The 55696-nt window shown below is 75.7% G+C and carries 54 protein-coding genes and 1 pseudogene (1 of these 55 cut by a window edge); 20 read left to right on the top strand and 35 right to left on the bottom strand.

The annotated features are described in order from the left end of the window. A protein-coding gene (locus C593_RS0123300) for an NAD(P)/FAD-dependent oxidoreductase (protein WP_018849739.1) crosses the window boundary here: on the bottom strand, positions 1-477 show its 5' portion. 783 nt of this gene lie to the left of the window's left edge; 477 of the gene's 1260 nt are visible here — the first part of the coding sequence; it begins with the start codon at positions 475-477; the stop codon falls past the left edge of the window. 331 nt (positions 478-808) lie between these two features. On the opposite strand from C593_RS0123300, the gene C593_RS0123295 reads away from it, so the two are divergent. The 3 genes from C593_RS0123295 (at position 809) to C593_RS0123285 (ending at position 4743) form a co-directional block, all read left to right on the top strand. Continuing rightward, on the top strand, positions 809-1681 hold the full coding sequence (locus C593_RS0123295; protein WP_026277998.1) for a lysozyme: 873 nt from the start codon (positions 809-811) through the stop codon (positions 1679-1681). A gap of 105 nt (positions 1682-1786) precedes the next feature. Further along, positions 1787-2302 (top strand): MarR family winged helix-turn-helix transcriptional regulator, encoded by a 516-nt coding sequence (locus C593_RS0123290; RefSeq protein WP_018849737.1) that lies wholly within the window; start codon positions 1787-1789, stop codon positions 2300-2302. 311 nt (positions 2303-2613) lie between these two features. Next, positions 2614-4743: an MMPL family transporter gene (locus tag C593_RS0123285; RefSeq protein WP_018849736.1), complete on the top strand. Its 2130-nt coding sequence runs from the start codon at positions 2614-2616 to the stop codon at positions 4741-4743. Here the strand turns inward: C593_RS0123285 and C593_RS31075 are convergent. Beyond that, positions 4733-5872, bottom strand: a complete 1140-nt coding sequence (locus C593_RS31075; RefSeq protein WP_018849735.1) for an anti-sigma factor domain-containing protein — start codon at positions 5870-5872, stop codon at positions 4733-4735. The two genes, C593_RS0123285 and C593_RS31075, sit on opposite strands and share 11 nt — an antisense overlap. Before the next feature lie 404 nt (positions 5873-6276). Further along, complete coding sequence (locus tag C593_RS0123275) at positions 6277-6459, bottom strand: DUF6480 family protein (protein WP_018849734.1); 183 nt, start codon at positions 6457-6459, stop codon at positions 6277-6279. Positions 6460-6653: 194 nt separating this feature from the next. On the opposite strand from C593_RS0123275, the gene C593_RS0123270 reads away from it, so the two are divergent. The 4 genes from C593_RS0123270 to C593_RS0123255 all read left to right on the top strand — a co-directional run bounded on the left by C593_RS0123270 (position 6654) and on the right by C593_RS0123255 (position 11311). Beyond that, the gene (locus C593_RS0123270) at positions 6654-7343 is read left to right on the top strand and encodes a sigma-70 family RNA polymerase sigma factor (RefSeq protein WP_018849733.1); all 690 of its coding nucleotides are present in this window, start codon (positions 6654-6656) and stop codon (positions 7341-7343) included. A gap of 300 nt (positions 7344-7643) precedes the next feature. Further along, positions 7644-8903, top strand: coding sequence for a lycopene cyclase family protein (locus C593_RS0123265; protein WP_018849732.1), 1260 nt, complete (start codon positions 7644-7646; stop codon positions 8901-8903). A gap of 132 nt (positions 8904-9035) precedes the next feature. After that, on the top strand, positions 9036-9755 hold the full coding sequence (locus tag C593_RS0123260) for a class I SAM-dependent methyltransferase (protein WP_018849731.1): 720 nt from the start codon (positions 9036-9038) through the stop codon (positions 9753-9755). After that, the gene (locus C593_RS0123255; protein WP_018849730.1) at positions 9752-11311 is read left to right on the top strand and encodes an FAD-dependent oxidoreductase; all 1560 of its coding nucleotides are present in this window, start codon (positions 9752-9754) and stop codon (positions 11309-11311) included. Before C593_RS0123260 ends, C593_RS0123255 begins: the two co-directional genes overlap by 4 nt. 338 nt (positions 11312-11649) lie before the next feature. Here the strand turns inward: C593_RS0123255 and C593_RS33920 are convergent. From C593_RS33920 to C593_RS30305, 23 genes and pseudogenes are all read right to left on the bottom strand, one after another. Next, positions 11650-11838, bottom strand: a pseudogene (locus tag C593_RS33920) (DUF5914 domain-containing protein); the annotation flags it as partial. Positions 11839-11928: 90 nt separating this feature from the next. Further along, the gene (locus tag C593_RS0123250; RefSeq protein ID WP_018849729.1) at positions 11929-12969 is read right to left on the bottom strand and encodes a DUF5914 domain-containing protein; all 1041 of its coding nucleotides are present in this window, start codon (positions 12967-12969) and stop codon (positions 11929-11931) included. Beyond that, positions 12966-13970 carry a phytoene/squalene synthase family protein gene (locus tag C593_RS0123245; protein ID WP_018849728.1) on the bottom strand — a complete coding sequence of 335 codons (1005 nt, stop codon included), beginning with the start codon at positions 13968-13970 and terminating at the stop codon, positions 12966-12968. The genes C593_RS0123250 and C593_RS0123245 overlap by 4 nt, the downstream gene beginning before the upstream one ends. Beyond that, positions 13967-15496, bottom strand: coding sequence for a phytoene desaturase family protein (gene crtI / locus C593_RS30315; protein ID WP_037746787.1), 1530 nt, complete (start codon positions 15494-15496; stop codon positions 13967-13969). The genes C593_RS0123245 and crtI overlap by 4 nt, the downstream gene beginning before the upstream one ends. After that, positions 15493-16869 carry a polyprenyl synthetase family protein gene (locus tag C593_RS30310; RefSeq protein ID WP_078521812.1) on the bottom strand — a complete coding sequence of 459 codons (1377 nt, stop codon included), beginning with the start codon at positions 16867-16869 and terminating at the stop codon, positions 15493-15495. Before C593_RS30310 ends, crtI begins: the two co-directional genes overlap by 4 nt. A 299-nt stretch (positions 16870-17168) precedes the next feature. Then, positions 17169-17741, bottom strand: coding sequence for a DUF4383 domain-containing protein (locus C593_RS0123230; RefSeq protein ID WP_018849725.1), 573 nt, complete (start codon positions 17739-17741; stop codon positions 17169-17171). Between the two features lie 179 nt (positions 17742-17920). Next, positions 17921-18502, bottom strand: coding sequence for a fasciclin domain-containing protein (locus tag C593_RS0123225; protein WP_018849724.1), 582 nt, complete (start codon positions 18500-18502; stop codon positions 17921-17923). A gap of 169 nt (positions 18503-18671) precedes the next feature. Further along, positions 18672-19649: a MerR family transcriptional regulator gene (locus C593_RS0123220; protein ID WP_018849723.1), complete on the bottom strand. Its 978-nt coding sequence runs from the start codon at positions 19647-19649 to the stop codon at positions 18672-18674. Positions 19650-19725: 76 nt separating this feature from the next. After that, on the bottom strand, positions 19726-20766 hold the full coding sequence (hypE, locus tag C593_RS0123215) for a hydrogenase expression/formation protein HypE (RefSeq protein WP_020610377.1): 1041 nt from the start codon (positions 20764-20766) through the stop codon (positions 19726-19728). Between the two features lie 25 nt (positions 20767-20791). After that, positions 20792-21922 carry a hydrogenase formation protein HypD gene (gene hypD / locus C593_RS0123210; protein ID WP_018849721.1) on the bottom strand — a complete coding sequence of 377 codons (1131 nt, stop codon included), beginning with the start codon at positions 21920-21922 and terminating at the stop codon, positions 20792-20794. Continuing rightward, positions 21919-22266 (bottom strand): HypC/HybG/HupF family hydrogenase formation chaperone, encoded by a 348-nt coding sequence (locus tag C593_RS0123205; protein ID WP_018849720.1) that lies wholly within the window; start codon positions 22264-22266, stop codon positions 21919-21921. The genes hypD and C593_RS0123205 overlap by 4 nt, the downstream gene beginning before the upstream one ends. Before the next feature lie 94 nt (positions 22267-22360). Next, positions 22361-24748, bottom strand: a complete 2388-nt coding sequence (hypF, locus tag C593_RS0123200) for a carbamoyltransferase HypF (RefSeq protein WP_018849719.1) — start codon at positions 24746-24748, stop codon at positions 22361-22363. After that, positions 24745-25527, bottom strand: coding sequence for a hydrogenase nickel incorporation protein HypB (hypB, locus tag C593_RS0123195; RefSeq protein ID WP_018849718.1), 783 nt, complete (start codon positions 25525-25527; stop codon positions 24745-24747). The genes hypF and hypB overlap by 4 nt, the downstream gene beginning before the upstream one ends. 3 nt (positions 25528-25530) lie before the next feature. Further along, on the bottom strand, positions 25531-25944 hold the full coding sequence (gene hypA, locus C593_RS0123190) for a hydrogenase maturation nickel metallochaperone HypA (protein ID WP_018849717.1): 414 nt from the start codon (positions 25942-25944) through the stop codon (positions 25531-25533). 152 nt (positions 25945-26096) lie between these two features. Continuing rightward, positions 26097-26204, bottom strand: a complete 108-nt coding sequence (locus C593_RS33915) for a DUF6893 family small protein (RefSeq protein WP_018849716.1) — start codon at positions 26202-26204, stop codon at positions 26097-26099. Between the two features lie 11 nt (positions 26205-26215). After that, on the bottom strand, positions 26216-26767 hold the full coding sequence (locus C593_RS0123180) for a hydrogenase maturation protease (protein WP_018849715.1): 552 nt from the start codon (positions 26765-26767) through the stop codon (positions 26216-26218). Continuing rightward, complete coding sequence (locus C593_RS0123175; RefSeq protein WP_018849714.1) at positions 26764-28212, bottom strand: hypothetical protein; 1449 nt, start codon at positions 28210-28212, stop codon at positions 26764-26766. The genes C593_RS0123180 and C593_RS0123175 overlap by 4 nt, the downstream gene beginning before the upstream one ends. Continuing rightward, positions 28209-28943 (bottom strand): DUF6084 family protein, encoded by a 735-nt coding sequence (locus C593_RS0123170; protein WP_018849713.1) that lies wholly within the window; start codon positions 28941-28943, stop codon positions 28209-28211. The genes C593_RS0123175 and C593_RS0123170 overlap by 4 nt, the downstream gene beginning before the upstream one ends. Then, on the bottom strand, positions 28940-29581 hold the full coding sequence (locus tag C593_RS0123165; protein WP_026277997.1) for a DUF5947 family protein: 642 nt from the start codon (positions 29579-29581) through the stop codon (positions 28940-28942). Before C593_RS0123165 ends, C593_RS0123170 begins: the two co-directional genes overlap by 4 nt. Positions 29582-29601: 20 nt before the next feature. Next, the gene (locus C593_RS0123160) at positions 29602-30174 is read right to left on the bottom strand and encodes a hypothetical protein (protein WP_018849711.1); all 573 of its coding nucleotides are present in this window, start codon (positions 30172-30174) and stop codon (positions 29602-29604) included. After that, positions 30171-31955: a nickel-dependent hydrogenase large subunit gene (locus tag C593_RS0123155; RefSeq protein WP_018849710.1), complete on the bottom strand. Its 1785-nt coding sequence runs from the start codon at positions 31953-31955 to the stop codon at positions 30171-30173. Before C593_RS0123155 ends, C593_RS0123160 begins: the two co-directional genes overlap by 4 nt. Positions 31956-32040: 85 nt before the next feature. Next, entirely contained in the window at positions 32041-33126 is a 1086-nt protein-coding gene (locus tag C593_RS0123150; RefSeq protein ID WP_018849709.1) for an NADH-quinone oxidoreductase subunit B family protein, read from the bottom strand. Between the two features lie 61 nt (positions 33127-33187). Then, entirely contained in the window at positions 33188-34906 is a 1719-nt protein-coding gene (locus C593_RS30305; protein WP_037746847.1) for a hydrogenase maturation protein, read from the bottom strand. Positions 34907-35189: 283 nt separating this feature from the next. On the opposite strand from C593_RS30305, the gene C593_RS0123140 reads away from it, so the two are divergent. The 3 genes from C593_RS0123140 (at position 35190) to C593_RS0123130 (ending at position 37728) form a co-directional block, all read left to right on the top strand. Further along, on the top strand, positions 35190-35648 hold the full coding sequence (locus C593_RS0123140) for an SRPBCC family protein (protein WP_018849707.1): 459 nt from the start codon (positions 35190-35192) through the stop codon (positions 35646-35648). Between the two features lie 142 nt (positions 35649-35790). Next, on the top strand, positions 35791-36249 hold the full coding sequence (locus C593_RS0123135) for a hemerythrin domain-containing protein (RefSeq protein WP_018849706.1): 459 nt from the start codon (positions 35791-35793) through the stop codon (positions 36247-36249). Positions 36250-36459: 210 nt separating this feature from the next. Next, positions 36460-37728 (top strand): MFS transporter, encoded by a 1269-nt coding sequence (locus C593_RS0123130; protein WP_051093759.1) that lies wholly within the window; start codon positions 36460-36462, stop codon positions 37726-37728. A 30-nt stretch (positions 37729-37758) separates the two neighbouring features. Here the strand turns inward: C593_RS0123130 and C593_RS0123125 are convergent, their stop codons facing one another. The 3 genes from C593_RS0123125 to C593_RS0123115 form a co-directional block, all read right to left on the bottom strand. After that, positions 37759-40089 carry a SpoIIE family protein phosphatase gene (locus tag C593_RS0123125; RefSeq protein WP_018849704.1) on the bottom strand — a complete coding sequence of 777 codons (2331 nt, stop codon included), beginning with the start codon at positions 40087-40089 and terminating at the stop codon, positions 37759-37761. A 155-nt stretch (positions 40090-40244) separates the two neighbouring features. Continuing rightward, positions 40245-42407 (bottom strand): SpoIIE family protein phosphatase, encoded by a 2163-nt coding sequence (locus tag C593_RS0123120; RefSeq protein ID WP_018849703.1) that lies wholly within the window; start codon positions 42405-42407, stop codon positions 40245-40247. Between the two features lie 206 nt (positions 42408-42613). Next, positions 42614-43426 (bottom strand): hypothetical protein, encoded by an 813-nt coding sequence (locus tag C593_RS0123115; protein WP_018849702.1) that lies wholly within the window; start codon positions 43424-43426, stop codon positions 42614-42616. Between the two features lie 244 nt (positions 43427-43670). Between C593_RS0123115 and C593_RS0123110 the strand changes: the two genes are divergently transcribed. Continuing rightward, entirely contained in the window at positions 43671-45092 is a 1422-nt protein-coding gene (locus C593_RS0123110; protein WP_018849701.1) for an MFS transporter, read from the top strand. A 46-nt stretch (positions 45093-45138) separates the two neighbouring features. Here C593_RS0123110 and C593_RS0123105 read toward each other — a convergent pair whose 3' ends face one another. Genes C593_RS0123105 through C593_RS0123095 form a run of 3 tightly spaced genes read right to left on the bottom strand, consistent with a single transcriptional unit; the run spans position 45139 to position 46880 of the window. Beyond that, on the bottom strand, positions 45139-45471 hold the full coding sequence (locus C593_RS0123105) for an SMR family transporter (RefSeq protein WP_018849700.1): 333 nt from the start codon (positions 45469-45471) through the stop codon (positions 45139-45141). Continuing rightward, positions 45468-45839: an SMR family transporter gene (locus tag C593_RS30300; RefSeq protein WP_018849699.1), complete on the bottom strand. Its 372-nt coding sequence runs from the start codon at positions 45837-45839 to the stop codon at positions 45468-45470. Before C593_RS30300 ends, C593_RS0123105 begins: the two co-directional genes overlap by 4 nt. A gap of 45 nt (positions 45840-45884) precedes the next feature. Further along, positions 45885-46880, bottom strand: a complete 996-nt coding sequence (locus C593_RS0123095; RefSeq protein ID WP_026277995.1) for a carbohydrate kinase family protein — start codon at positions 46878-46880, stop codon at positions 45885-45887. A 649-nt stretch (positions 46881-47529) separates the two neighbouring features. Here C593_RS0123095 and C593_RS0123090 point away from each other — a divergent pair. The 4 genes from C593_RS0123090 to C593_RS0123075 all read left to right on the top strand — a co-directional run bounded on the left by C593_RS0123090 (position 47530) and on the right by C593_RS0123075 (position 48915). Beyond that, positions 47530-47766, top strand: coding sequence for a hypothetical protein (locus C593_RS0123090; protein ID WP_018849697.1), 237 nt, complete (start codon positions 47530-47532; stop codon positions 47764-47766). Between the two features lie 24 nt (positions 47767-47790). Then, positions 47791-48285: a peptidylprolyl isomerase gene (locus tag C593_RS0123085; RefSeq protein WP_018849696.1), complete on the top strand. Its 495-nt coding sequence runs from the start codon at positions 47791-47793 to the stop codon at positions 48283-48285. Positions 48286-48429: 144 nt separating this feature from the next. Further along, positions 48430-48585, top strand: coding sequence for a DUF6131 family protein (locus C593_RS33450; protein ID WP_018849695.1), 156 nt, complete (start codon positions 48430-48432; stop codon positions 48583-48585). Between the two features lie 129 nt (positions 48586-48714). Continuing rightward, complete coding sequence (locus C593_RS0123075) at positions 48715-48915, top strand: CsbD family protein (protein WP_018849694.1); 201 nt, start codon at positions 48715-48717, stop codon at positions 48913-48915. 141 nt (positions 48916-49056) lie between these two features. On the opposite strand, the gene C593_RS30295 is transcribed toward C593_RS0123075, so the two are convergent. After that, positions 49057-49239 (bottom strand): hypothetical protein, encoded by a 183-nt coding sequence (locus tag C593_RS30295; RefSeq protein ID WP_018849693.1) that lies wholly within the window; start codon positions 49237-49239, stop codon positions 49057-49059. A 225-nt stretch (positions 49240-49464) separates the two neighbouring features. Here C593_RS30295 and C593_RS0123065 point away from each other — a divergent pair, with 225 nt between their 5' ends. Then, the gene (locus C593_RS0123065; RefSeq protein ID WP_486591172.1) at positions 49465-50016 is read left to right on the top strand and encodes a hypothetical protein; all 552 of its coding nucleotides are present in this window, start codon (positions 49465-49467) and stop codon (positions 50014-50016) included. Between the two features lie 81 nt (positions 50017-50097). Here C593_RS0123065 and C593_RS0123060 read toward each other — a convergent pair whose 3' ends face one another. Together C593_RS0123060 and C593_RS0123055 are read right to left on the bottom strand one after the other, a co-directional pair. Then, the gene (locus tag C593_RS0123060) at positions 50098-51060 is read right to left on the bottom strand and encodes an LLM class F420-dependent oxidoreductase (RefSeq protein WP_018849691.1); all 963 of its coding nucleotides are present in this window, start codon (positions 51058-51060) and stop codon (positions 50098-50100) included. 78 nt (positions 51061-51138) lie between these two features. After that, on the bottom strand, positions 51139-52212 hold the full coding sequence (locus C593_RS0123055) for an NAD-dependent epimerase/dehydratase family protein (RefSeq protein WP_018849690.1): 1074 nt from the start codon (positions 52210-52212) through the stop codon (positions 51139-51141). Positions 52213-52426: 214 nt separating this feature from the next. Between C593_RS0123055 and C593_RS0123050 the strand changes: the two genes are divergently transcribed. From C593_RS0123050 to C593_RS0123035, 4 genes are all read left to right on the top strand, one after another. Next, positions 52427-53611 carry a zinc-dependent alcohol dehydrogenase gene (locus C593_RS0123050; protein WP_018849689.1) on the top strand — a complete coding sequence of 395 codons (1185 nt, stop codon included), beginning with the start codon at positions 52427-52429 and terminating at the stop codon, positions 53609-53611. Between the two features lie 65 nt (positions 53612-53676). Next, complete coding sequence (locus tag C593_RS0123045; protein ID WP_018849688.1) at positions 53677-54369, top strand: HemK2/MTQ2 family protein methyltransferase; 693 nt, start codon at positions 53677-53679, stop codon at positions 54367-54369. Between the two features lie 37 nt (positions 54370-54406). Beyond that, on the top strand, positions 54407-54610 hold the full coding sequence (locus C593_RS0123040; RefSeq protein WP_026277993.1) for a CDGSH iron-sulfur domain-containing protein: 204 nt from the start codon (positions 54407-54409) through the stop codon (positions 54608-54610). Continuing rightward, positions 54607-55656, top strand: coding sequence for an iron-containing redox enzyme family protein (locus C593_RS0123035; protein WP_018849686.1), 1050 nt, complete (start codon positions 54607-54609; stop codon positions 55654-55656). Before C593_RS0123040 ends, C593_RS0123035 begins: the two co-directional genes overlap by 4 nt. The last annotated feature ends 40 nt before the right edge of the window (positions 55657-55696 follow it).

The following is a 55696-nucleotide window of genomic DNA, read 5'->3' as shown; positions in this document are numbered from 1 at the left end:
GGCGGTGCGGGTGGTGCGGTCGGGGCGGTGCCGCAGGGCCTTGACGGGCAGCAGGGTGTCGGCCGTGGTCAGGGCGCCGAGGGCGAGCAGGTCGCGGGCGGGGGCGAGGTGTCCGGGGCGCAGCGCGCCGGCGGCCCGGGGCCGGCGGGTGGGGTCGGCGACCTCGGTCAGGCGGCCGTCCCGCAGCAGGAGGAAGCCGGGGGTGAAGGGGCGCAGGCGCAGGGCGCGCAGGTTCAGGCGCCTGCGGACCTGCGGGTAGGAGGTGTTGAACACCTGGAAGCCGCGGTCGAGTCGGAAGCCGTCGCGGTGGTCGGTGCGCATCCGGCCGCCGACCGCGTCGGAGGCCTCGGCCACGCCGACGGTGAGTCCGGCCGCGGTGAGGTCCTGGGCGCAGGCGAGCCCGGCGAGGCCCGCGCCGATCACCAGGACGTCGTGGCGGTCCCGGGCGGGGCCGTGGTGTCCCGTGGTCTCGCTCATGTCCGCTCCGCCCCGTCGTGGTCGAGTCCCCCGGCGCCTGCCGCCTCGGGGCATGCTGTCACGGCGCGGCCGCCGGCGGTCCGTCACCGGTGGTGCGGTGCCTGGAAGTTGGCCCGCACGGATGAAAGTTGTCCGGTCGCCGGGGGTGTCCGCGCAGCTCCGGGGATTCGCCAGAGGTGTGGACCGCAGGGACTTGCGCGGCCCTCTTCACGTCCCACGCGCACCATGTCTTACTCATGACGTGTCCATGACCTGCCTGTTGGGGGCGGGTCGTACACGCGCGCCCCACCGCCCTTCCCCACCGATCCCCCACTGCCCCATGGAGGCCGTCATGCCCGCTGTCCCCGCCCGCGTCCGCCGCGTCACCAGACCCGCGCTCACGACCGCCGGCGCGCTGGCCGGCACCGCCGCCCTGCTGCTGGCCACCGCACCCGGTGCGGCCGCCGCGCCGCCCGCCCCGGACCGGCCCGTGCCCCCGGGGCAGGCGTGGATGGGCTCCGGGACCCGGATCGAGCAGCCCGGCGCCGCACCGGGCGGCGTCTGGGCGTACGACACGAGCGGCGTCCAGGGGATCGACGTCTCGCACTGGCAGGGCGCGATCAACTGGACGTCCGTGAAGAACGCGGGGATCTCCTTCGCCTACATCAAGGCGACCGAGGGCACCACCTTCAAGGACTCCCACTTCGGCGCGAACTACACCCGCTCCTACCAGGCCGGCCTGATCCGCGGCGCGTACCACTTCGCCCGGCCCAACGCCTCGAACGGGGCGACGCAGGCGAACTTCTTCGCGAGCAACGGCGGCGCCTGGTCGCGCGACAACCAGACCCTGCCCGGCGTCCTCGACATCGAGCACAACCCGTCCGGGGCGATGTGCTACGGCCTGACGACCGCCCAGATGCGCACCTGGATCAACGACTTCCACGCCACCTACAAGGCGCGCACCTCGCGCGACGTGGTCGTCTACACGACGGCGAGCTGGTGGAACACCTGCACCGGCAGCTGGAGCGGTATGGCCGCGAAGGCGCCGCTGTGGATCGCCCACTGGGGCGTGGGCAGCCCCAGCGTCCCGAGCGGCTTCCCGACCTGGACGATGTGGCAGTACTCGGCCACCGGCCGGGTGGCCGGGGTCTCCGGGGACGTGGACCGGAACAAGTTCAACGGCTCGGCCGCGCGGCTGCTGGCCCTCGCCAACAACACCCCCTGACGGCCGGCCGCGCGCGGGTCGCGCCGGGGCCCGCACCTCCGGGGCACCTCCGGGGAGGCGGCCGCCCGGGCGGGCCCCTGGCCTCGCGGTCCCTAGACTGCGGGGGTGGCAGAGACGAGGAAGCAGCAGCCCAAGGACGGACGCGAGACGGTCCGGGGCTTCGAGCTGCCGGCCTTCGCCGTCCAGTTGCGGCGGCTGACCGGGGAGATCAACAGGTTCGCACACGAGTTCGCCGCCGAGCAGGGCCTGCACGCCACGGACATCCAGGCCCTCTCCGCGATCATGGACTCGGAGACGCCCCTCACCCCCGGCCGGCTCCGCGAGCACCTGGGGCTCACCTCCGGCGCGGTGACCGCGTGCCTCGACCGGCTGGAACGGGCCGGCCACATCCGGCGGGCCCGTGAGAGCACGGACCGCCGCGTGGTCCATCTGCACTACCTGCCCGAGGCGCGGGCGACGGCCCGCGCCCACTTCCTGCCACTGGCGGCGGCGACCGCGCGGGCGCAGCAGGACTTCGAGCCCGGGGAACTGCGCATCGCGCTGCGGTTCCTGGCGGCGGTGGGCGACGAGCTGGAGCGCCTCAACCGGGACGGGCGGGACGGGTCGCCGCGGCCCTCCTGAGACGCCCCGGGGCGTCCGCGCGACGGCGCGCCCACGCCGCGGTGCCGCGCCGCGGTGCTGTGTCGAGGGACCGCGCCGAGGCACCGCGTCGAGGCGTCCGGCCGGTGCCGGGCGGGAGGGTTCGGGCGCACCGGCCGCAACCCGGCCGCGGCCGGCCGCATCCGCCGCGGCTCCGGGGGCAGAAGGGATCGACGAGCGGGGCACCTCACCCAGGGACCCCTGCCGCAAACTCTCTTCATCATTGAGATACATTGCCGTCGAAATATTCTGGGCGCCGCACGGCGCCCGCCTCGCCCGTCCCCGGGAGTGCCATGTTCAGCTCCACACGGCTCGCACGCTTCCTCGTGCCGGCCGTCCTCCTCGTCGCCTGGCTCGGCATCGGCGGCGTCCTCGGCCCCTACGCGGGCAAGCTCGGAGAGGTGGCCACCAACGACCAGGCCGCCTTCCTCCCGCAGAACGCCGAGTCCACGCAGGTCATCGACGCCCAGAAGGCGTTCCGCCAGGACGAGTCCGTGCCCGCGATCGTGGTGTGGACCGCGCCCGACGGCGGACGGGTGGGCGCGGAGCAGCGCGCGGCGGCGACCGAGGCCCTCGCCTCCCTCGACGGCGCGCCGGGCGTCGCCGGCCCGCCCTCCCCCGCCCTCCCCTCCGAGGACGGCGAGGCCCTCCAGGGCATCGTCCAGCTCCGGCCCGGCCTCGGCGAGGAGCTGCCGGCCGTCCTGGACGAGGTGCGCGAGGCCGCGTCCACCGTGCCGGACACCACGGCGCAGCTCGCCGGACCGGCCGCGACCCAGGCCGATCTCTCGGACGCGTTCGCCGGGATCGACGGCCTGCTGCTGGCCGTCGCCCTGGTCACGGTGCTGGTGATCCTGCTGCTGGTGTACCGGAGCGTGCTGCTCCCCCTGGTGATCATCACCGGTGCCGTGTTCGCCCTGGGCCTGGCCTGTGCGGTGGTGTACGCCCTCGCCGACCGGGACGTGGTCCGGGTGGACGGCCAGGTGCAGGGCATCCTCTCCATCCTCGTGATCGGCGCGGCCACCGACTACGCCCTGCTGCTCACCGCGCGCTTCCGCGAGGAACTGGCCCGGCACGGCGACCGGTTCACCGCGATGCGCGCGGCGCTGCGCGAGTCGGTCGGACCCATCGTCGCCAGCGCGGCCACGGTCGCCCTCGGCCTGATCGCCCTCCTCCTCTCCGACCTCACCAACAACCGCGCGCTCGGCCCGGTCGGGGCCATCGGCATCGTCTGCTCGGTGCTCAGCGCGCTGACCTTCCTGCCCGCCGTGCTGGTCCTGCTGGGCCGCAGCGCCTACTGGCCGGCCCGCCCCAAGCCCGCGGACGCCGTCGGCGGCGGGGGCGTCTGGGCGAAGGTCGCCGCCCTGGTGGACCGGGCGCCGCGCAAGGTCTGGGCCGGGACCCTCGCGGCGCTGATCGCCGGCGCCGCGTTCGCCCCCACCCTCAGCTCCAAGGGCGTCCCGCTGGACGAGATCTTCGTCAACGACGCGCCGTCGGTGGCGGCGCAGCGGACCCTCGGTGAGCACTTCCCCGGCGGCTCGGGCAACCCCGCCGTCGTGATCACGGCCGCGGACACCGCCGGGGAGGTCGTGCGGGTGGCCGAGGACACCGAGGGGGTCGCCTCGGCCGCGCCCGTCACCCCCTCCGGCCGCCCGGGCCAGGGCGCGCCGCTGGTGGTGGACGGCCGGGTGCGGATCGACGTGACGCTGAGGGACGCGGCCGACAGCGACGCGGCGAAGGAGACCGTGGCGGATCTTAGGGAGGCCGTGCACGCCGTGCCGGGCGCGGACGCGCTGGTGGGCGGCTACACGGCGCAGCAGTACGACACCCAGCGGACCTCCGAGCGGGACCGGTCGGTGATCGTCCCGGTGGTGCTGGTGATCATTCTGCTGATCCTCGTCGGCCTGCTGCGGTCCGTGGTGATGCCGCTGCTGCTGGTCGCCACCGTGGCGCTCAACTTCCTTGCCACGCTGGGCGTGGCGGCGCTGGTGTTCCAGGGCGTCTTCGGGTTCTCCGGCACGGACGCGTCGGTTCCGCTGTACGGGTTCGTGTTCCTGGTGGCCCTGGGCGTCGACTACAACATCTTCCTGATGTCCCGGGTCCGCGAGGAGTCCCTGCGGCACGGCACCCGGGAGGGCGTGCTCCGGGGGCTGACGGCGACCGGCGGCCTCATCACCTCGGCGGGTGTGGTGCTGGCGGCGACCTTCGCGGCGCTGGGGGTCATCCCGCTGGCGTTCCTGGTGCAGATCGCGTTCATCGTGGCCTTCGGCGTCCTGCTGGACACCCTGGTGGTGCGGTCGCTGCTGGTGCCCGCGCTGGTGCGGGACATCGGGCCGAAGGCGTGGTGGCCGGGCGTGCTGAGCCGGCGCGGGGACGGGCCGCCGCCGGCGGAGCCGGCGGGCGCGGCGGACGCGGTCACCCGGTGACCGGTCCGCGTACCACGCTGCGGCCCGAGTGCGCGGGATCGCCGTCGTACGCCTGGGCGCTGACGTCGACCAGCGGGTACGCGGCGAGGTCGACCCCGTCCGGCAGGGGGAGGACGGCGGTGCCGTCCGGGCCGAGGACGCCGATGGCGATGAGGCGCCGGTGGGTGAGGTCCATCAGCCACACCTCGTAGTAGCCCTCGGTGGGCGGCAGCCCCTCCACACTGATCCGCATCCGGCGGTCCGCCCCCGGCCCCTCCTCCATCCGCGCCGTGCCGGAGGCGGGGCCGGCGACGAGCGGGGCGAGGCGGTGCGCTTCGCCGGTGGCGGCGACGGTGCCGCCGCCGCCTTCGTCCAGCACCCACCAGGCCGTGGCGCCGCCGACCGCGCCGCCGGCGACCAGGCTCGCGGCGGCGAGCGCGAGCGCGGGCCGCCGCAGCCAGGCGGGGCGGCGGGCCGGTTGCGGGCCGGTCCGGCCCGCAACCCCGTCCCCGTCCGGGAGCCGGGCAGGGCCGGGCTCCGCGTCCGGGGCGGAGGCCGGGGACGGGGGCGGGGGCGGGGGCGGTCCGGAACCGTCGAGGGACATGTCGGGGTGCGCGCCGGGGGCGGGGCCCGGGGCGCCGGGCGCGCCGGTGCCGGACACCGGGCCCCTGCCGGGAGCCCCGTACGGGTCGGGAACCTGGCCCGGTTCGCGGTCCGGCCGATGGCCGGCGGGGCGGGGCCCCGGGTCCGGGCCGAAGGCCGGGTACGGGGCGGGGCCCGGGCCCGCCGCCGTGTCCGGGGTGTCGCCCCCAGGACGGGCTCCCGGAGCACGGTCCGGGGTGGTCGCGGTTCCCGGCGCGCCGGGGACCGGGGGCGGGCCCGCGTCCGCGGTGGGGTCGGGCGGTGTGGCCGACTCGCGGGCTATGGCCCGGGACAGCGCCTCCCACACACGCGGTGGCGGGGCGACCGGAAGGTCCTCCAGGGTCGCCGCGCGGGCCGAGGTGACCACTTGCCGCAGGCTCGCCAGCCGGTGGCGGCAGGCCGCGCAGGCGTCGAGGTGCGCGCGTTCCCACGGAGTGGGGCCGTCGGCCGTGTCGGGGTCGGCGAGCGCCAGGTCCGCCAGGACTCCCGGGTCCAGGTGCTCAGCCATGGCGCGCCTCCGCCCCCGGCCGGGACCGAAGCCCACTCGCCCGGCAGAAGCCCGGCGCCGCGGGCCGCTCAGTGCGCGGCACGGCGGTGGCGTGCGGTGCGCCGGACGGGCGTCGGCCTCGCAGTGGCGCGCGGCGGTGCGGGGCGTACGGTGGGACCGGCGGACACCGCCGGGATGCGGGAGTTCATGAGGTGACGGTCCCTTCGTGGCGGGGCCCGTCCGTAACGGGTCCTGCCACCTCTTCCGCCGCCCGGCGGCGGAAGGATGCGCCCCGGCCCGGATCGTCCGCACAGGCCCCGGCCGGGCGTGCGGATCGCCCCGGCAAGCCCGGGCAAGGCATGCCGATCGTCCCCGCAAGCCCGGGCAGGGCGTGCGGATCGTCCCGGCAGGCCCTGGGCCGGGCGTCAGACGAGGTCGACCATGCGGAAGACGAAGAACAGCGCGACGAGGAGCGCGCCCAGCGCGATCACCGATAGCAGCAGCCTGGGGTGCTCCCACAGGCCGCCGTCGGCGCGCTCCTCGTGGGCCTCCGCGGTCGAGCCCTCCGCGGGCGGGGTCTCCTCGGGCGGCACAAGCGGTTCGGTCATGGCTCCAGCATTCGCCGCCCGCGCGCCCGGCGCACCTCGGCACCGGGCGCGCGGGGCTACACCGCCGCGTACGAGCCCGGGAGAAAACGACGCACTAACGGTGCAAGTTGTGCGGGGTCTCGCCCGGGAGAGACGTTGGAACGGCACGCGCGGAGACCGACCCGCGGTCCCGCCCCTGCGGCAAGGAGCCCGTCATGGCCCAGCACCGAACCGGACCGGCCGCCCCCTCGACGACGCGCCCCGGCTCACGGCTGGGCCGCCCGGCCGGCCGGGAGCGCGACGCGGAGCGCGACCACGACCTCGCCCTGGCCGCCGGGTTCGTCTCCGGCGACGAGGCCAGCATCGAGGACGTGTACCGCCGGTGGAGCCCCATGGTCCACACGATCGCCCGCCGCACCCTGGGCGACGACCGGGAGGCGGAGGACGTCACCCAGCAGGTGTTCCTCGCCGCGTGGAAGGGCCGCCACGGCTACCGGCCGGGGCGGGGCGGCCTGCCCGGCTGGCTCGTCGGCATCACCCGGCACAAGATCGCGGACGCCCTCTCGGCCCGGACCCGGCGCACGGAACTGGCGGCCGTCACCGCCCGGCAGGAGCAGGAGCCGCCCGTCACGGCCGCCAGCGCGGACGAGGCCGTCAACCGGGTGCTGGTGATGCAGGCGCTCGAACGTCTCCCCGCCGCCCAGCGCAGGGTCGTCGGGCTCGCGTTCTACGGGGATCTGACGCAGACGCAGATCGCGGCGCGGACGGGGCTGCCGCTGGGGACGGTCAAGAGCCATCTGCGGCGGGCGCTGCACGTCCTGCGGCGCGCTCTGGAGCAGGGCGGTACGACGGAGGACCGCGCCACCGCCCCGCCCCGCGTCCCGCACGGCGCCGCCCGCGCCTGACCCCGGCGGGTCGCCGCCACGCGCCGGGCCGGGGCCGCACGCCGCACCGAACCACGCCAAGCCGAGCCGGGCCGCGACAAGCCGGGCCACGCGCCGAGCCGAGTAGGGCCGGGCCCCGAGCAGGCCCTACGCCGAGCCGCGCCGCGCCGAGCCGGGGCCACGCGCGCGCCGAGCCGGGCCAAGCCGGGGCGCGACACACGGCCCCGCGTGCATCCGCCCGGGCCCGTCCTGCGGAAGCATCGGCATGCGGTGCAGACGCGCGTTCCGGGGCCGGTGGCCGTCCGGGGAGGGGAGCAGTCCGTGTGGGACGCCGATGTGGCGGTGGTGGGCGGCGGTGCCGCGGGGCTGTCCCTCGCCGCGCGCCTGACCGACCTCCGTGACGGCCCGTCCGTCGTCCTCGTGGACGCCCCGGCCGGGCCCCTCACCCCGCCGGAGCGGACCTGGTGCTACTGGGAGGAGCCCGGCGGCCGGTGGGACGACCTCCTGACCGCGCGCTGGGACAGGCTGCGGATCACCGGCGCGGACGGCGGCCGCACGACCGTCGCCGCCGCCCCCTTCCAGTACAAGATGCTCCGCTCCGACCGCCTGCGGGACGCCGTGCACGCGCGGCTGCGGGACGCGGGCCACGCCCGCGTCGAGGCGGCCGTCGGCGCCGTGCGCGATCTGCCGGACGGCGGTGCCGAGGTGACGGGCGCGGACGCGGCCGGCCGGCCGGTGCGGCTGCGGGCCCGCTGGGCGTTCGACTCCCGGCCCCCGCCCCGGCCCCGGCCCGCGCGGACCGCGCTGCTCCAGCACTTCCGCGGCTGGTTCGTGCGGACAGCCGCCCCCGCCTTCGACCCGGCGGCGGCGGATCTGATGGACTTCCGCACCCCGCAGCCGGCCCACGGCCTCTCCTTCGGCTACGTCCTGCCCCTCGGCCCGTGCGAAGCGCTCGTGGAGTACACGGAGTTCGGCCGCGCGCCCCTCACCACCGCCGCCTACGACGCGGCCCTGCACCGCTACACGGAGGAGGTCCTCGGCCTCGGGCCGCCGGGGCTCGTCCCCGGCCCCGGGTCGCCGGGGTTCACGGTCACGGCCACCGAGCAGGGCGTGATCCCCATGACGGACGCCCTCCTCCCCCGGCGCACCGGCCGCGCCGTGTTCCCGGTGGGTGCCGCGGGCGGTGCGACCCGACCGTCCACGGGCTACACCTTCGCCGCGACGCAGCGTCAGACCCGGGCCGTGGCGAGGGCCCTGGGCCGGGGGCGCGTGCCGCTCCCGCCGCCGCCGTACCCGGCGCGCTCGATCGCCATGGACGCGGTGATGCTGCGGGCGCTGGACACCGGCCGGGTGGCGGGCGACGCGTTCTTCACGGGCCTGTTCCGCGGTGTGCGCACCGAGCGGCTGCTGCGCTTCCTGGACGGGCGGACCCGCTGGTGGGAGGACGTCCTCATCGGCTTCAGCACCCCCGTCGGCCCGATGCTGCGGACCGCGGCCGAACTCCCCCGCCTGCGAAGGGTGCTGCCCGCCGGACCCCCGCCGCCACCGGGCGACCCGCGGCCCGCCGCGACGACCCCGTGACCGACCCGCGGCCCGCCGCGACGACCCCGTGAACGAACCGCGGCCCGCCGCGACGACCCGTGAAGACGACAGGACGAACCCCGTGAGCGAGAGGAAGCAGATGCCCAGGACGAACCGGAGGACGAGCCTCGTATGAGCCTGCTGCGCGACGCCGAACTCAGCGCCGCCTTCGACCGCGCGTCCCGGACCTACGACACCATGGTCGCGGCCAGCCCCGGCTACCACGGCCATCTGCGCCGTTCCGCGCGGCGGCTGCGGCTCCCGGAGGGCGGGCGCGGGCTGCGCGTCCTCGACCTCGGCTGCGGGACGGGCGCGTCCACCGCCGCCCTGCTGCGGGCCGCGCCCTTCGCCCGGGTCACGGGCGTGGACGCGTCGGCGGGAATGCTGGAACGGGCGCGGGCCAAACCCTGGCCGCCGGAGGTCTCGTTCGTCCACGCCCCGGCCGAAGCGGTCGCCACCTCGCCCGGTGACGCCCCGTACCACGCCGTCTTCGCGGCCTATCTCTTCCGCAACGTCGCCGATCCGGACGCCGTACTGCGGTCCGTCCGCGCGGTGATGGCACCGGGGGCGCGACTCGCCGTGCACGAGTACGCGCTCGCCGGGCGGCCGGTGGACCGCGCGGTGTGGACGGCGGTGTGCCGGGGGTTCGTGGTGCCGTGGGGGCGCCGGCACGGCAACGAGGGGCTGTACCGCCATCTCTGGCGCAGTGTGCTCGCCTTCGACACGGCCGGGGAGTTCGCCGACCGGCTGCGGCGGGCGGGGTTCGCGGACGTACGGGTGCTGCCGCTTCCCGGCTGGGGCACGGGGATCACCCATACGTTCACCGCCCGTGCGCCGGGAGGCCGGCCGTGAACCGGGCGCCGCTCTTTCTCCCCCACGGTGCCCGGGACCGACGGGCCCGCTGTCTGCCGGCACGGCCGGGCCGTCCCCGGGTCGCCGACCCCGCGCCGCGTGTCGCCGTCGTGGGCGGCGGGATCGCCGGACTCGCCGCGGCGACGGCCCTGGCCGAACGGGGCGTGGCCGTCACCCTGTTCGAACGCGAGCCGGGCCTCGGCGGCCGGCTCGCGGGCGGGCCCACCGTCCTGGCGGACGGCTCGACCGCGACGATGAGCCGGGGCTTCCACGCCTTCTTCCGCCAGTACTACAACCTGCGGTCGCTGCTGCGGCGGACGGACCCGGCGCTCGGCATGCTGACCCCGCTGCCGGACTATCCGCTGCGGCACAGCGGCGGCCTGTCCGACAGTTTCGCCCGGGTGCCGCGCACGCCCCCGCTGAGCGCCCTCGGATTCGTCGCGCAGAGCCCGTCGTTCGGCTGGCGGGACCTCGCCGGTATGGACGCACGGGCCGCGCTGCCGCTGCTGGACGTGCGGGTGCCGGAGGTGTACGAGCGGCTGGACGGGGTGAGCGCGGCGGACTTCCTGACCCGGATCCGCTTCCCCGAGGCCGCGCAACACCTGGCGTTCGAGGTGTTCTCACGCAGCTTCTTCGCCGATCCGCGGGAGTTGTCGGCGGCGGAGCTGGCGCTGATGTTCCACATCTACTTCCTGGGTTCGGCGGAGGGGCTGCTGTTCGACGTGCCGGACGCGCCGTTCCCGGCGGCGCTGTGGGAGCCGCTGGCGCGCAGGCTGGAGAAGCTGGGGGCCGTGCTGCGTTGCGGCACCCCGGTGGAGGCGGTCGGCCCGGCGCGGGGCGGGGGCGGCGTCGAGGTCGCCGTCCGTGGGCGCGGCGAGCGGTACGACGCGGTGGTCCTGGCCTTGGACACGGGCGGGCTGCGGGCGGTGGCCGGGGCGTCCCCCGGGCTCTGCGACGAGGACTGGCGGGCGCGGGTGGCGGCTCTGCGCACGGCTCCGGCGTTCCTGGTCTCCCGTCTCTGGCTGGACCGCCCGGTGCGCGCCGACCGCCCGGGGTTCCTGGGCACCAGCGGGTACGGGCCGCTGGACAACGTCAGCGTCCTGGACCGCTGGGAGGACGAGGCGCGCGCCTGGGCGGCGCGCACCGGCGGCTCGGTGGTGGAGCTGCACGCGTACGCCGTACCGGAGGGCGCGGACCGCCTGCGGGTGCGGGACGAGGCGCTGGCGCAGCTGCACCGGGTGTACCCGGAGACGGGGGCGGCCCGGGTGGTGGACGCGCGGCACGAATGGCACGCCGACTGCCCGCTGTTCGCGGTCGGCGGCCACGCGGACCGCCCGGGCGTACGTACCCCCGACGCCCGGGTGGTCCTGGCGGGCGATTCGGTGCGCACGGACCTCCCGGTCGCCCTGATGGAACGCGCGGCCACCACCGGCTTCCTCGCGGCGAACGCGCTGCTGGCCGGGTGGGGCGTACTGGGCCACACGCTCTGGACCGTCCCGAACGGCGGCCGCGTGGCCGCCCTCCGGGCGGCGGCTTCCCGCTTCGGCAGGGGGTGACGACCGCACGGCAGCGCCACCGGGCGCGGGGCGGGCCGGGGTGCGCCCCGGCCCGCCTCCCGGGCCGGCGCGGGCAGCGGTACCCCGGAACGGGACGAACCCCCGGGCTCCCGTCCGGGCTCCCCGGCAGGCGTCCGGAGCCGCGGGACGGACCGGCGCGGGCCACCGACGGAGGGGCATCGAGCGCCGCCCCCGCGCCGATGCGGGCAGCCGTGACCCGGAGACGGATGAATCCCGGGCTCCCGTCCGGGCTCCCCGGCAGGCGTCCGGAGCCGCGGGACGGGCAGGGCTGCCGGGTCACGGAACGGGGGGCGCGCGGCGGGCCGGGGTGCGCCGAGGCCCGTGCTGCGGAGGAGCCAGCGGCGTTCCGCGTACGCGAGGTCGTCACGCCAGAGGCGAGCCGCGCCCGCGCGCATCAGGAGGCGCAGGAGGGGCGAGTCGGCACGGGCGGCGGCGAAGCCCGGGCGGTCCGAGGCGGCGACGACCGCCTCGACCACCGCGGTCCGGGGCCGGCCCCGGTCGTCCGGCCGCGGGGCGGGCAAGGCTGCCGGGTCGAACGGGGGGCGCGCGGCGGGCCGGGCGCCCGCCCGGCCGGGGCAACGCGGCCCGCTGGCCCGTCAGCCCGGGAAGCGGCCCGTGCTGCGGAGGAGCCAGCGGCGTTCCGCGTACGCGAGGTCGTCACGCCAGAGGCGAGCCGCGCCCGCGCGCATCAGAGGGCGCAGGAGGGGCGAGACGGCACGGGCGGCAGCGAAGCCCGGGCGGTCCGAGGCGGCGACGACCGCCTCGACCACCGCGGTCCGGGGCCGGCCCCGGTCGTCGGGCCCGAGCGGGGTCGCGTGGGTCTCGACGACCGAGCCGCGCCCCTCCCCCTCCGTGATGTGCATGACGACGGTACGGGGCCCGGGCGCCGTGAACACGGCCGTGACCGGGACGACGACCCGCCCCGCGAGCCTGAACGACACCCGCACCGCGAACGCGTCCCCGTCCCCGTCGTCGTCCTCGGCCGCCGGCCCGGGGCTGCCCACCACGGCGAGGTCGACGAAGGAGTAGGGGTGGAACCAGGCACCGTGCCAGGGGTCCAGGCGGTTGGCGACGACGTCCTCCGGTTCGCAGACGCCCCGGCCGGTGTAGACGGCGGTCACCGCCGCCCGCGCGTCGGGCCGGGCCGGGACGACCGGGGCGGGCAGCGGCTCCTCGCCGCCGACCGCGTCCAGCCGGACCCAGACCAGGGCGCCGTCGTCGTACGCGGGGTAGGGCTCCCAGCCCGCGAACGGCCCTCCGTCCAGGGCGAGTCCGTGCCAGTGGCAGATCAGCGTCCCGCACCGCACGGGCGAGTCGGCCAGCGGGGCGCCGAGGTGCGGGCAGGCGCCGGGTCCGGCGACCACCCGTCCGTCAGCGTCGCGCCAGGCGACGACCTCGGTGCCCGCGACGGTCCCGGCGAGGCTGCGTTCGCGGGTGACGGCCCGTGCGTCGCCGAGGACGAACCAGTTGCCGGAGGGCCGGGCGAGGGCGCGCTTGAGGGCCGCGTCGATCACCGCGGGGCGGGCCGCGCGCCAGGTCGGTTCCTGGTCCGCCCACGGGACCGGGCGGCGTCGCAGGGTGAGCGGGTAGCGGCGGCGCGGCGGCCGGCCGGAGCCGGGGGCGGGTCGGGCGGTCATGCGCAGCCCTCCTCGGGCAGCGGGGGCACGGGGCGGGCGGGCGCGGCGGGGGCCTGCCGGGCCCGGGCCGTCGCGCGCAGGCGGGCGGCGGCGATGCGGCACAGCCCGTCCCCGGCCGCCGCCGCCCGGCGGCGCAGGGGGACGACGGAGCGCCGGTGGACGGAGGCGTACCCGTCCTCGGCGACGGCGCGCAGGATGCCGCCGTAGAGGACGAACGCGGTCCGGATGCACGGCCGGGCGAGCGGGTCGAGCATCGCCAGCCCGGGGGCGGCCCGGCGGTAGACGCCCCGCGTGACGTCGGCGGCGGCGCGCAGCGCCTCGGTGATGCGCGGGTCGCGCCGCCCGGTGCGGCGGCTCCACAGCAGCAGCTCGCGGTCGGCGCCGTGTGCGGCGAGCAGGTCGGCGGGGAGGTAGACCCGGCCCCGGTCCAGGTCCTCGCCCACGTCACGCAGGAAGTTGGTCAGCTGGAACGCCACACCGAGGGCGGCGGCGTGCGGGGCGGCCTCGGCGCGCGGCACCACGGTGCCGAGGACGGGCAGCATCTGGAGGCCGATGACCGCGGCGGAGCCGTGCATATAGCGCTCCAGGTCGGCCATGGTGGGGTAGTCGGTGACCGCCAGGTCGGCACGCATGGAGCCGAGGAAGTCGTCGAAGTGCCGGTGGTCGATGGCGTAGCGGGCGGCGGTGTCGGCGAGGGCGTGCACCACGGGTTCGGGGCTGCGGCCGGTCCGGAGGCCGTCCGCGAGGTGGGCGCCCAGGCCGGTCAGGAGGGCGGCGCGCTCGGCGGGGGTCGCGTCGCTGCCGAGGTCGTCCACGATGTCGTCGGCGTGGCGGGCGAAGCCGTAGAGGGCGTGGACGGCGGGCCGGCGTTCCACGGGCAGGAGGCGGGTGGCGAGGAAGTACGTCTTTCCGTGGCGTGAGTTGAGGGCGCGGCAGCGGGCGTAGGCGGCCCGCAGCCGGGGGTCGTGGATACCTGCGGCGTCCAGTTCGCGTCGCGTCATCGGGCGGGGTCCTTAGGGGGGCGTCGGGTGCGGGCCGGCGGTCGGCGCGGGGTTCCGGTGATCCGGGCGGCGGCGAGCTTCCCGGAGACGAGGACCGTGGGCACGCCGACGCCGGGGGTGGTGCCGCAGCCGGCGAGTACGGCGTTCTCGGTCCCGCGCACCAGGTTGCGCGGCCGGAACGGCCCGGTCTGCGCGAGGGTGTGCGCGGTGGCGAAGGGGGTGCCGGCGGCGTGCCCCTGGGCGGTCCAGTCGGCGGGGGTGACCATCGCCTCCTCCTCGATCGAGCCGCTGAGCCCGGTGAGGCCGCGCCGTTCCAGTTCCTCCAGGAGGCGCAGCCGGTAGTGGGGCGCGATCTCCTCCCAGCGGTCGGCGCCGGGCCCGGTGTCGGTGTTGGGGCAGGGGGCGAGGACGTAGTGGACGTGGCGGCCGTCCGGTGCGAGGCCGGGGTCGCTCGCGGTGGGCCGGGTGATCAGCAGGGAGGGGTCGCTCATCAGCCGCCCGGTGCGGGTGAGTTCGCGGAAGGTCTCCTTCCAGGCGCCGCCGAAGGAGATGGTGTGGTGGGCGAGTTGGGGCCAGGTGCGGTCCGTGCCGAGGTGCAGGATCACGGCGGACGGGGAGTGCCGCAGGGCGAGCGGGCGCCGGGGCCGACGGCCCAGCAGGGAGTAGGTGACGGGCAGGTCGGGGGTGAGGACGACCGCGTCGCAGGCGATGCGGTCCCGGTCGGTGACGACGGCGGTGATCCGCGCACCGCGGCGCTCCAGCTCCACCACCCGCTCGCCGTACCGTAGTTCGGCGCCCGCCTGGCCGGCCGCGGCGGCCATGCCGCGGGGCAGGGCGTGCATCCCGCCGGCGGGGAAGTACACCCCGGCGACGGTGTCCATGTAGGCGATGACGGCGTAGGCGGCGAGCGCCCGGGCCGGAGCCACGCCCGCGTAGAGGGACTGGAAGGTGAAGACGCGGCGCAGGCGCTCGTCGTGCAGGAAGCGGCCGACGCGCGCGTCCAGCCGGCCGAAGCCGCCGAGCGCGGCGAGCCGGGCGAGGTCGGGGCCGAGGAGGTGGAGCGGCGAGTCGAAGTTGGCGTCGATGAAGCTGCGCATCTGGACCCGGTACAGCTTCTCCAGCCAGGCGCGCATCCGCCGGTAGCCCACGGCTTCACGGGCGCCGGCGAAGCGCTCGATCTCGGCCTCCATGGCGGCGGCCCCGGTGTGCACGTCGAGGCTGGTGCCGTCGGCGAACCGGGCGCGGTAGGCGGGGTGGAGGGGCAGGAGTTCCAGGTGCTCGGCCGTCTTGGCGTCCACGGCGGCGAAGGCCTCGTCGACCAGGTCGGGCATGGTCAGGACGGTCGGTCCGGTGTCGAAGCGGTAGCCGCCCCGGTCCAGCCGTCCGGCGCGGCCGCCGGGCCCGGGGTCGCGCTCGACGACGGTGACACGGCGCCCCGCGCCGAGCAGGTGCAGGGCCGTGGCGAGTCCGGCGAGTCCGGCGCCGACGACGACCACATGGTCGGTGGGTCCCTGGAGCGTCCTCATCGCACCGCCCCGTCCCCGGCCGCCACCAGGGCCGGCGGGCCGTCCGGTGGGAGCAGGGCCGCCGGTGCGCCGCTCGCGCGGGGGGCGCTCGCGGCGTGCAGGAGTGCGGCGAGCCGGCCGGCCGCGTCCGGGTCCAGTCCGGCGGTGGCGAGCCGGCGCTCGGCGACGGCGAGGAGACGGGTGATCCGGGCCTCGACCAGGTCCCGGGCGCCGGTGCGCACCAGCGCCCGCCGCACCTCGTCCAGTTCCTCGTCTGCCCGGCCGGGGTCGTACGGCGTGTCCGGGCCGTGCGCCCCGCCCCTGCCGTAGGCCGGGTCCGGGCCGCCGTGCCCCTCGCCCGAGCCGCGCGCCGGACCCTCCGGGTGGGGGCCGCGCGGGGCGTGCGCCGGGGACGGGGCGTCGGCCGGCGGACGGTCGAGGACGGCGAGGGCGCGGGTGTCGCCCCGTGCCGCGGCGGCCGACCGCGCGAGCGCGGCGAGATAGGTGTGCTTGCCGGCCCGCACGTCCTCCCCGGCCGGTTTCCCCGTGTCGGCCGGGTCGCCGAAGAGTCCGTCGAGGTCGTCCCGGAGCTGGAAGGCGATCCCCGCGCTGCGGCCCGCCGAGCGCAGTGCGTCCGCCGTCGCCGGGTCCGCGCCCGCGACGGCCGCGCCGAGGGCGAGGGGCCTGCCGACCGTGTAGAGCGCGGACTTGAGGCAGGCGGTGCGCAGGGCGCGGCCCGGGGAGCGGGCGTGCGAGACCTGGGACTGGAGGTCCAGGTACTGCCCGGCGACCATCTCGGTGCGCATCGCCCGCCAGTCGGCCAGCACCCGGGGCCGGACGCCCGGCGCGAAGGCGGTGTCGGCCACGATGTCGTCGGCCCAGGCGAGCGCCAGGTCACCGGCGAGGACGGCACCGCAGGCGCCGAACGACGGTACGCCGCCGGGCGCGCCCGGCCCCGGCCGCGTCGCCGGCCGGTCGCCGTAGCGCTGGTCCAGCCGTACGTGGAAGGCGGGCCGGCCCCGGCGGCGGGGTGAACCGTCCATCACGTCGTCCTGCACCAGGGCGCAGGTCTGGATCAGTTCCAGGGCGGCCGCCACGCGCAGTCCCGCGTGCCGTTCCTCCTCGCCGCCGCCGCAGGCCCGCAGGGCCCACCACAGGAGCTGGGAGCGGGTGCGGCGGCCGCCGTCGAGGGTGAAGCGGGCCGTGCTGTCGGCGAGGTCCCTCGCGAACACGGCGTCCAGCGCGGCGGCTTCGGCGGTCCGCTCTTCCAGCAGCTCGCCCAGTACGGCGCCGACGGCCCCGGGGACGTCCCGGTCCACGGCGGGACAGGACGCCGCTGGGCGGACGGCGGTACGACGGGCCGGTACGGGCTCGGCCGGGCAGCTGCGCTGCATCGAGGACCTCCGCGGTTCGACGGTTTGCCCGTCTCTTCCGAGGCGGCGCCCCGTTCGGATGCGCCCGGCGGAACCCGGGCGGGTGCGCGGGCAGCGGGCCGCCGCCCACTCGACCACATCCGGGACGCCCGGCCGGGGTGACACACCGTGACCCCGCGGCGGGTACGGCCGTTCCGGTGCCTGCCCGGGGAGGGCGGGCACCGGCCCGCGGCGCCCGGGAACACCGCGGGGCCCGCGCCCCGCCGCGCCGGGAAGCGCCCACCCGGGGAGGGCGCACCGGACCCGCCCGCCCAGACCCGTCAGGCGTCGCCGCGCCGCAGCGCCCGGCCGTCCTGCGCGCCGCCCGGCAGGGCGGGGGCGGGGCCGGCGAGGGGGGCCCGGGCGGCCGCACGGGCCCGTTCCTCGGCGGCCTCCCTCGGGTGGCGGCGCTGCCAGTAGGGGTTGTCGTGCGAGAGCTTGCTCGACACCCGCCCGTACATGCCGAAGGTCGCGATCACCAGCCCCATCACAAAGCTGAAGATCACGTTGGTCATGCCGAAGTCCAGGAAGTTGGCGGACCGGTCGAGGGCGAAGACGTGGTAGAAGCCGCTCAGCAGGAACAGGCCGCCCACGGTCATGTTGAGCGTGGAGGCGAAGTTCCCGCCCACCACGGCGCCCGCGATCAGGGCGAGGCCGACGATGGTGGAGATGACGCTCAGGGCCACGTTCGTGGTCATCCCGGCGATGGTGTCGCCGGAGGTGCTGAACGGGCTGAGGGCGTCCGCGAAGCCGAGGCAGCCGAAGACCAGCAGGACGACGCCGCAGAACGCGGCCCCGTACCGGTAGACGGTCGCGAGGTGGTGGTCCAGGGGGAGTTCGTCGCGCAGTTTCATGCTTCCGGTTCGCCGCGGGAGGCTGTCCCGGATGCACGGGCCGGTCCGCGAACGGTCGATACGCCCGCATTGCGCGCCCGGGCACGGCCGTACGGCGTACGGGAGCGGGTCCCGTACGCCGTACGGCGCCGCAGGAGGCGGCTCGCGGCCCGTTGGGCCGGGTCAGGACGTGACGGCTACTACGCCGGCGGCATCAGCACGTTGTCGATGAGATGCACGGTGGCGTTCTCGGTCATCACATCGCCGCAGACGACCTTCGCGGAGTCGTTCACGACGTACGTGCCGTCCGTCTCGTCGGTGGTCAGGTCGGCGCCCTCCAGGGTCTCGAAGGTGCCGTCGGCGAGCTGGTCCGGGGCGACCTTCTCGCCCACGACGTGGTAGGTCAGCACCTGGGTGAGCTGCTCCTTGTCGGCCAGCAGGGCGTCCAGGTCGGCCTGCGGGATCTTCTCGAAGGCGTCGTTGGTCGGCGCGAACACCGTGATGTTCTCGGCGTTGTTCAAGGTGTCGGCCAGGTCCGCCTCCTGGATCGCTGCGACCAGGGTCGACAGCTCGGGGTTGTTGGACGCGGCGGTGGCGACCGGGTCGTCGGCCATGCCCTCGGCGCTGCCCTCGCCCTCCTGGGGCAGCGACGCGCAGGCGGGTCCGACCGGCTCGGCGCGTACGTCGGCCTGTGCGGGTGCGGCGACCGCCAGGGTGACCGGCAGGATCAGCGCGCCGATACCCGCGGCCACGGCGGCGCGGCGGGGGTGGTTGATGTTCATGGATCCGCCCTTCCGGGATGGAGGTGGCGGGCCCGCGGAAGTGGCCCGTCGATGAGTGTTCGGCGGCTGCCCGCCCCACGGATCCCCTCGACGGACATTTCCTGACGATTCATACCGAATAAGACGGAAAGTGGCCGCGCGGCATCCCACCGTGCGCGCCGGGCGCGGCTCAGGAGCGCATCAGTTCCTCGATCACGTCCAGCGCCGAGCGCAGCCCCTGGAGCCGCCCGGTCCCGGGGACCGCGCCCATACCGGCCCAGCCGGGCCCGGCGAGCAGCAGGGCGGGCCTCTCCCGGGCGCCGCGCACCCCCCACTCCATACCGGCGATCCACTGGACGAGGGCCCGGTCCGCGGTGGCACGGGACTGCGCCCAGAGCACCACCGCTGACGGGCCCGACCTGCGCACGGCCTCGAACAGCGCCTCCGCCGGCAGCGCGGCGCCGAACATCCGGGCGGGCAGGCCGCGTTCACCGAGGGCGGCGGCGAGGGCCTCCATGGGCAGGCTGTGCTCCTCCCCCGGGACGCAGGCGAGCAGCGCGGGCGCCAGGGGCTCGGCGCCGCGCACGGTGTGGGCCCGGCGAATGGCGCTGGAGACGTGCCAGGACAGCAGGTGCTCGACCTCCACGTACCGCTCCCCCGCGGTGGCCCACTTGCGGCCGACGGCGTGGAGGGTGGGAGCGAGGACCTCCTCCCAGGCGGTGACCACGCCGTGCTCGGCGATGACGGCCTCCAGCAGTTCCTCCATGGCGGGCGCGTCGAGGCGCACGGCCGCCCGGGCGAGGCCCCGGCACTCCTGGCGGACGTCCCCGAGGGGCAGCGCGGTCCGCCCGCCCGGCCCGCCGCGTGGGCGGGCCCCCGGGACGCCGGCGACGCGGCCGTCCGGGGAGCCGGGGCCGGGCGCGGCGCGCTGGGCGGCGCGCGCGGCCTCGGCGGGCGGTACGCCCTGGCCGGTCAGCCTGCACATCTCCTCGACGAGGGCGATGTCGCCGGGTGTCCAGCGCCGGTGCCGGCCGTCCTGGCGGTCGGCGGGCCCGATGCCGTAGCGCCGCTCCCAGGACCGCAGGGTGGTCGCGGCGACACCGAGACGCCGCGCCACGGCGCCCGTGCTGAGCGGCAGCGCGTCGTCCGTGTCCGTGTCGGAGGCCATGCCTCCAGCGTACGACGCATGATCGACGCAAGTTCCGCGCACGCAGGCCCGGTGCACGGGCCCCGGGCCGCACGCGTCAGCAGATGCGCGGCAGCTGCTCGCCCAGCGGCAGATCGACCACGCGCGTACCGCCGAGGCCGGTGCGGGCCACCACCATGCCCGGGTGGCCGGTGACGGTCTCGCCGATGACGGCCGCCTCCGCGCCCAGCGGATGGGCCCGCATCGCCGCCAGCACCGCGTCGGCGTGCTCGCGCGGCACGAAGGCGACGAGCTTGCCCTCGTTGGCCACCTGCAGCGGGTCCAGCCCCAGGAAACCGCAGGCGTTGGCCACTGCTTCGGGGACGGGGACGGCCCGCTCCTCGATGACGACCCCGGTCCCGGAGGCGGCCGCGATCTCGTTCAGGGCCGCCGCCAGCCCGCCCCGGGTGGGGTCGCGCAGGACGTGCAGGTCCGGGGTGACGGCCAGCATCGCCTCCACCAGCCCGCCGAGGGCCGCGCAGTCGCTCTCGATGCCCACGCCGAACTCCAGCCCCTCCCGGACGCTGAGGATGGCGACGCCGTGCGCACCGACCGGCCCGCTGACGATGACCACGTCGCCGGGCACCACGCGCTGCGGCCGCAGGTCGACCCCGTCCGGGACCAGGCCGATGCCCGAGGTGTTGATGTAGACGCCGTCGCCGTGCCCCGACTCGACCACCTTGGTGTCCCCGGTGACCACCTCGACGCCCGCCGCCCGGGCCGCCGCGCCCAGCGACTCGGCGACCCGGGCGACGACGGACATCTCGACGCCCTCCTCCAGGATGAAGCCGCAGGACAGGAACGCGGGTCGCGCGCCGCTCATCGCCAGGTCGTTGACCGTGCCGTTGACGGCCAGGTCGCCGATGCTGCCGCCGGGGAAGAACAGCGGCCGGACCACGAAGGAGTCGGTGGAGAACGCCAGGCGCGCGCCGCCGAGTTCGACCGTGGTGCTGTCCCCGAGCCCGGCGAGGTGCGGCCCGCCGAACGCGGGCGCGAAGACGTGCTCCACCAGTTCGGCGGACATCGCGCCACCGCCGCCGTGCCCCATGACCACGCGGGGCTGGTCCCGCAGCGGGGCCGGGCAGGTCCAGGCGAGCATGTCCGGGGCGCCTGCGGTCGTGGTCTCAGACAACGGGGGCCTCCTGGCGGGGTGCGGTGCGCGGCGTGAGGTCGAGCCGCCGGTAGAGGTAGTAGGCCGCGCAGGCGCCCTCGCTGGAGACCATGGTGGCGCCGAGCGGGGTGCGCGGGGTGCAGGCGGTGCCGAAGGCCTCGCACTCGTTCGGCTTGAGATGCCCCTGGAGGACCTCGCCGCTGCGGCAGGCGGCGGGCTCCCGGGTGTCGATGCCGGTGACGGAGAAGCGGTGCTCGGCGTCGTACTCCCGGTAGCGTTCGGAGAGCCGCCAGCCGCTCGCCGGGATGGTGCCGATACCGCGCCAGGCGCGGTCGGTCACCTCGAAGACGTCCGCCAGCATCGTGCGGGCGGCCGGGTTGCCCTCGGCGCGCACGGCACGCGGGTAGGCGTTCTCCACGGTGTGCTCGCCGCGCTCCAGCTGGCGGACGGTCCGGCGGACGCCCTCCAGGATGTCCAGCGGTTCGAAGCCGGTGACCACGATGGGGACGCGGAACCGGTCGGCGAGCTCCGGGTACTCGTCGGTGCCCATGACGCTGCACACATGCCCGGCGGCGAGGAAGGCCTGCACCCGGCAGGACGGGGACTGCATGATCGCCTCGATGGCCGGGGGGACCCGGACGTGCGAGACCAGCAGGCTGAAGTTGCGGATGCCGAGCTTCTTCGCCTGGTACACCGTCATGGCGTTCGGCGGCGCGGTGGTCTCGAAGCCGATGCCGAAGAACACGACCTCCCGCTCCGGGTTCTGGCGGGCGATCCGCAGGGCGTCCAGGGGCGAGTAGACGACGCGTACGTCACCGCCCGCGCCGCGCACCTGGAAGAGGTCGCGGCCGGTGCCGGGGACGCGGAGCATGTCGCCGAAGGAGCAGAAGATCACATCGGGGCGGGAGGCGATCTCCAGCGCCTTGTCGATGACCTCCAGCGGTGTGACGCAGACCGGGCAGCCGGGTCCGTGGATCAACTCGACGCCGTCGGGCAGGAGTTGGTCGATCCCGTGCCGGATGATCGTGTGGGTCTGCCCGCCGCAGACCTCCATCAGGGCCCAGGGGCGGGTGACGGTGGCCGCGATGTCGTCGAGCAGCCGCCGGGCGAGTGCGGGGTCCTGGAACTCGTCGATGTACTTCACCGGTCCGCCCTCCTCTCGCCGCCTGCGGGCGTGCCCGCGGCCTGGTCGCCGTCGCCGTCGCCGTCCCGCAGGGCCGCCTCGGCCTCGGCCGCCTCCCACGGGTCGCCGAACTCCTCCTGGAGCAGTCCGAGGTTCTCGAAGAGGGCGAGGGTCTGGCGTGCGGACTCCTCGTCCAGACGCTGGAGGGCGAAGCCCACGTGGACGATGGCGTACTCGCCGACCCGGAGGTCCGGCAGGTACTCCAGGCACACCTCCTTGACCACTCCGCCGAAGTCGACGGTGGCCATCCTGGTGCCGTCCCGTTCCTCGATGCCCAGCACTCTGCCGGGTACCGCCAGGCACATGTGCGTCTCCTCGCTCTCGCGCTGTGTCGTGTCCCGTCCTGCGTGAAGCCCCGTTCCCGGCCGTGCGGGGGTGCCGCGTCCGGCGCGGTGGCCGTCAGCCGGCGGCGGGGCCCCGGCAGGCGGCCACGACGAGCTGGCCGAGTGCCAGCCCGCCGTCGTTCGGGGGGATGCGGCGGTGCCGGAGCACCGTGAAGCCGTCGTCCGCGAGGCGTGCGGCGCAGGCGGACGACAGCAGGCTGTTGGCGAAGACACCGCCGCTCAGGGCGACGTCGGTGAGGCCGTGTTCCGTCCGGGCCGCCGCGCACACCCGGTGCACCAGGCCGGCGACGGCAGCGTGGAAGCGCGCGGCGACCGGCCCCGGCCCGGTCCCCGCGCGCAGGTCGCGCACCACGGCGGCGAGCAGCGGAGCGGGGTCGGCGGCGTATGCGGCCCCGGCCGCCGCTCCCTCCGGTGCGAGCCGGAAGGCGTAGCCGTCCGGCTGCGGGGTACGGCCGTCACGCAGTTCGCGCACGGCCGCCGCCTCCAGTTCGACCGCCGCCTGGGCCTCGTACCCGGAGCGGTGGCACACCCCGGCGAGGGAGGAGACGGCGTCGAAGAGGCGGCCCATGCTGGAGGTGGGGACGCAGTGCACGCCACGCGCCAGCTGCCGCTCCAGCACGGCGAGTTCATCGGGCGGGCAGGCCCGCGTGCACGGCAGCCAGGCTTCCCGGGCGAGCCCGGCGGTGCGCAGATGGGACAGGGCCATCCGGTACGGCAGCCGTACGGCGGCGTCGCCGCCGGGGAGCGGGGTGTAGGCGAGGTGGGCGAAGCGGGTGAAGCCGCGGTAGCCGGCGAGAAGGAACTCACCGCCCCACACGGCTCCGTCGGGTCCGTGACCGGTGCCGTCGAAGGCGACCCCGATGACCCGGGCGGCCGGGCCGAGCCCGTGTTCCGCCATGGCGGAGGCGATGTGCGCGTGGTGGTGCTGGACGCCGGTGACGGGCCGGCCGGCGGCGCGGCGGGCGGCCCAGCGGGTGGAGCGGTAGCCGGGGTGGAGGTCGGCCGCGAGGTGTTCGGGCCGGGTACCGGTGACCGACTCCAGCTGCTCCTCGGCCCGTTCGAAGGCGCGCTGGGTCGCGAGGTCGTCCATGTCGCCGATATGGGCCGAGAGCCACGCCTTGTCCCCGGAGCCGAGGCAGAAGGCGTTCTTCAGGTCGCCGCCGACGGCGAGGGTGGGCGGGACGCGCACGGGCAGGGTGAGCGGCAGGGGCGCGTGGCCCCGGGAACGCCGCAGGACCAGCGGTTCGCCGTCGAGGACCCGGACCACGGAGTCGTCGCACGGGACGTGGATCGGCCGGTCGTGCAGCAGCCAGGCGTCGGCCAGGCCGTCGAGGCGGGCGAGGGCCTCCTCGTCGCCGGTGACGATCGGCTCCCCGGCCAGGTTGCCGCTGGTCATGACCAGCAGCCGGGGGCCGGGCGCGTCGCCGGGCAGGCCGAGGAGGAGGTGGTGCACCGGGGTGTAGGGCAGCATCACGCCGAGGTCGGGGCTGCCGGGGGCGACGCCGTCCGCCGGGCGCGGCCCGGTGCCGGCGGGCACGGGCAGGCGGCGCAGCAGGACGATCGGCCGGTCGGGGCCGGTGAGCGCGGCCCGTTCCGCCTCGTCGGCGCGGACCAGGCCCGCGAGGTCGCCGAGGTCGCGGGCCATCAGGGCGAAGGGCTTGTCGCCGCGGTTCTTGCGGCGGCGCAGGGTCCCGACGGCGGCGGGGTCGGTCGCGTCGCAGGCCAGGTGGTAGCCCCCGAGGCCCTTCACCGCGAGGACGGCCCCGGCGGCGAGCAGCCTCCGGGCGGCTGCGACCGGGTCCTTGGCGGGCGCCTGCCCGCCGGATCGTGTGACCAGGCGCAGCCGGGGCCCGCAGGTGTGGCAGGAGACCGGCTGTGCGTGGAAGCGGCGGTCGGCGGGGTCGGTGTACTCCCGGGCGCAGTCGGCGCACATCGGGAACCGGGCCATGGTGGTGTGCTCGCGGTCGTACGGGAGGCCGGTGACGATGGTGAACCGGGGGCCGCAGTGCGTGCAGGTGATGAACGGGTGCCGGTACCGCCGGTCGGCGGGGTCGGCCAGCTCGGCGAGGCAGTCCGCGCAGGTGGCGGTGTCCGGGGGCACGAGGGTGCGGACGGGGCCGCCGGCGCGGGAGGCGACGATCGCGAACCCCGCGGCGCCGGTGGCCGCGAGGGGCTCGTGCCGCACCGACTCCACCACGGCGAGCGGGGGCGCGTCGGCGGCGAGGCGTTCGCAGAAGCGGGCCACGGCGTCCGGGGCGCCCTCGACCTCGGCGAGGACGCCGTCCCCGGTGTTGGTGACATGCCCGGCCAGTCCCAGCCCGGTCGCGAGCCCGTGCACGAACGGCCGGAAGCCGACGCCCTGGACGACGCCGCGTACGACGACCCGGCGGCGCTCGGCGGCACCGGGAACGGAGGCGGCGGCGGGGGCGGAGTGGGCGGTCACGCGTGCAGCTGGGAGTGCGCGGGAGCGTCGGTGTGGACGTGCGGATGCGGGTGCGGGTGCGGGTGGTCGTGACCGTGGTCATGGCCGTCGTGCTGCCGGGCCATCACCGGCACATGGACCGGCTCCCCCGCCGCGACGGCGAGCGCGCGGTCCAGGAGGACGCCCGCGCCGAGCCCGGTGCGGGCCGAGGTGAGGACGATCTCCACGCCCGGGTTGACCCGCCGCACATGCGCCCGGAAGGCGTCCTCGTCGAAGTCGACCGCCTCCGCGATGTCGGTCTTGGTCACCAGCACCAGGTTCGCCAGCCCGAACGCGGTGGGGTACTTCAGCGGCTTGTCCTCCCCCTCCGTGACCGAGGCGAGGACGACCCGCAGCGACTCGCCGAGGTCGTAGGAGGCCGGGCAGACCAGGTTGCCGACGTTCTCGACGAACAGCAGCCGGGTGTCCTCCGGCAGCCAGCCGACCAGATGGCCGCCGAGCATCCCGGCCTCCAGGTGGCACAGCCCGTCGGTGAAGATCTGCTTGACCGGCACCCCGGAGCGGGCGAGCCGCTCGGCGTCGTTCTCGGTGGCCAGATCGGCGGTCAGGGCGGCGACGGGCACGCCCCGTTCGCGGGCCGTGCGCAGTTCCGTCTCCAGCAGGGCGGTCTTCCCGCTCCCCGGGCTGGACAGCAGGTTGACGACCGTGGTGCCGCGGACGGCGAGGCCCGCGCGCAGGGTCCGCGCGGTCGCGTCGTTCTTCGCGAGCACCGAGGTCCGCAGGTCGAGCGCACGGCACATGGGTCAGCTCTCCTCATGGACGGGGTGACGGGGGCCGGCGGCGGAACCCGGGGCACCGGGCGGGACGGCCGGGTCGCCCCAGTGGACCTCGGCGATCCGCAGGTCCCGGCCGGACAGCAGCTCCTGAGCCGGTGCCCGGCACCCGGGGCAGCACAGGTCCGGGGGCATCCCGACGGCCCACTCCCGGTCGCAGGGGGCGCAGTGCGCCCGGGCCGGGACCGTCGCGGCGGTCAGCTCCGCGCCCTCCAGCAGGGTTCCGGCGCAGGCGAGTTCGAAGCAGAAGGCGAGCGCCTCGGGGACGACGCCGGCGAGTTCGCCGACGCTCAGCCGGACGGAGACGACGGACCCGGCCCCGTGCTCGCGCGCGGCCTCCTCCACCTGGTCGACGACCGCGAGCGCAAGGGACATCTCGTGCATCGTGCTCAGTCCTGTCGGTGGCGGATCCGGCCGCCGGCCGGCGCCCGGCGGGCGCGCCCCATTCAAGGGGCGCGGCCCCCTCCGTGCCGTCCGGCGCACCGGCACCGGACGGCGGTTGGACCCGATCGGAGCAGCGGGCGGGTGGCCCGCGGTCACATGCTCCTGATGCGCAGATAGCGCCGGATGTCGGGCAGGTTGACGGCGATCAGGGCGGCGACGACGACGGCGACGGCCGTCCCCGCGCTGGCACTTCGGTTCACGGTGTCCTCCTTCAGGGGGCGGCCGGGCCGGCCGCGGGCTGCGGGGCGGGGGCGGCGACGAGGTCGCGCAGGGTCCGTACGGCCTGTGGCACGGCGTCCCGGACGGGGTCCGAGAGGCCGATCCCCTCTTCCAGGCAGGCGGGTTCGCAGCCGACGACGAGGACCCGGCGCGGCGGGGTGCCGCCGGTTCCGGCGCACAGGGCGCCGAGCAGGGCGAGGACCGCGTCGGGCGACATGCGGTGGCCGTCGACGACGGCCTCCCCGGCCGCCGCGTCCACGGCGGCGTCCTCGATCAGATAGAGCGTGCCCGGTGCGCCGCCACGTGCGGTGGCGTCCACCAGGACGACCGTGTCGTACCCGTCGAGGACCTGATAGGCGAGGTGCACGCCGCGGACGCCGGTGTCGACGGCCTCGACGTGGGCCGGCAGCGGCCCGGCGGCGAGCTGCCGCACGGTCTCGACGCCGAAGCCGTCGTCGCCGAGGAAGATGTTCCCGATCCCGGCGACGAGGGTCCTGGGCGCGGGGGCACCGGGGGTGGGGGCCCCGGGGGCGGGGGTGCTCACGTCGTCTCCTGCGGGTGGGTGACCTCGTCGGGCTGGAAGTAGAGGTAGCGCCCCTGCTCGCGGCGGATGTCGGCGCCCGGGTCGCCGTCCACCGTGACGGCGAGGTGCACTCCCCCGTCGACGTCGTGGAGGACGGCCTCCACCTGGGCGGTGCGCCCGTGCAGGAACAGGTCCTGGGCGTCGGTGCGGCGTTTGCCGGGCCGCAGGACCACCCGGGCTCCCGCCCGCACGGGGCGGCCGTCGACGAGGACCTCGTCCCGCTCCGGGTCCACGCCGGTGTCCCCGCCCGGGTCCCACCACGGAGTGTCGGGCCGGGCGGTGCCGTGGTCGTCGAAGGGGTCCCGGTCCGCGGCGGCGGTGAACGGGTCGGGGCCGGGGCCCGGAGCCCCCGTGGTGACCGCGTCCAGGGAGCGGATGGCGCCGTGCAGCCGGTCCAGGACCTCCGGCGGCATGGAGTCGGCGAGGTCGATGACGGCCGCGGCGCGGGCGTCGGTGCCCCGGGCCTCGCGCTTCTCCTGGTCGGTGAGGGCGGCGGTGCGCAGGGCGAGGATCTCGTCGATCTCGGTGGCGTCGTAGAGGGCGCCGAGGCTCTCGGGGGCGATGGCCGGGTGGTCGTCCAGGATGATCGGCGAGGAGAGGACCAGGTCGGAGCGGCCCGGTTCGCCGGCGAGGACCGGCCAGGTGTGCAGGTTGCGGCAGTCGGCGACGGCCCCCGCCGCCCACTGCGGCGGATCGGTCAGGGAGAGGAAGGCTCCGCCGCTGAGCTGGAGGAGCACGTGGGCGGCGATCAGGGAGTGCGGCAGCGCGGCGTCCCGGGCGGCGCCGGGTTCCGGCTGCCACGCGCTGGTGTTCTCGACAAGGGCGGTGAGCCTGAACGCCCGGTAGGGGCCCGGGAGTTCCTCGGCGCTCAGGCGCAGCCGTCCGCTGATCGCCTCCCGCCGGCGGACGAGCCGGCCGACCACGGTCCCGTCGGCGTCCCGGACGGTCTCGGTCTCCTCGTGCACGGGCCGGGTGAAGGGGACCTCGGTGCCGTCGGGGGTGAGGTCCGCGGTGGGGACGGTGAGGTCGGTGTGCTCCTCGACGCCCTCGTCCCAGGCGGTGAGCACCCGGTCGTCCAGGTGGAGTTCGGCGACGGGCTCGAAGGTGCCGTCCGGGCGGGCGCGTTCCACCGTTCGGCGCTGGGCGTGCAGAAAGCGCACCTGGACGGCGAGTTCGGCGCCGGTGCGGGGTTCCATCAGGATGTCGGTGTGCTGGAAGTCGTGCTCGTCGCCCGCGGCGGCCCAGGCGGGCGGCACGAGGACGCCGAACTGCCAGCGGAGGCGGTTCTTGGCGGCGGAGGCCCGGTAGGGGTAGAGGACGTAGCCCTCGAAGAGGACGGCGTCGGCGACCTGGCGGGCGAAGGCGAGCCGGGCCTCGGTGGACGCGGGGAAGGTGGCGGTGGTCATCGGGCCGTGGTCCTCTCCGGGCGTCCGGCTCCTGCTCCGGCCCCGGAGGCCGCCGCCCGCAGCGCCTCGGCCGGCCCGCCGCGCGTACCGGCGCCCGGCCCGGACCCGGCCGAGATGGCGAGGAGTTCGCGCACGGTCGCCTCCCAGGAGGGCAGGGCACGGCGGGAGCGGTGGGCGCGCAGGGCGTCCATGACGTCGGAGGGCAGCCGGATCCAGCCGCAGCCGGGGAAGTGCTGGGCGATCATCTCCCGCCAGGTGGCCACGGGAAGCCGGAACTCCGCCTCGCGGTCCCAGGGCACCGGTTCCACCCGGAAGCCGGCGTCGCCGGTGAACGCCGTGCCGGAGAACAGCATCAGCAGCGGCACCTCGCCGTCCTCCAGGGCGTCCAGGTAGCGGGTGGCGGCGATGTCCATGTCGTAGGTGCAGGGGACGACGAGGTCGGTCTCGGTCTCCCCGGTGAACCCGGGCACCATCAGCGGGACCTGGGCGAACTGGACGGGGTGCAGGGTGCTGCCCCAGCGCGAGCGTTCCCCGAACAGGTCGGTGAGGGGCTCGGTCTCGCCGGGCGCGTAGGAGCGCCGGGCGGGCTCGATCCGGATCTGGCAGCGCAGCGCCAGCGCGTGGACGGGGGTGGGGTCGGGGGTGGTGACGCGCAGCCGGAAGACGAGCGTGGGCCCGGCGGCGTAGCGGTCGGCGCGGACGCCGGCGCAGTGGAAGGTCAGTTCGGTCATGAGGGGTCCGCCCCGGTGGTACGGGCCTTGCGGCGTACGTCGTCGAAGAAGGCGTCGAGGTCGGCGCGGGCCTCGGCCCCGCCGTCGAAGCCGTGCCACAGCAGCCGCATCCGGCCCACGAGGGCGTAGCAGCGGTCCACGGGCACGAGGTGGCACTCGGTCTCCTCGCCGGTGCGGCGCACCAGGAGGGCCTCGGTGTCGGGGGCGAGTTCACCGGCGAGGGCGGTGGCGTCCAGGACGGTCTGCCGTTCCCGGGGCTCCAGTTCGCGTTCGGTGGCACCGGCGGGGCTGGGGTAGAGGGCCACCAGCCGGTCGAGCGCCGTGTTGTGGAAGAAGAAGGCGACGCTGACGGGGATGGCGAGGAGGTTCCACAGGCCGTCGTCGAAGCGGTGGTCCGGGTCGGTCAGGACGCGGTCGGGCACGGCCCGGAACCGGCCGCCGCCGGTGGCGCCGGGCCGGGCCATCACCTGGGCGCAGGCCGGGCAGGCGCAGGCGAGGGCGCGCCGCTCGGTGTCGACGAGGTGGCGGTGCTCCGGGGCGACGGGGACCCCGCACAGTTCGCAGACCTCGGCGCGGGGCGGGCGGGGGGTGGTGAACCGCCGGAGCCCGCGCGGCTGCAGGGCAGCCGCGCCGGACACCGCGGCGGTGTGGGGCGCGCTCACCGTGCCGGGCCCGGGGCCCCGCCGGGGCGGGTCCCGATCTGGAGCAGGGCGGGTTCGCGGGGCGCCTCGGGGAGGAGGTCGACGTCGGTCACCTCGGGGGCGAAGCAGCAGAGCGCCTCGATCGCTGCCTGACGGGCGGCGTCGGCCGTGGAGCCGCAGCCGCAGCCCGACGCGGCGGCCGGGCGCAGCCGCAGCACACCGGTGCGCTCGTCGTAGCCGGCGTGCTCCAGGCCGCCGCCGGCGACGGTGGCCAGGGCGCGGGCGATGCGGGCCTCGGTGTCCTCGGGGTGGAGGCCGTGCAGGACGAGGAGGCTCGCGACCAGTTCGTCGCCGAGCAGGGGCTCCAGCGGGTCCGTGCCGCTGCGCGGGACGGCCCGGCCGAGGAGGTCGACGGCGCGGGCGAGGCCGGCGCCGTAGAAGTCCATCAGGACGCGGACCAGTTCTTCGGCGGCCTCCCGGGCGCGCTCGTCCCCGGAGTCGGCGAGGTGCTGGAGGATCTCCTCGACGCGGCGGCCGGCCTCCTCGGCGGTGGGTGCGGGGGCCGGCCGGGTGCCGGTGGCGGCGCTCATCCGCCCAGCCCGCTCAGGCCGGTGGGGACGTGCATGGTCTTGACCGTCTTCCCGCCGCCGACGTACATGTGCACACCGCACGGCAGGCAGGGGTCGAAGCTGCGCACGGCCCGCATGATGTCGATGCCCTTGAAGTTCTCCGGGGTGTTCTCCTCGAAGATGGGCGTGTTCTGCACGGCGTCCTCGTACGGGCCGGGGGTGCCGTAGGTGTCGCGGGTGCTGGCGTTCCACGGGGTCGGCGGGTACGGGTGGTAGTTGGCGATCTTCCCGTCGCGGATGACCATGTGGTGGGAGAGGACGCCGCGGACGGCCTCGGTGAAGCCGCAGCCGATGGACTCGTCCGGGACCTCGAACTTCTCCCAGGTCTGGGTGCGTCCGGCGCGGACCTCCTCCAGGCCCTTCTCGGCGCAGTGCAGCGCGATGGCGGCCGCGTACGCCTGGAAGTAGGTCCGGGCGCGGTTGCGTTCGAGGGCGTTGGACCACCGCGGGATCTTCCACTCGAAGGTGGTCTCCGGCTTGGTCATGGTCCGGGGCAGGTTGATGACGACGCTGTGGCCGGTGGCCTTGACGTAGCCGACGTCGACGAGGCCGGACAGGGCGGTGGACCAGAGGCGGGCGATGGGGCCGCCGCCGGTGTCGAGGGGCAGGTAGTCCTTGCCGTCGAACCAGCGCGGGGACATCACCCAGCTGTACTTGTCCTGGAAGTCACGCTTCTGCGGGGCCGGGATGGTGTGCTGGTTCCACGGGTGGCGCGGGTCGACGGGGTTGCCGAGCGGGTCGTGGGTGACGAACTGCTCCTGGCCCGCCCAGTCCTCGTAGTAGGAGGAGCCGAGCAGGATGCGGATGCCGAGGTTGATCTCGGTGAGGTCGTTGGTGACCAGCTTGCCGTCCACGACGACGCCCGGGGTGACGAACATCCGCCGGCCCCAGTCGGTCATGTTGGCGTAGGTGAAGTCGCAGTACTCGGGGTCGTTGAGGGCGCCCCAGCAGCCGAGGAGCACCCGCCGGCGGCCGACCTCCTCGTAGCCGGGCAGGGCCTCGTAGAAGAAGTCGAACAGGTCGTCGTGGAGGGGGACGACGCGCTTCATGAACTCGACGTACCGCATCAGCCGGCTCATGTAGTCGGTGAAGAGCTGCACGGAGGCGACCGTGCCGACGCCGCCCGGGTAGAGCGTGGAGGGGTGCACATGGCGGCCCTCCATCAGGCAGAACATCTCCCGGGTGTAGCGGCTGACCTGGAGGGCCTCCCGGTAGAACTCGCCCTCCAGGGGGTTGAGGGAGCGCATGATGTCGGCGATGGTGCGGTAGCCGTGCTCGGCGGCGTGCGGGGCCTCGGTGCGCTCGGCGAGTTCGAGGACGCCGGGGTTGGTCTCGCGGACCATCCGCTCGCAGTAGTCGACCCCCACCAGGTTCTCCTGGAAGATGTTGTGGTCGAACATGTACTCGGCGGACTCACCGAGGTTGATGACCCACTCGCCCAGGTGCGGGGGCTTCACGCCGTACGCCATGTTCTGCGCGTACACCGAGCAGGTGGCGTGGTTGTCGCCGCAGATGCCGCAGATGCGGCTGGTGATGAAGTGGGCGTCGCGCGGGTCCTTGCCGCGCATGAACACGCTGTAGCCGCGGAAGACCGACGACGTGCTGTAGCACTCGGCGACCCGCTTCTGCTTGAAGTCGATCTTCGTGTGGATGCCGAGACTTCCCACGATCCGGGTGATCGGATCCCAGGACATCTCCACGAGGCCGCTCTTGTCGCCGGCAGCCTTGGTCGTCGGTCCCATGGTGCGCTGTGCCCTTCGTCGTGTGTGACGGGTCGTCAGGTGTGACGGATGTGCGGGGATGTGCGGCTCGCCGGCCGGCGGACGGTCACCACGGCGGCCGGTAGCCGGTGGTCAGCCGCTCGCCGGTGTGGCGCCACTTGGGCTCCTGGTCCACGGTCTTCCCGGTGAGGGACCGCAGCCGCCGGATGACCGCGCCGTAGGCGCCGCTGGCGGTGCTGGAGACCTTGCCTCCGGGGGGTTCGTCCATGAACGGCATGAACTTGTCCGGGAAGCCCGGCATGGTGCAGGCGATGCAGATGCCGCCGACGTTGGGGCAGCCGCCGATGCCGTTCATCCAGCCGCGCTTGGGGACGTTGCACTTCACGACCGGGCCCCAGCAGCCGAGCTTGACCAGGCAGAGCGGGGAGTCGTAGCTGTGCGCGAACTGGCCCTGCTCGTAGTAGCCGCCGCGGTCGCAGCCCTCGTGGACGGTGGCGCCGAACAGCCAGGTGGGCCGCAGCTTGTCGTCCAGCGGGATCATCGGCGCGGCGCCGGTCGCCTGGTAGAGCAGGTAGGTCAGGGTCTCGGAGAAGTTGTCGGGCTGGATGGGGCAGCCGGGCACGCACACGATGGGGATGCCGGCCTTGGACTTCCAGTCCCAGCCGAGGTAGTCGGGCACGCCCATGGCGCCGGTCGGGTTGCCCGACATGGCGTGGATGCCGCCGTAGGTGGCGCAGGTGCCGATGGCGACCACGGCGAGGGCCTTGGGCGCGAGCCGGTCGATCCACTCGCTGGTGGTGATGGGCTGGCCGGTCTCCGGGTCGTCACCGAAGCCGCACCAGTAGCCCTCGGGCTTGATGGACTCGTTGGGGATGGAGCCCTCGACGACGAGGACGAAGGGGTCGATCTCGCCCCGCTCCCCCTTGAAGAACCACTCGATGAACGTGTCCGCGCCCTGCACGGGGCCGCACTCGTAGTCGATGAGGGGCCAGTGGACCTGGATCTTCGGCAGGCCGGGCAGTGCCCCGAGGACGATCTCCTCGATGCTGGGCTGCATCGCGGCCGTCAGGGCGACGGAGTCACCGTCGCAGCTCAGCCCCGCGTTGATCCAGAGGATGTGGATCGGGGCCTCTTCCTCGGCGGACGCACCCGGGGACTGGCCCTCGGCGGTGGTCTGGCTTGCAGCGTTCATGGGACGCCTCCTGGCGCGTCTGTTGACGGCACCCCCCTCCTGCGACTGCTCATCTCTCTTGCTAACAGCGGGGCACCCCCGCCGCCACCAGACCGGCCGGGGGCCGCTCCTTGCGGACGAAGGCGGCCCGCAGCCGGTGGTAGGGCGCCTCCGGGTCGGCGAAGATCCGCTCCATCCGGGCCGTCTCCTGCGCCCGGTACACGGAGAGCGGCCTGACCTCTCGCTGCGCGTCCAGGGCCGCCTTCTTGCCGGCGATGCGCCGCTGGGTCGCCGGGAACGCGGCGAGACGCCCGGCCGAACGGGTGACGCTGCCGGTGAACTCGGCCGGGGCGCAGTCGGCGATCCGGTCCGCCAGTCCGAGCCGCAGGGCGGTGCGGGCGGTCACCGGCAGTGCCTCCTCGGTGAGCCGGCGGGCCCGCTCGGCGCCGGTCCGGCGGGGCAGCGAGTACGTCCAGTACTCGGAGCCGTACAGGCCCATCCGCCGGTAGTGGGGGTTGAGCACGGAGCCGGAGCGGCACCAGACCTCGTCGGCGGCCAGGGCGAGCATCACGCCCCCGGCGGCCGCGTTGCCGCCGACGGCGGCGACCGTCAGCCGGTCGGTGGTGGTCAGCACGGCTTCCACCAGGTCGTTCATGGCCTCCAGGTTGGCCATCGACTCCGCGCCCGGGTCGGCGGCGGCCTCGATCACGCCCAGGTGGATGCCGTTGGAGAAGAAGTCCCGCCCGCCGCCGAGGACCAGGACGGAGGTGGGACGCTCGCAGGCGGCGCGGTAGGCGTCCAGCAGGCGGCGGCACTGCCCGGTGCTCATCGCACCGCCCGGGAAGGAGAACGACAGCCGGCCGACCGCCCCCTCCTCGTGGTAGGCGATGTCCCGCCAGGTGCGCCCCGGCCCGGGCAGGCCCGGGTCCAGGGGCGGTGCGGGGACCTCGGGCAGATCCGGGAGGACCCCGGCGCGGGACAGGGCGAGGGCGGCGGGGAGCTTGTACGCGGCCGGGCCGCCCGGGGTGCGCCGGGGGCGCAGCTCGGGGATCCACACGGCGCCGTCGGCGGTGGCCCGGCAGACCGCGCCGTCGCGGGTGGCGACCAGTGCGCCGGGGGTACCGCGCAGAGTGTCCTCCGGGTGCCCGCCGTGCAGGTACCAGTCCCCGCCGAGGAGGCGGTCCAGCACGCCGGGCTGCGAGTCCGCGGCCCGCAGAGCGCGCAGGACGGTCTCGGTGGTGTCCTTCGTCCAGTCGAGGGCGCGCTCCCGCTGGGTGAGGTAGGGACGGGTCCCGGTGCCCGGCGCCCGGCCGCCGGGCGCGTCCTGCGGGAGCGGCCGGTGGGTGCCGGAGGTGGCGCGCTCCACGGCGAGGAGGACGGCCTCCACGGCCGCGTCGGAGACCTCGCCCCGGTAGAGGTCGCTCTTGGCCAGCGGCGGCAGGGGGCAGGCGGCGGACGCCCAGACGTCGCCCGCGTCCATCTCCGCCACCGCCTGGAGGACGGTGACGCCCCACTCCGCCGCCCCGTCGAGAATCGCCCGGTCCAGGCTGGAGGGGCCCCGGTCGCCGGGCGGGCCGGGGTGCACCACGAGGCACAGGTGGCGGGACCAGACCTCGCGCGGGATCACGGTCCGCAGCATGGGCGCGAGCACGAGTCCGGGCCGGTGCTCCTCGACCGCCCGGACGATGTCGTCGCCGTCCGCGACCTCGGCGAGGGCGGTCTCGTGGCCGCGGTCGCGCAGTTCGGCGCCGACGCGCTGGGTGAGGCTGTTGTTGGCACTGGCGACGAGCAGGATCCGCATGGGCCCTCCGAAGGTCCGGCCGCTCACGGGCCGGATCGTGCGCCGGCCGACCCCCGCGATGGTGGCGGGGCGCCACCGCGGGACCGTGACCCTCGCCGGGGGCGTCACCCGAACGGGACCGGCTTGGGCCGGATGCCGAGGTCCACCGGCCGTGCAGGCGCCGGGGCACCGGCCACGCGCCGGGCAGAGGGCGGGGTCATCAACCGGCGCGGGCCGGGTAGGCGGGCGTCGAGCCCGCGCGGTGGGCGGTCCGCCGCGCCGGGGCCTCGGAGAGGAGACTGTGATGAGCACGGTGAAGGAGTCGGTGGAGGTCGCCGTCCCGCTGCGCACCGCCTACAACCAGTGGACGCAGTTCGAGGAGTTCCCGCGCTTCATGGAGGGCGTGGAGGAGGTCCGTCAGCTCGACGACGTGCACAGCCGCTGGGTCGCCCGCGTCGGCGGCGTGCGGCGGGAGTTCGAGACCGAGATCGTCGACCAGCTCCCGGACGAGCGGATCGCCTGGCGCACCACGGGCGGGGACGTCTCGCAGATGGGCATGGTGCGCTTCCAGGCCCTGGACGCGGAGCACACCCGGGTGGACCTGGTCATGGACGTGGAGCCCACCGGGGTCGCCGAGACGGCGGCGACGGTGGCCGGGGTCGTGGACCGGCGGGTCAAGGGCGACATGCGGCGCTTCAAGGAGTACATCGAGGGCCGCGGCGGCGAGACGGGCGCCTGGCGGGGGCGCGTCCGCCCGGACTGAGACCAGCCTGTTCGGGTGGCAGCGGCCGTGCGAGGTGAACGCGGGTCGTCGCCGTGGCAGGCATGGACCAGGCGTTTTCCTGCGCCCGGTCCGGCCTGTGCGCGGCGGACGGGCGGTCGTGACACACAGAAGGAGCATCTCCATGGGCCACGGTGGCAACGTCATCGACGAGCTGTCGGCCGACCTCAGAGAGATCGACGACCTCTTCGCCCGGGTCGCGGGCCTCGGCCCCGACGATCCGGAGCTGCGCCCCCTCGCCGACCGGCTCACGGGCAAGCTGGTCCGGCACGCGGTGACGGAGGAGGAGTACCTCTTCCCCGCCGTCCGGCGCTTCGTGGACGACGGCGACGACATGGCCGACCAGGAGATCGCCGACCGGGCGGAGGCAGAGCGCCTGCTGCGGGAGCTGGAGGCCTGCCCGCCCGGGGACGGCCGCTTCCCCGCCCTGCTCGCCACCCTGCGGGCGTCCACGGACCGGCTGGTGTCGGCCCGCGAGCAGCATCTCTTCCCGCTGCTGGCCGAGTCCTGCCCGCCGCGGATCCTCGTCGAGCTGGGCGACCGGGTGCGCGCCTCGCGCGAGCGGACCCCCGCGCACCCCTGAATCCCGAAAGCCCCGCGCACCCCTGATTCCCCGGTCCCCCGAGCGGGCCCGCGACACGGAGACGGACCGGGCCCCGGGCCCGCCAGCACACCGGAGGCCGCCTTGCCGGCGAAACGACCTGGACAGCCGGTGCGGCCCGGCGGGGCGCACGGAAACGGACCGGACCCCGGCCCCGCGCCCGCCGGCGGGCGCGGGGCCGTGCTGTGGGGGATGCCGCGGAAGCTGCTTCCGGGCTATCTCGGTGTACTGCTGTTCATGATCGGCGACGGGGTGGAGATCGGTTTCCTCGCCCCCTACATGGCCGACCACGGCGCCGGGACCGATGTGCGGGCGGGCTATGTGATCACCGCCTACGGCGTCGCCGTGATGCTCGGCTCCTGGCTGTCCGGGGCGCTGGCCGAGATCTGGGGGCCGCGCCGGGTGATGTGGGCGGGCGGCGCGGTCTGGGCCGTGTTCCACGCGCTGTTCCTGCTGGCCGCCCTGGGGACCGAGAACTACCCGCTGATGGTGGTGCTCTACGGTCTGCGCGGCTTCGGCTATCCGCTGTTCGCCTTCGGCTTCCTGGTCTGGATCACCGCCGCGGCGCCCCGGCGGCACCTCGGCGCGGCGGTCGGCTGGTTCTACTTCGCGTTCACCGGCGGTCTGCCGACGCTCGGCTCGCTGTGGGCCAGTGTGGGCATCCCGGCCGCCGGTGAGCGGGCCACCCTCTGGTCGGCGCTGGTGCTGGTCGTCGCGGGCACCCTGCTCGCCCTGGTGGGTGCGCGGGGGCGGGCCGGCGGCGACCGGCTGGCACCGCCCGGGGTGAGTGCGCGGGAGAGCCTGCGCACCAGTGTCTCGGTGGCGTGGACCCACCCGCGCGTGCTGGTCGGCTGTCTGGTGCGGGTGATCAACACCGCGCCGATGTTCGGGATGCTGGTCTATCTGCCCCGGGTGTTCGCCGACGACATCGGCTTCGGCGACGGCCGCTGGCTGCGCCTCCTCGCGATCGTGTTCGGCACCAACATCGCGTTCAACCTCCTCTTCGGGGCGCTCTCCGACCGGATCGGCTGGCGCACGACGATCGCCTGGTTCGGGGCCTTCGGCTGCTCGGTGACCTTCTGCCTGCTGTACTTCGTGCCCGCCTGGCTCGGCCCGGACCACTACTGGGCGGCGGTCGTCGCGGGGATGCTCTACGGGGCGGCCCTCGCGGGGTTCGTGCCGATCTCGGCGCTGGTGCCGTCGATGGCGCCGGAGAACAAGGGCGGAGCGGTGGCCCTGCTCAATCTGGGGGCGGGCGGGGCCGCGTTCGTCGGCCCGGCGCTGGCCAGTGTGCTGCTGCCGCTGACGGGGGTGGCGGGCATGACCCTGGCGTTCGCCGCGCTGTATCTGGTCGCCCTGGTGCTCACCTTCACCCTGCGGCTGCCCGAGGAGAGCGCGCCCGGGGCGCGGCCGGTGGCCGTCGGCGGCGGGGAGGCCGGGCAGGCGGCCCGGGTGCCCTGAGACCCGGCGCGCCGGTCGTGGTGGGCCCGGTCAGAGCGGGCCGCGGCCCGACGGGAACGCCTGCTCGGTCCAGATGGTCTTGCCGGACGGGGTGTAGCGGGTGCCCCAGCGCTGCACCAGCTGGGCGACGATGAACAGCCCCCGGCCGCCCTCGTCGTCGACCGAGCTGTGCCGCAGATGCGGGGAGGTGTGCCCGGTGTCGGCGACCTCGCAGAGCAGCGCCTGGTCGCGGATGAGGCGCAGCTGGAGCGGGCCCTCGGCGTAGCGGACCGCGTTGGTGACCAGTTCGCTGACGACGAGCTGGGAGGTGAAGGCGAGGTCGTCGAGGTCCCAGCGGCCGAGCTGGCCGGCGACGAGTTCCCGGGCACGGCCCGCGGCCTCCGGTTCGGCCGGCAGGTCCCAGGCGACGACGCGGCGGGCCTCCAGCTCCCGGGTGCGCACCAGGAGCAGCGCGGTGTCGTCGGCGCCGGTGCCGCCGGGACGGAGTTCGGCGAGGACCCGGTCGCACAGGGTCTCCAGGGGCGCGGGTCCGGCGCCGAGGACCCGGCAGAGGGTGTCGAGCCCGACCTCGATGTCGCGGTCCCGGGCCTCGACCAGACCGTCGGTGAACAGGGCGAGGATGCTGCCGACGGGCACGTCGAAGGAGGCCGACTCGAAGGGCAGTCCGCCGAGCCCGAGCGGCGGGCCCGCGGGCAGGTCGGGGAAGAGGCAGGAGCCGTCCGGGTGCACGATCACCGGTGGCAGATGGCCCGCGCGGGCCATGGTGCAGCGCCGGGTGACAGGGTCGTAGACGGCGTAGAGGCAGGTCGCGCCCGTGGTGACGTCCGTCTGGGCGTATGCGCGCTGCACTGTGCCGCCGGGGTCCTCGGCCGGGACGCGGTTGAGCAGGTCGTCGAGCCGGGTCAGCAGTTCGTCGGGGGCCATGTCGAGGGTGGCGAGCGCCTCCACGGTGGTGCGCAGGCGGCCCATGGTGGCGGCGGCCTGGAGCCCGTGGCCGACGACGTCGCCGACGACCAGGCCGACCCGGGCGCCGGAGAGCGGGATGACGTCGAACCAGTCTCCGCCGACGCCGGTGACGTCGTCGGCGGGGAGGTAGCGGTGCGCGATGTCGACGGCGGACTGCGGGGGCACGTGCTGGGGCAGCAGCTGGCGCTGGAGGGCGAGGGCGGCGGCGCTCTCGGCGGTGAAGCGGCGGGCGTTGTCGATGCCGAGGGCCGCGCGGGCCGCGAGTTCGTCGGCGAGCGCGACGGCGTCACTGTCGAAGAAGCGCCTGCTGCCGGTGCGGACGAAGGTGACCAGACCGAGGACGGCTCCGCCGGTGCGCAGGGGGACGACGAGGGTGTCCTCGGCGTTCACCCGGCCGCCGGAGGCGAGGCTGCGCAGCTGCGGGGAGCCGGGCCGGTGGACGACCGGGGCGTCCTCCGGGACCGGGTCCGGCAGGCCGGGCGCGTGGGAGAGGGAGGCGACGCGCACCCAGGAGGTGGCGGGGCCGAGGTCGGGGACGCCGCCCTCCAGCACCACCCGGGGCACGTCGACGGTCACCCGGGAGGCGAAGCGGGGCACGGCCACGTCCGCGACGGCCCGGGCGGTGGCGGCGACGTCCAGGGTGGCGCCGAGGCGGCGCCCCGCCTCGGCGAGGAGTGCGAGGCCCTGCTGGGCCTCGTGGCGGTCGGTGATGTCGAAGGCGTCCTCGCAGACGCCCAGGACCCGGCCCTCGGCGTCCTGGAGGCGGTAGTAGGAACAGGACCACAGGTGGAAGGTGTCCGGGTCGCTGGGCTGGCGGGCGAGGAAGTGCAGGTCGAGGAAGACCTCGCCGGTGTCGACGACCCGGCGCATGACCTCGCCGAGGGTCCGCGGGCCGGTGCCGAGGAAGACGCCGTCCGGGTACAGCTCCTCGGCGGGCCGGCCGCGGTACTCGGCGAGGGGGCGGCCGACCTCGTGGTCGTGGGCCTTGTTCGCCCAGACGAGGCGCAGGTCGGTGTCGTAGACGGCGAGGCCCAGCGGGGAGCGGGTGGCGAGGCCCTGGAGCATGGCCAGCCGGGCGTCCGCCTCCCGGCTGCGGCCGAGTTCCTCGACGACGAGGACGCGGGCCGCCGTGCCGCCGCCGGGGAGCGGGCAGACGGTGACGACCACCTCCACCGGCCGGCCGTCCCGGTGGCGGGCGGTCCCGGTGCGGCGGCCGGCCGCGGCGTCCGGGGGCAGGTCGAGGACGGCGGAGAGCGGGTGTCCCAGGGCCTCGGCGGCGGGCAGGCCGAAAAGTTCCCCGGCGGCGGGGCTCCATCCGATCACGGTGTCCCGGGCGTCGAGGACGACGGTGGCCGCGCCCGCGATGCCGGCGGACCCGCGCGGGTCCGCCGGCATCGCGGGCGCGGACCAGGCGGTTCGCGTGGCCGCGGTGCCTGCCGGGGACTCCGGTGCAGGCCAGGGACGTTCCATCCCTTCAGAATCAGCCCGGTGGGGGCGCCGCACAAGCGAGGCCCCCGCGCGGCGGGGGGTCCGGCGGACGGAGCGGGGCCTCAGGACGCGGGGAGCGGCTGCTCGGCCCAGATGGTCTTGCCCATGGACCCGTACCGGGTGCCCCAGCACTCGGTGAGGCTGGCGACGAGGAGCAGGCCCCGGCCGCCCTCGTCATAGATCCGGGCGCGGCGCAGATGAGGGGCGGTGCTGCTGCCGTCGGACACCTCGCAGACGAGGGCGGTGTCGCGGATCAGGCGCAGCCGGATCGGGGAGCCGCCGTAGCGGATCGCGTTGGTGACGAGTTCGCTGACGACGAGTTCCGTGGTGAAGACGGCGTCGCTCAGGCCCCAGGCCTCCAGCTGGGCGGCGGCGTACTTGCGGGCCCGGGCCACCACGGAGGGATCGCAGGGCAGTTCCCAGGAGGCGTGGTGGTCCGCGTCCAGCCGGCCGACACGGGCGAGGAGCAGGGCCACGTCGTCGTCGGGCCGGGCGGGCAGCAGGGCCTCCATCACGGCGTCGCAGGTGTCGTCGAGGGACCCGGTGGGCCGGGCGAGGGTGTCCCGCAGCACGGTGAGGGCGGCGTCGGTGTCCCGCCCGGGGGCCTCGACCAGGCCGTCGGTGTAGAGGGCGAGCATGCTCCGCTCGGGCAGCTCGAACCCGGCCGCCTCGAAGGGCAGCCCGCCCACGCCGAGCGGCGGGCCGCTGGGGAGTTCCATGAGCGAGGCGGTGCCGTCGGGGCGGACGAGGACGGGCTCGGGGTGGCCGGCCCGGGCCATGGAGCAGTGGCCGGTGACGGGGTCGTAGACGGCGAAGAGGCAGGTGGCGCCGGTGACGGAGGAACCGCCCGCCACGTCGACGGCCTCCTCCCGGTCGAGTTTCAGGACCAGGTCGTCCAGCTGGGTGAGGAGTTCGTCGGGTGCGAGGTCCACATCGGCGAGGGTCCGCACGGCGGTGCGCAGCCGGCCCATCGTCGCCGATGCCTGCACGCCGTGGCCGACGACGTCGCCGACGACCAGGGCGACGCGGGCGCCGGAGAGCGGGATCACGTCGAACCAGTCCCCGCCGATCCCGGCGCCGGTGGTGTTCGGCAGATAGCGGGAGGCGACCTCGACGGCCTGCCGGCGCACGGTCCGGCGGGGCAGCAGGCTGCGCTGGAGGGCGAGGGCGGTCGCGTGCTCGCGGGTGTACCGGCGGGCGTTGTCCACGGCCACGGCGGCGCGGGAGGCCAGCTCTCCGGCGAGCACGAGGTCGTCCTCGTCGAAGGGGTCGGGGTTGCGGTGCCGGCCGAAGGTGGCGATGCCCAGGCTGACCCCACGGGCCAGCAGCGGGGCGGTCAGGGTGGAGTGGACGCGGTGGGCGCGCATGCTGCGGACGCGTTCGGGGTCGACGGGCTCCCAGAGCACCAGCGCGGCCTCGTCGACGTCCTGGCGGACCGCCTCGCCGCGCACGAGGACCCGTCCCATCGCCGAGTCCCGGGCCAGGGCGTAGGACTCGCCGACGGGGACGACCGACTCGGGGCAGCCGTCGAGGACGGAGGCCTGGGCGGTGCGGCGGAAGACGATGTCGGTGCCGGGCGGCGGGGGGCGCGGCTCGTCCCCGGCGAGGACCGGCTCCAGCAGGTCCACGGCGACGAAGTCGGCGAAGCTCTCGGTGGCCAGCTCGGCCAGTTCCCCGGCCGTGCGGACGACGTCCAGGGTGCTGCCGATCCGCATGCCGGCCTCGTCCAGGACGGCCATCCGCTCGCGGGCGCGGTACTGCTCGGTGATGTCCAGAATGACGACGGAGCAGCCGTGGACGCGGCCGTCGCCGTCGGTGACGGGTGAGAGGACGGCCGTCCAGACGTGCTCGCCGCCGGGGCGCAGCCAGGTCTCGTAGGTGCGGGACTCGCCGGAGGCCATCACCTCGCGCATGACCTGCTCCAGCTCCTGCCCGCCCCCGATGACGACGCCGGGGGCCAGTTCACCCGGGCGCAGACCGCTGACCTGCCAGAGTTCGCGGTCGACCACGCGCAGGGCGGCGGTGTTCGCCCAGACGCGGCGGCAGTTGCGGTCGTAGTACGCCATGGGGACCGGCATCTGCTCCATGATCAGGGGCGCCAGGCCGGTCAGGTCCACGGCGGCGGTGCCGTCCGGCGCGGGCGGGCCGCCGGGGGTGTCCGCCCCGTCGGGTCCGTCCGGCCCCGGTTCCGCGGCGGCGTCCCGGCCGGTGCCGTGTCCGTCCATGGGGAGATCACTCGCCCTTCCCGGCGCCTGTCCGCCGTCGCGGGGGCCGGTGGCGGCCCTCGTCCCAGCATGCTCCCGACCTGGGAGCCTCTCAACCAGCACACGTCCGCGCCCGTGACGCGGGGCCGGGCGGACGTGTTGTGCGGCCCGGCCCACGGCCGGGCCGGCCGTGTACGCGGCTCCGCGGCCGGGCCCGGGCGGGAGCTTCATGTGCGCAGCTCGGCGGCCGGGCCCATGACGATCACCGGGCCCCGGTCGGGGTCCAGGGTGCGCAGGAGCTGCCGCATGCGGCCGGCCGGGAGGGAGATGCACGCCTGGGTCGGTCCCTCGTGGTCGACGTGGACCCAGACACCGCCGCCGCGCTCCTCCCCGAGCGGGCGTTCCTTGTCCAGGGGGGTGCGGCCGGGGACGCGGTTGTAGTCGATGGCGATCACATGGTCGAAGGAGCCCTCCAGGGGTTCGCCGAGGAAGCCGGTGCCCGAGACGGCGAACTCCGGGTCCTGGTCGTAGGGCAGCCGGGCGCCCGGGGCGGGCAGTCTGCCGCCCGCGTCGCCCAGGCCGAACACCCCGATCGGGCTGCGCAGATCGCCCGCCCGGTGCTCATGGGTCCAGCCGCGCAGGCCGTTGTGCGCGGGCCAGGGCCCGAGGACCCGGGTCCACGGGGAGGCGGCGTCCTCGCGCTGCCAGAGGACGGCGGTGGCGGTGCTGCTGTCGGCCGTCTCACCGGTGACGACCAGGACCTGGTGGGTCCCGTCGGTCAGGGAGGCGGCGGTCCCCGGTCCCAGACCGGGGATCGCTCGCGGGGCGGGGGCCGGGGCGGGGCGCTGCTCGGTGCCGGCATGCTTGTCGGAGCCGCTGCCGGCCGGGCCTGCGGCGGGGGCCGGCGGGGTGGACGCGTCGGACGGGGCGGACGGGGCGGACGGGGACGCGGCGGGTCCGGTGGAGCATCCGGTGAGCAGCAGGGCCGCCGCGCACAGCGGGGGGAGCAGCAGCCGTGCGGCTCGCTGACGGACAGGCATGGGTGCGTCCTCCGCGCTCGTGGAACAGTGCGGGCCATGCGTACCCGCGACGCGCCCGGGACGGGTCCCCGTCGCCGCGGGCTCACTCCTCCGGGGCATCGGCCGCTCGGGCCCTGCCGTAGAATCGGCCCTATGCGCCGACGACATTGATCCACCGCCCCTGGTCCCAGGACGGACTGCCGCGGACCGCCGCTCGGGTGAGCACCCGGCGTCCGCTGTCCGTCCCGTCGAAGGACCTTTCCCCATGCTCACCTTGTCGTCATGCCCGCCCGACGCCCGTGTCCGGCGTCTGGAGCGGCGGCTCTGCCTCTACTCGGGTCTGGAGGACTTCGTCCTCCTGTACCCCCTCTACGCACTCCTCTTCGCCGACCACGGCCTCACCACGGCCGAGATCTCGTCCCTGTTCGCCCTGTGGTCCCTCGCCGGACTGGTCCTGGAGGTGCCGTCCGGTGTGCTGGCGGACGTACTGTCGCGACGGCTGCTGCTGATCGCGGGTCCGCTGCTGACCGCGACCGGTTTCACCCTGTGGTTCACCGTCCCGTCGTACGGCGCCTTCGCCGCGGGCTTCGTGCTCTGGGGTGCCGGCGGGGCGCTGCGGTCCGGCGCGTACGAGGCGCTGGCGCACGACGAACTGGAACGGCTGGGCGCCGCCTCGCGGTACGCGCGGGTGATGGGCCGGGCCACGGCCTGGGCGATGGTCGCGGTGGCCCTCTCCACGGCGGCCGCGGCACCGGCCCTCGCGGTCGGCGGCCTGCCCGCGATCGCGGTGGCGAGCGTCGGGTCCTGTCTGCTCTGCGCGGCGGCGGGCGCGGCGCTGCCGGAGCACCGGGGCGGCGGGCGCCGGGCGGCGGGGACAGGCCCGGGCCACGGCTCGGGCGGGGCGGTGGACGCGGAGGCTCCCGGGCCGGTGGCGACGCTGCGCGCCGGTCTGGGCGAGGTGCGGCGCAGCCGGCCGGTCCGGCGGGCGCTGCTGCTGGGCGTCGCTGTCACCTCGGTGTGGGGCGCGCTGGACGAGTACGTGCCCCTGCTGGCCGCGTCGACCGGCGTGGCCGCCACGACGGTGCCGCTGCTGGCGCTGGTGGTGTGGTCGGGGCTGACCGCCGGTTCGCTGCTGGTGGGCCGGGCGGAGGGGATCCGTTCGCGGGACCTGGGCCTGCTGCTCGCCGGGGGCGCGGCGGCCACGGCGCTGGGCGCGCTCTCGGGTCATCCGGCCGGGTTCGCCGCGGTGGCGGCGGGTTTCCTGGTCTTCCAGCTCGCCGACGTCCTCGCCGACGCGCGGCTCCAGGCGGCGATCACCGGGCCGAGCCGTGCGACGGTCACCTCGCTCGCCGGTCTCGGCACCAGCGTGGCGACGCTGGGTACGTACGGCGCGTACGCGGGCCTGTCCGCGCACTTCGCGCACGGCGGGGTGTTCGCCCTGCTGGCCCTCCCCTATCTGGGGGTGGCCCTCGCCCTGTTCCTGCGCGGACGGGTGCGGGCGGTCGCGCCGCAGGACCAGGTGCCGGACGCCCGCCCCGAGCCCGGCCGGGAAGGCGGCGCGGCGGCCGCTCCCGGGCCGGGTCCCGGGGCCGGTCCGCAGGACGGTCCCGAGCCGGGACCCGCGGCCCGTCCGCAGGACGGTCCCGAGCCGGGCCCGGTGGTCGTCGTGCCGGAGCCGGGCCGCTGACGAGAGGGGTCCGCGGCGGTCGCGTACGGCGGCCGTCCGGGCCCGCTCAGCGGTGGTGGGCCGCGTTGAGTTCGATGATCAGCACACCCGCGACGACGAGACCGATGCCGAGGAGCATGACCGCCGTGAGCGGTTCCCCGAACAGCACCCGTGAGGCCAGGGCCGTGAGCGCGACCCCGCAGGCGGCCCAGATCCCGTACGCGACCCCGAGGGCGACCCCGAGGCTCAGGGTGAGGCTCAGCAGGGCGAAGGCGGCGAGGTAGCCGGCCCCCACCGCGAGGAACCACCGCCGGTCGGCGCCGGGTTGGGAGGCCATCCGCAGGGAGAGGGTGCCGCCGACCTCGGACAGGATCGCGCCCATCAGGATCACCCAGCTCACGCCGTCTCCCCCTGCCGCCCGTCCGCGTCCCGGCGTTCGCGGTGGGCGGCCTGGGCGCCGAGTTCGACGCACAGGACACCGCCGATGACCAGGACGATGCCCGCACCCATCCCGGCGGAGAGCGGATCACCGAAGACCAGTGCGGCGAGGACGGCCGTGAGGGCGACCCCGCAGGCGGCCCAGACACCGTACGCGACCCCGATGCCCATGCCCTGACGCAGCGTCAGACCGAGGGCGGTGAAGGCGCCGGCGTAGCCGGCCACGACCACCGCGTACCAGGCGGGGTGGTCCAGCGCCGCGCGCAGGGAGAGCGTCGCGGCGACTTCGAGAAGGATCGCCGCCCCGAGGAGCAGCCACTTGTTCGTCATGGGGTGTGTCCGGTCCTTCACGGGGGTCGACGGCCACGCGGGACTCTACCCACCCGGGTGTGCGGGCGCGCCCGGCTCGCCCAGCCGGTCGGCCCGGGGCGGGTTGGGGCCGGCGACCGAGCAGGTGAGGGCCGCCACCCGGGCGGCGAAGGCGCAGGCACCGGCCACCTCACCGATCGTCAGCCCGGCCGGCCGCCCGCCGCCCAGGGCACCCCGGGTGCCGAGGTGGTGGAGGAGGCCCGCGGTGAACGAGTCCCCGGCGCCGACGGTGTCCACGACGCGCACCGGCGGGGCCGGGACCGTGACGCGCTCCCCGTCCAGGGAGGCGAGCGCGCCCCGCTCCCCCAGGGTGATCACCACGAGGGGGACGCCGGCCGCGTGCCACTCGTCGCAGGCCGCTTCGGGGGTGCGGCCGGGGAGCAGCAGGGCGAGGTCGTCCTCGCTGAGGCGCAGCACGTCCGCGAGGGCGCACCACACGGGCAGCCGCTCGCGGTAGACGGCGGGCGGGACGAGCAGCGGGCGGACGTTGGGGTCGACGGACACGGTCGCCCCGGCGCGTGCCGCGCGGGCGAGGAACTCCTCGACGACCGCGCCGCCGGGCTCCCGGACCAGGGCGAGCGAGCCGGTGTGCACACAGGTGACGCCGTCCAGCGGGACGGCGTCCAGTTCCGCTCGGGTCCACTGCCAGTCGGCTGTTCCCTCGGCGTGGAAGGAGTACGCGGCCTGCCCGGCCGCGTCCAGTTCCGCGACGGCGAGGGTGCTCGGTTCGGCGGCGCGGACGGCGGCCGACAGGTCCACGCCCGAGTCCTCCAGCCGCCGGCGGAACAGCCGCCCGAACACGTCGTCGCCGAGGCGGGCCAGGAACCGGGCGGGCGTGCCGAGCCGGGCCAGGGCGACGGCGGTGTTGGCGGGTCCGCCGCCGGGCAGTACGCGCAGGGTCAGCGCGTCCGGGGTCCTGTCCGCCGGTCCGGTGAAGGCGTCCGCGACGCACTCGCCGAGGACGGTGACGGGCGAGGGGCGCACGGGAGGCTCTCGGCGCATGGCGGTCTCCTCGGGCGGTGAGCCGGTCGCGGGGCGGCGCGTGGGCGCCGGGGGCGGGCCGCGCAGGTGGCGGTGCGGAGCGGGGCCGCGTGGGCGGCGGTGGCGGGCCGCGTGGGCCGGTGCGGGAACGCCGGGAAGTCCACCATCCGCCCGCACCGGTGTCAACGAGGACAACTGTCAGCGTGGACACCGGGCTCCGCCGGGCCCGGCACCGGCAGCGACGGCGCCGGGCCGGGGCGCCGTCGCGGCGGCGCGGGCGCTGCCGGCCCTGCCCGATCCGCCGGCGGCGCTGTTCGCGGCGGCAACGTGACGGCGACGGGCACGGTGACCGGACTGGGTCGGTCCGGCCGCCGGGACGTGGCGCCGGTCGCCTTCGACGACCTGCCGCCGCCCGCCGCAGGAACTCCCGGACCGCCCGGACCGGGGCACCTGCTCGCCGCGTACGCGGAGGGCCTGCCGGGTGTCCCGGAGGACCACGCACAGGAGTTGCCGGGGCTCGAGCTGTTCCACGACGGGGACCTGGAGGTGCCGGTCGCGACGCTTCCGGCCGGCCGGCAGCGGCGGCTCGCACTGGCCCGGCTGCTGTCGCGGCCGGCCTCCTGGTGCTCGGCGAACCGACGACCCATGTCGCGCCGGCTCCGGTGGAGGAGTGGAGGAGTGGGAGGCGGCACTCGCACAGTTCGCCGGGGCGGTGGTCGCCGTCCCGCACGACCGGCGCTTCCCCGCCGGCTTCACCGGCGGCCGGCCCGGACTCCGCTCGGGCCGGGTGGTACGGCACCCGGACCCTGCCCCGGACCCGCCGAGGGACCGGGGCTTCTCCGGGGTGCGGTACCCCGCCGGGGAGCGGGACCCGCCGCCCCGCCTGGGGCCTGATGTGCGCCGGTAGCGGCCGGGATGCCAGGATGGCCGCATGAGCAATGTGTACTTCGACATCACGATCGACGACCGTCCCGCCGGCCGGATCGTCTTCCAGCTCTTCGACGAGGTCGTCCCGAAGACCGCGAAGAACTTCCGCGAGCTGGCGACCGGTGAGCACGGCTACGGCTACGAGGGTTCGTCGTTCCACCGGGTCATCCCGGACTTCATGCTGCAGGGCGGCGACTTCACCGCCGGCAACGGCACCGGCGGCCGCAGCATCTACGGCGAGAAGTTCGCCGACGAGAACTTCGAGCTCAAGCACACCAAGCCGGGCCAGCTCTCGATGGCCAACGCGGGCCCGAACACCAACGGTTCGCAGTTCTTCATCACGACCATCGTGACGGACTGGCTGGACAACAAGCACGTCGTCTTCGGCGAGGTCGTCGAGGGCATGGAGCTCGTCAAGGAGATCGAGGCCCTCGGTTCGCGCACCGGTGCGCTGAGCTCGAAGGTCACGATCGCCAAGTCGGGTGTCGTCGGCGCCTGATCCTTTCGCCGTACGGCGCGGGCCGTGGCGCGCAGCGTTTCCGCTGCGCGCCACGGCCCGTTTATTTTCCCTTTTCTCCTCCGTTTGACAACGTGCGGAGCGGTAACCCTCACTCGCGGGGACAGTCGACCGGAGGAACAGATAATGATCATTCTGGGGCTCATACTTCTCATCGTCGGCGCTGTGGCCGGCATCGGAATTCTGTGGACCATCGGAATCGTGCTGATCGCCATCGGGGCCGCACTCTGGCTTCTCGGCGCCCTGGGGCGTTCGGTCGGCGGGCGCCGTCACTACTGGTGACCGCGGAACCAGCTGCCATCAGGCACGATCAGCGCCGTCGCCGTAGTCTCGGCACGACGTGGATTCTTCCGACGGCTTCACTTCAGAAGACTTCAGGCGCCTCGCAGGCTTCAGAGGAAAGGTGACATCGTGAGCGCGAACGAAAAGGCCAAGGCGAAGTACGAGCAGGGCAAGGGAAAGCTCAAGGAAGGCGCCGGCCGGACCACGGACGACGAGAGCATGGCCGCGGAAGGCCGCGCCGAGAAGTCCCAGGGGTCGCTGCGTGACGCGAAGGAAAAAGCGAAGGACAGCGCCGGAAAGGTACGGGACGCCCTCAAGGGCGACCGCTGAGATACCGAGCTGCTGAGCGTGCGTGGCCGCCTGCGGCCACAGCGGGCGTACGGAAGGGCCGGCTCATGAGCCGGCCCTTCCGTACGCCCGTCCCGCGCTGCCCGAGTCCGCGTCGGCAGTCGGTGCCGGCCCGGGTCCGCGTCAGCCCGGGGACTCCCCCGGCTCCGGCGACTCCTCGGCGTCCGGGGGTTCGGGCGACGCCTCGCCGTCGTCGTCCTCGTCGGCCTCCTGCCGGCCCGCCTGCTGGTCGGGCATGTCTCGGGGCAGCGGATCGCCGGGGCCCTCGAAGCCCTCGGGGCGGTAGTCCTCGGAATCCACGGTCACTGTGTCGCGCTCCTGTCCTGTGTCTGGTCGTTCCGTCCGGGTACTCCCGGCCGGAGTCGACGGGTACCCGCCGCGGGGCGTCCCACTCCCCGGGCCGCCGCGGGGTGGCCGGGGGCGTGCGCCGGTGGCGCGGGGGCGGCCCCTTTGCGCCCCGGTGCTCCCCGATCACCTCGGGGAGGGCGGCCGGGCATGTCGCACGGGCCCCTTCTGGTCCATAATTCTCCGGTGAAAGACGATCAGGTCGTGCGGCTGCCCGGCCGGGGTTCCGGCGCCGCCGCGCCGCGTCCGGGGGCGACGCAGGCCGGGCCCGTGTGGCCCCAGTGGCGGGAGGACCACCCCGTGGTCTCGGGCCAGGGCCATCCGTTTGTCCTCGCGGCGCTGCGCATGACCGTGCCCGCGGGCCGGAGTTGGCAGCAGCACCGGCTGGTGGAGAACGACCGGCTGCGCACCCGGCTGGTACCGCTGTTCGGCGCCCTGCCGATGAGCCACTCCCTGTTGCAGGAGCCGCACGGGGGCCAGCACTGCCGGTACAGCGACCGGGAGTTGCGCCTCTGGCAGGACGCCGACCCGGACCGCTGGCCGAACACCCTGTACCGGGATTTCGCGCAGGCGGACGGGCCACGCACCGGTCTGGGCGAGTTGAAGGTCACGCTGCGGCTGGAGACCCGGGACGGGCAGGTGAGCCTGACCGAGCGGACGATAGCGGAGTGCAATGTGCGCGCCGACGGCCGGCTGCTGCTCACCCAGGTCCCGGACCGGCTGACGGCCGGGGGGTGAACCGCCCGCCGGCCGCGTGCCGTTTCCTCCGGCAGCTGCCGGAGGAAACGGCACGCGGCCGGACGCGGCAGGCGAAGACCGTCAGACGGCGCGCAGTTCGGGCAGGAGCTTGTCCCCGGCCCATTCGAGGAAGTCGTGCTGGGTGTCGCCGCCGATCTGGACGAGCGCCACATCGGTGAAGCCCGCGTCGGCGAACTCCTGCACGGCCCGGGCGACCGCTTCGGGGTCGTCCCCGCAGGGGATGGACGCGGCCACGTCCTCCGGCCCGACGAACTGCGTCGCGGCCTCGAAGGCGTCGGGGTGCGGGAGTTCGGAGTTGACCTTCCAGCCGCCCGCGAACCAGCGGAACTGGTCGTGCGCGCGTTCCACCGCGCGTTCGCGGTCGGTGTCGTAGCAGATCGGCAGCTGCCCGATGCGGGGCTTGCCCGTGCCGCCCGCGCGGTCGAAGGCGTCGACGAGGCCGCGTTTCGGCTCCACCGCGATCAGCAGGTCCGCCAGTTCCCCGGCCAGCTCGCAGGACCGGGGTCCGGAGACGGCGACGCCGATCGGGGGCGGCTCCTCGGGGAGGTCCCACAGGCGGGCGGACTCCACGGTGAAGTAGCCGCCGCGACGGCTGACGTGCTCGCCGCGGAACAGCTCGCGGATGATCTCCACCGCCTCGCGGAGCATCCCGAGCCGGACGTCCGCGCCGGGCCAGGGGCCGACGATGTGCTCGTTCAGGTTCTCCCCGGAGCCGAGGCCGAGACGGAAGCGGCCCTCGGACAGGAGTTGCAGCGTCGCCGCCTTCTGTGCCACGACGGCCGGGTGGTAGCGCATCGTCGGGCAGGTCACATACGTCATGAGGGGGATCTCGGAGGTCGCCTGGGCGGCGGCTCCGAGAACGCTCCACGCGTACGGGGAGTGCCCCTGGGAGCGCAGCCACGGGAAGGCGTGGTCGGAGGTGACCGAGAAGCCGAAGCCGACGTCCTCGGCGTGGACCACATGGTCCACCAGCTGCCGGGGGCCGGCCTGCTCGGTCATCATCGTGTAGCCGATGTTCACCATGCGCGCCGGGTGCCCAGCTCCGGGGAGGGGAAACACGGCCGGTCGGCGAGGCGGGATGGGCGCGGCCCGGCCGGACGCTCAGGCCGCCAGCGGGGCGGTGTCCTCGCCCACGGGTTCGCGCAGCCCGGCGAGGAACTCCTCCATCGCGGCCCGGGCGGTGTGCCGCGGCCGCCAGTCCAGCTCGTCCCGGGCCCGGCCGGCGTCCATCAGCGGCAGCCGCAGAACGGCGTCGAACAGGCCGGGTGAGGCGCCGACCAGGCGGGCCCGCCAGGCCGCCGCCAGGACCGCGCGGACCGGCGCGGCGGGCAGGCGCACGACGCGGGCCCCGAGCAGGCCGGCCAGCACGGCCGAGTCCAGTGGCGGGTCGGCCGCCAGGTTGAACGCGCCACGGACGGGCCGCAGGACCGTTTCCCGGTAGGCGGCGGCCGCGTCGTCGGTGTGCAGGGCCTGGAAGGTGAGGCCGGGCAGGTCGGGGACGGCGGGCAGCCACTCGCGGCGCACCAGCCCCGGCGGCACCAGCCGGTTGCCGAAGATCCGGAGCTGTTCCGGGGCGGCCTCCCGCTTGAAGAGGAACGCCGGGCGCATGCGGACCACCCGGATCCCGGGGTGGTCCCGCTCGAAGGTGTCCAGGACGCGCTCCAGGTAGGCCTTCTCCCGGCAGTACGCCGCCTGTGGCCAGCCGTCGGTGGGCCAGCTCTCGTCGACCGGCCGGTCCTTGGGGCCGGGGCTGTAGGCGCCGACGGAGGAGGCGTGCACCAGGGCCCCGGCGCCCGAGGCAGCGGCGGCGCGGAACACCCGCAGGCTGCCGAGGACGTTGGTGCGCCACGTGGTGACGGGGTCGCGCGTGGGCCGGAACCTCCAGGCCAGGTGGACGACGGCGTCGGCACCGGCGAAGAGCGGGGCGAGGTCGTCACCGCCCGGGGCGACGTCCGCCGCGGCCCACTCCACCCCGGGGAGGTCGAGCCCCGGTGTGCGCCGGGCCAGGCCGAGGACCGTGCCGACGCGGGGGGCGGCGGCGAGAGCCCGCACCACGCTGGTGCCGGCGTTGCCGGTGGCGCCCGTGACGACGACCCTGAGGCCGCCCGCGCGCCCGCCGTCGTCGTGCCCGCCGCCGCCGTCGTCGTGGCGTGTGCCGGCCGCTTCGTCGCTCATGGCGTCACCCTCCGTCCGGGCCCCGGGCGCTCCGGGGCCGGCGGCCGGGTACCCGCGCGAGCCCTCCGCATGCGGGGCGGGTCCCCCGGCGGGCCGGGGCCACCCGTCCGCCGCGCCCCCTCCGTTTCGTTTCGTGGCGCGCGCCCATGAAGTCCGGCGCCCTGGGTACCCCGACTCGCAGGGCGGCCCCGTACCGCCCTGCGGAGAGGACACCATGAAGGCTCTGACCTGGCAGGGAAAGCGCGATGTGCGGGTCGGGACCGTGCCGGACCCGGTGATCAGGGATCCGGACGACGTGATCGTCCGGATCACCACGACCGGACTGTGCGGTTCCGACCTCCACCTGTACGAACTGCTCGGGGCGTACCTCGATCCGGGTGACATCCTCGGACACGAACCGATGGGCGTGGTCGCGGAGACCGGACCGGAGGTGCGCACCCTGCGGCCCGGGGACCGGGTGGTGGTGCCGTTCAACGTCTCGTGCGGCAGCTGCTGGATGTGCGGCCAGGGGCTGCACTCGCAGTGCGAGACCACCCAGGTCCGCGCGTACGGCAAGGGCGCCGCGCTGTTCGGCTACACCAAGCTGTACGGGCAGGTGCCGGGCGGGCAGGCGGAGTACCTGCGGGTGCCGTTCGGCGACCGGCTGCCCGTCAAGGTCCCCGAGGGGCCTCCGGACGAGCGGTTCGTCTATCTGTCCGACGTGCTGCCGACGGCGTGGCAGGCCGTGGAGTACGCGGCGGTGCCCCCTGAGGGCAGTGTGGCGGTCATCGGACTGGGCCCGATCGGCGACATGTGCGCCAGGATCGCCGCGCACCGCGGGGCGGGCCAGGTCATCGGCGTCGACCTCGTCCCGGAACGGCTGGCCCGGGCGCGCGCCCGCGGGGTGCGCACCTTCGGTCTCGACGACTACGGCGACGCGCTGGCGGACGCCGTGCGGGACGCCACCGGCGGGCGCGGCCCGGACGCGGTGATCGACGCCGTCGGCATGGAGGCCCACGGGTCGCCGGCCGCCAAGGGCGCGCAGCAGATCACCTCGCTCCTGCCGGACGCGCTCGCCGCCCGCCTGATGGAGCGTGCCGCGGTGGACCCGCTGCCCGCCCTGCACCTGGCGCTGGACATGGTCCGCCGGGGCGGGACGGTGTCGGTCTCCGGTGTGTACGGCGGGATGGCGGACCCCATGCCGATGCTCGCGATGTTCGACAAGCAGATCCAGTTGCGGATGGGCCAGGCGAACGTGCGGCGCTGGATGGACGACCTGCTGCCCCTCGTGACCGACGGCGATCCGCTGGGCACCGAGGGGTTCGCCACGCACCGGATGCCGCTGGCGCAGGCGCCCGACGCGTACGAGATGTTCCAGAAGAAGCGGGACGGCGCCGTGAAGGTGCTGTTCACCCCGTGACACGGCGGCCGCGCGGGACACCCGCGCCCGGGCCGGAGCCCGAGCCCGCCGGAGAGGCAGGACCGATGACGAGGACCCGCACGCTCCCGGAGCGCCCCGGCACGCCGGAGGCGGAGGACGACGCCGGGGTGTACGCCCCGCAGGCCGACAGTCTGCTGCTGGCCGACACCCTCCGGGCGGCGCCACCGCCCCCGGGCGCGGAGGTGCTCGACCTGGGCACCGGGACGGGAGTGCTGGCCCTCACCGCGGCCGGGTACGGGGCACGGGTCACCGCGGTGGACGTGTCCGGCCCGGCGGTGGCGCGGGCACGGCGGAACGCGGCGCTCGCCGGTCTGCCGGTGCGGGTCCTGCGGGGCGATCTGTTCGGGCCGGTGGCGGGCCGCCGGTTCGATCTGATCCTGTGCAATCCGCCCTATGTGCCCGCTCCCGGCCACGCCCTCCCGGAGAACGGCCCGGCGCTCGCCTGGGACGCCGGCCCGGACGGGCGCGCCGTTCTGGACCGGGTCTGCGCGCAGGCGGGGGCGCACCTGCGCCCGGGCGGCACGCTGTTGCTGGTGCACTCGGCGCTGAGCGGGCCGGCGACCACGCTGGACCGGCTGCGCCGTGGCGGGCTGGCGGCCGAGGTGGTCCGCCGGGTCCGCGTCCCCCTCGGGCCGGTGCTCCGCTCCCGCGCCGCGTGGCTGCGGACGCAGGGACTGCTGCCGCCCGGTGACACGACGGAAGGACTGGTGATCGTCCGTGCCGAACGCGCCCGATGAGCTCCGCGCGCCCGCGTCCGGTGAGCCCTGCCCGGCGGTGTCCGGTCCCGGAGAGCGGGAGCCGCGCCGGATGACCCTCACCAGGGAGGGGCCGCTGCTGGTCGAGGGGCCGGTGGAGATCACCCTCGACGACGGCACCACGGCGGCCTCCGACCGGTTCACCGTCGCGGTGTGCCTGTGCCGCCGCAGCCGTGCCTATCCCTGGTGCGACACCAGCCACCGGCGCAGGAGCCGGTCGTGACGGCCGCCGTGACGCACCGGGCCGGCCCGGCCGACGGCTCCGCGCCCCTTCCCGGGCCGCGCGGCGAACTGTCCCACGCGCTGCTGCGGGCGCTGCGCGGCCCGGCGGGCGGACCGGTCCCGGACCCGGGCGCGGCGGCCGCGCGGCAGGCGGACGGCTGGGACGAGGACCTGCACCTGGCACTGCACCTCTGCTACGAGCAGCACTACCGGGGTTTCACCGGCACCGACCCGGAGTGGGAGTGGGACCCGGGTCTGCTGGGCCTGCGGCGCGCGCTGGAGGCCCGCTTCCTGGACGTGCTGCGCGTCTCGGCGACCGGTCCGGCCGATCCCTGGGAGGCCCTGGACGCGCTGCTGGTGGAGCCGGTGGACGGTTCGGGGGTCTCCCACCGCCTGCGCGACGACGGCACCCGCGAGCAGGTGCGGGAGTACGCGGCGCAGCGTTCGCTGTACCACCTGAAGGAGGCCGACCCGCACGCCTGGGTGATCCCCCGGCTGCGCGGACGGGCGAAGGCGGCGTTCACGGCGGTCGAGTTCGACGAGTTCGGCGGCGGCCGGGCGGAGCGCGTGCACGCGGAGCTGTTCGCCGGCCTGATGCGCGATCTGGGCCTGGACGCCTCCTACGGCCGCTATACGGACGCGGCCGGGCCCGAGATGCTCGCCGTGGTCAACATGATGTCCCTGTTCGGGCTGCACCGGTCGCTGCGTGGCGCGCTGGTCGGGCACTTCGCGCATGTCGAGACGACCTCCTCGCCCGCGTCCCGGCGGCTGGCCGCGGCGATGCGCCGCACGGGGGCGGGCCCGGCGGCCGAGCACTTCTACGACGAGCACGTCACGGCCGACGCGGTCCATGAACAGGTGGTCCGCCGCGATGTGGTGGGCGGCCTGCTGGCGGACGAACCGTCCCTGGGCCGGGACGTGGCCTTCGGCGTGGCCGCGACCGATGCCGTGGAAGCCCGCTTCGGCGCGGCCGTCCTCGCCGCGTGGGACGCGGGCCGCAGCAGCCTCCGCGTCCCCCTCACGCCGGACGCCGCGCCGGGCGCCTGAGACCCACCCCCACCCGCACCCGCACGCACTTGGAGGCACA

This window comes from Streptomyces sp. CNT372 (assembly GCF_000377145.1).
The sequence above is the reverse complement of the archived record's forward strand: the minus strand, read 5'-3'. Positions and strand labels throughout refer to the sequence as shown.

Excerpts from the sequence above, each read along its gene's own strand:
- C593_RS0123295 (WP_026277998.1), top strand. The coding sequence starts at position 809 with ATGCCCGCTGTCCCCGCCCGCGTCCGCCGCGTCACCAGACCCGCGCTC.
- C593_RS0123285 (WP_018849736.1), top strand. The coding sequence starts at position 2,614 with ATGTTCAGCTCCACACGGCTCGCACGCTTCCTCGTGCCGGCCGTCCTC.
- C593_RS31075 (WP_018849735.1), bottom strand. The coding sequence starts at position 5,872 with ATGGCTGAGCACCTGGACCCGGGAGTCCTGGCGGACCTGGCGCTCGCC.
- C593_RS0123275 (WP_018849734.1), bottom strand. The coding sequence starts at position 6,459 with ATGACCGAACCGCTTGTGCCGCCCGAGGAGACCCCGCCCGCGGAGGGC.
- C593_RS0123270 (WP_018849733.1), top strand. The coding sequence starts at position 6,654 with ATGGCCCAGCACCGAACCGGACCGGCCGCCCCCTCGACGACGCGCCCC.
- C593_RS0123260 (WP_018849731.1), top strand. The coding sequence starts at position 9,036 with ATGAGCCTGCTGCGCGACGCCGAACTCAGCGCCGCCTTCGACCGCGCG.
- C593_RS0123250 (WP_018849729.1), bottom strand. The coding sequence starts at position 12,969 with ATGACCGCCCGACCCGCCCCCGGCTCCGGCCGGCCGCCGCGCCGCCGC.
- C593_RS0123245 (WP_018849728.1), bottom strand. The coding sequence starts at position 13,970 with ATGACGCGACGCGAACTGGACGCCGCAGGTATCCACGACCCCCGGCTG.
- crtI (WP_037746787.1), bottom strand. The coding sequence starts at position 15,496 with ATGAGGACGCTCCAGGGACCCACCGACCATGTGGTCGTCGTCGGCGCC.
- C593_RS30310 (WP_078521812.1), bottom strand. The coding sequence starts at position 16,869 with ATGCAGCGCAGCTGCCCGGCCGAGCCCGTACCGGCCCGTCGTACCGCC.
- C593_RS0123230 (WP_018849725.1), bottom strand. The coding sequence starts at position 17,741 with ATGAAACTGCGCGACGAACTCCCCCTGGACCACCACCTCGCGACCGTC.
- C593_RS0123225 (WP_018849724.1), bottom strand. The coding sequence starts at position 18,502 with ATGAACATCAACCACCCCCGCCGCGCCGCCGTGGCCGCGGGTATCGGC.
- C593_RS0123220 (WP_018849723.1), bottom strand. The coding sequence starts at position 19,649 with ATGGCCTCCGACACGGACACGGACGACGCGCTGCCGCTCAGCACGGGC.
- hypE (WP_020610377.1), bottom strand. The coding sequence starts at position 20,766 with ATGCTCGCCTGGACCTGCCCGGCCCCGCTGCGGGACCAGCCCCGCGTG.
- C593_RS0123205 (WP_018849720.1), bottom strand. The coding sequence starts at position 22,266 with ATGTGCCTGGCGGTACCCGGCAGAGTGCTGGGCATCGAGGAACGGGAC.
- hypB (WP_018849718.1), bottom strand. The coding sequence starts at position 25,527 with ATGTGCCGTGCGCTCGACCTGCGGACCTCGGTGCTCGCGAAGAACGAC.
- hypA (WP_018849717.1), bottom strand. The coding sequence starts at position 25,944 with ATGCACGAGATGTCCCTTGCGCTCGCGGTCGTCGACCAGGTGGAGGAG.
- C593_RS0123175 (WP_018849714.1), bottom strand. The coding sequence starts at position 28,212 with ATGACCACCGCCACCTTCCCCGCGTCCACCGAGGCCCGGCTCGCCTTC.
- C593_RS0123170 (WP_018849713.1), bottom strand. The coding sequence starts at position 28,943 with ATGACCGAACTGACCTTCCACTGCGCCGGCGTCCGCGCCGACCGCTAC.
- C593_RS0123160 (WP_018849711.1), bottom strand. The coding sequence starts at position 30,174 with ATGAGCGCCGCCACCGGCACCCGGCCGGCCCCCGCACCCACCGCCGAG.
- C593_RS0123155 (WP_018849710.1), bottom strand. The coding sequence starts at position 31,955 with ATGGGACCGACGACCAAGGCTGCCGGCGACAAGAGCGGCCTCGTGGAG.
- C593_RS0123150 (WP_018849709.1), bottom strand. The coding sequence starts at position 33,126 with ATGAACGCTGCAAGCCAGACCACCGCCGAGGGCCAGTCCCCGGGTGCG.
- C593_RS30305 (WP_037746847.1), bottom strand. The coding sequence starts at position 34,906 with ATGCGGATCCTGCTCGTCGCCAGTGCCAACAACAGCCTCACCCAGCGC.
- C593_RS0123140 (WP_018849707.1), top strand. The coding sequence starts at position 35,190 with ATGAGCACGGTGAAGGAGTCGGTGGAGGTCGCCGTCCCGCTGCGCACC.
- C593_RS0123135 (WP_018849706.1), top strand. The coding sequence starts at position 35,791 with ATGGGCCACGGTGGCAACGTCATCGACGAGCTGTCGGCCGACCTCAGA.
- C593_RS0123130 (WP_051093759.1), top strand. The coding sequence starts at position 36,460 with ATGCCGCGGAAGCTGCTTCCGGGCTATCTCGGTGTACTGCTGTTCATG.
- C593_RS0123125 (WP_018849704.1), bottom strand. The coding sequence starts at position 40,089 with ATGCCGGCGGACCCGCGCGGGTCCGCCGGCATCGCGGGCGCGGCCACC.
- C593_RS0123120 (WP_018849703.1), bottom strand. The coding sequence starts at position 42,407 with ATGGACGGACACGGCACCGGCCGGGACGCCGCCGCGGAACCGGGGCCG.
- C593_RS0123115 (WP_018849702.1), bottom strand. The coding sequence starts at position 43,426 with ATGCCTGTCCGTCAGCGAGCCGCACGGCTGCTGCTCCCCCCGCTGTGC.
- C593_RS0123110 (WP_018849701.1), top strand. The coding sequence starts at position 43,671 with ATGCTCACCTTGTCGTCATGCCCGCCCGACGCCCGTGTCCGGCGTCTG.
- C593_RS30300 (WP_018849699.1), bottom strand. The coding sequence starts at position 45,839 with ATGACGAACAAGTGGCTGCTCCTCGGGGCGGCGATCCTTCTCGAAGTC.
- C593_RS0123095 (WP_026277995.1), bottom strand. The coding sequence starts at position 46,880 with ATGCGCCGAGAGCCTCCCGTGCGCCCCTCGCCCGTCACCGTCCTCGGC.
- C593_RS0123085 (WP_018849696.1), top strand. The coding sequence starts at position 47,791 with ATGAGCAATGTGTACTTCGACATCACGATCGACGACCGTCCCGCCGGC.
- C593_RS33450 (WP_018849695.1), top strand. The coding sequence starts at position 48,430 with ATGATCATTCTGGGGCTCATACTTCTCATCGTCGGCGCTGTGGCCGGC.
- C593_RS0123060 (WP_018849691.1), bottom strand. The coding sequence starts at position 51,060 with ATGGTGAACATCGGCTACACGATGATGACCGAGCAGGCCGGCCCCCGG.
- C593_RS0123055 (WP_018849690.1), bottom strand. The coding sequence starts at position 52,212 with ATGAGCGACGAAGCGGCCGGCACACGCCACGACGACGGCGGCGGCGGG.
- C593_RS0123050 (WP_018849689.1), top strand. The coding sequence starts at position 52,427 with ATGAAGGCTCTGACCTGGCAGGGAAAGCGCGATGTGCGGGTCGGGACC.
- C593_RS0123045 (WP_018849688.1), top strand. The coding sequence starts at position 53,677 with ATGACGAGGACCCGCACGCTCCCGGAGCGCCCCGGCACGCCGGAGGCG.